Source organism: Novosphingobium sp. BL-S-19 (assembly GCF_055521675.1).
This window is the reverse complement of record NZ_CM145498.1, coordinates 2,105,299-2,162,969: the sequence shown is the minus strand read 5'-3', so window position 1 is coordinate 2,162,969 and position 57,671 is coordinate 2,105,299. Positions and strand designations below refer to the sequence as shown.

Here is a 57,671-nt window from a genome sequence, read left to right as displayed (position 1 = left end):
GAGGCGGAAGGGCTGGTCGAGACTTGGCTAGACGCTCTGCTCGGCGGCCTTTCGGCGAACCAGTAGCCAGATCGGCAGGCCCAGCGCCATCAGCACGAAGCTGAGGCCGCTGGCGCCGATCCCAGCGCCCCACAGCGTCCAGAGCGCATAGGCGGCGCCAAGGACCGCGGCAGGTCGAGCGATGCCGAGCCTGAACGCAGACAGGGCGCAGGCGAGGTAGAGCCACAATGTTGCCGAGGTGGACAGCAGCAGCAGATATTCGAACAGCGACTGCATAGACCGGCTGGCGTTCATCGCCGCAAAGAGGCTGGCGATCACGGTGGAAATCAGCAGGGCACGACGAGCGACGCCGCGCGCGTCGGTTTCTGCAAACCATGTGGGCAGCAGGCGGCGGTTCGCCATGTCACGCACCATTTCCGCTTCCAGCAGCGTCCAGCCGTTGAGCGCGCCCACGCAGCTGATCACGGCGAAGATCGCGATCAGCGTGGCCGCGTCGGATCGCCAGAAATAGCTGACGAACGTCGCGAACGGCGCTGCCGAGTGCGATGCCAGATCGACGGGCAGCAGCAGCGCAATCGCCGAACAGACCATCAGGTAGAGAATGCCGGTAAGCCCGGTGCCCCAGAGTGTGGCGCGGGCGATATTCACTTCCGGATTGCGCACGCGCGCCGCCGCCACGCTGGCGCTTTCGAAGCCGAGCAGAGCCCAGAGTGTCAGGCTCGCCGCGCCGTTGACCGCACCGAAGCTGATGCTGCCGGGTGCCGGCGGCGCGATCTGCGCGCGGCCGTCGTTCAGCACGGTTACCGCGATCACGATGACGACGATCAGCGGAATGACCTTCAGGCCCAGCGTCACCACCTGGAATCCGCCCGCAGCACGAGTGCCACGCAAGTTGATCAGCGCCATCAGCCAAAGCAGCGCCATCGCGGCAAGGGCGGGTATGTGCTCACCCATCCCAAGCACGGGGAAGATATCGGAGAGGTAGCTTACGGCAGCCACCGCGATGGCCACAACCGAAGTCCAGATCGATACGAGGTAGATCCAGCTGATGAAGAAGCCGGCGGTATGCCCGAAGGCATCGGTGACGAAGCCGGCCGGGCCGCCGGCCTGCGGGCAGGCCTTGGTCAGCCGGCTCAGAACATAGGCGAGGATCAATGCCCCGCTGATCGTCACCACCCAGCCGACTACGCCGTTCCAGCCGAACGGCGCGAGGCTGGCAGGCAACAGGAACACGCCCGATCCGATCATGTTGCCCATGACCAGCGCGGTGGCGGCCACGAGGCCCAGGCTGCCGCCCGGGCCTGCGGTTTTTGGAGTCTGTTCTGTCACGCCTTTCTAGCTATCAGAAATCTGCCCCGAACTTGAGGCCGATCACGCGCGGGCGGATGACGTAATCGTAGAACACGCCGCCGGTGCTGCTGACGCCATCGGGATCGCCGCACGTCGTTTCCAGACACTGGACGCTGGTGTTGACCACGCCGTTGCTGTTGAACAGGTTGGTGGCGTAGAGTTCGACGCGGTAGCCGTCGCGCTTCACGCCGATGCTGACGTCGGCCGTGGTATAGGCGCCGAGATTGCCCTTGATCTGGTTTTCCAGCGTGCGCAGATCGCTGCGACGCTTGCCGATGTAGTTTGCGGCGAACTGGACGTGGCCGTCCCAACTGCCGACCGGGAATTCGTAACGGGCAACGGCATTGCCCTTGAACTTGGCGGTGATCGGCAAATGCGTGCCCGAGGGGGCAAGCAAGGCGTTTTCGGTCCCATCGGTGCCCGGCAGCGTACAGTCGAAAGCGCTGTTGGCGATCAGGCAGAAGTCCTTGCGGATCGTCGCATCGTTGTAGCTGCCCGAAAGGTCCAGCGAGAGGCCGTTCTTGTTGTAGCCAAGATCGAATTCCACGCCGCGAATACGCGCCTTGCCGGCGTTGCGGATCTCGGTCAGGCCGTTGGCACCCAGGAACGAAAGCTGGATGTCGTCCCACATCTGCTGATAGACCGCCCCGTTGAAGCGGACCGGGCCCCACATGGTTTTCCAGCCGATTTCGTAGTTGTCCAACTGGTCGGGCTTGTAGGGCGGCAACGTGCCGCGACGGTTGATGCCGCCGGGCCGGAAACCGCGCGACCATGTGGCGTAGACCAATGCGTCGGGCGTGATCTTGTAGGTGAGGTTCGCCTTGTAGATCGCGTCGGTCTTGGAGGTCGACTTGTCGAGATTGGTGCAGGGCGATCCACTGACCACGGCGTCCGCGAAGCACGCGGCAACACCGGTCTTGCTCGAATAGCCGGCGCTGTAGCCATAGAAGCCGACCAGCGAGTTCTTGTAGTGGTAGAGGCGCACGCCGCCGGTGGCGCTCAGCTTGTCGGTGATGTCGTATGTCAGCTCGCCGAACGCCGCATAGTCGCGGTCCACGCGCTTTTGCTGGGTCAGCCAGATATCGCTGGTGGTGCCGGGAACCTTCAGATCATCGGCCAGACCGTCGATGATGTAGTTCTGTTCGATATGGTGCTGCTGGCGCTGGTAGAACAGGCCGCCGATGAAGCGCAGCGGATTTTCCTGCGGCGAACTGATGCGCACTTCGCCGAACTGGCGCTTATACGTGTCCTTGCCCTTGATGTACTGGTTCGGGCTGATCAGGTCGCCGGCATTGTCGGTGAGATAGGCGCCCGATCCGAACAGCGCGTCATAGAAGTACGAATAGTCCGAATAGTCGGACTGGGTCCAATCCTTGCGGTTCAGGATGCCGCCGGTGGCGGTAAGGTCCCAGTTGCCGATCTTGCCCTCGATGGTGAGCGCGGCCTGATACCATTCATCCTTGCTCTTCTCGGGGTTGTACTGAACGGTCTGCAGCTTGCCCGAAACGGCGGTGGAGCGTTCCTGCGCAAAGCTGCCGTTGGTCTTCTGGACCTGCCCCATGATCGTGGGCTTCACCGTCCAGTTGCCATCCAGATCGATGCCGAGGGCAAGACGGCCACCGTAAGTGTCTACGTCGTTGTAGTTGTCCTCGACCAGATCGGCATTGTCCTGCGTGATGCCGGAAACGGCGAACGTGCGGCTGCCGTGGACATTGTCGATATAGCCGCCGTCATGCCGATACCAGCCGACGAGGCGGGCGGCGATGGAGTCCGAAAACCGGTAGTTGATGAAGCCCTGCATCACGCCGCCGATATCGCCGTGCGAGACGCTGTTCAGTTCGGCGTCGACCGCGCCATAAGTGCCCGTAGTGTCCGGCGCATTGGTGACGATCTTGATCGTGCCGGCCATCGAACTGGCGCCGTAGAGCGTGCCCTGCGGTCCGGCCAGCGCCTCTACGCGGGCGATGTCATAGGCATGAATGTCGAGCGCGCCCTGAATGGTCGTGATCGGCATTTCGTCGAGATAGGTGCCCACGGTGGGCAGCGGGCCGGAGTGGTTGGCATTCTCACCCGAAGCGACGCCGCGGAAATAGACCTGGCTGAAGCCCGGCTGCACCGTCTGGATCGTGACCGAGGGCAGGAACTTCACAACGTCCTGCAGTTCCTTGACCTGAAGGTCTTTCAGCTTCTCCGTGCCCAGCGCGGTGATCGCGATCGGCACGTCCTGCAGGTTCTCGACGCGCTTCTGCGCGGTGACGTAGATGACGCCGCTATCGGCGGGAGCGGCTGTTGCAGGCTTGGCGTCCTGCGCCAGCGCCGGTTGCACGGCAACGATTGCCGACGAGCCAAGCAGCATCGCGACGATGCCGCGACGAAAGGATATACCGGAAGCGACCACCCGAAGACCCCCATTATGTCGTGTCTAGGTAGGTCTCCATAATTTTGGGGAAGCGGCAATAGGGCTTTCGGATGACGTTCATGTTGCAGTGCAACTATGACATTTCTGCCACATGAACAGGCTTTCAGAATTCGGCGTAAGTCTCAGGCAAATCACCCAATGCTGCGCGAAGAGGGGCCAGCCATTCCTCGAAAATCCGCCATTGCCCCACGCCGTCCCGGTTGATCGGACGGCGCACCTGTTCACTGGACGCAGTACGCACGGCGCGGGTGTTCGTGTGGAATTCCAGACAGGCCTGTTCGAAGGGCAGGCTCAGGTGATCGAGCAGGGCGCGCACTTCGGATTCCGGATCGTCCAGCAGGCGCTCGTGAATCACACGGTGGACGCGGCCGGGCATCACGGCGTCATAGTGGCGCATGGCGCGAACATAGTCGGCGTAATAACGGCCCATGTGCGTCAGGTCATAGGAAAAGGCCTGACCCTTGGCGTAGTTCTGCCGGTAGTTGGACACGCAGCAATCGAGCGGATCGCGCCGCGCGTCGATGATCTTCGCATTCGGCAGGACCAGCGCGATGAAGCCGAGATAGGCCCAGTTGTTGGGCAGCTTGTCGATGTAGAAGGGCTTCTCCGTCTTGCGCTGGACGCGCGTGCGTTCCAGAAATTCGGCGCCGAGTTCGCCTCGGCGTTCCGGGGACAGCGCGGCCAGTGCTGCGGGCCAGTCACGCGGCAGACTGCCGATGGCTTGCGCCTCACGCATGGCGAGGGCGGGAATGTCCGGCAGTTCCATCGTGCCTTCCACTTGCGAGTGGCTGGCAAGGATTTGCTCGATCAGCGTGGAACCCGCGCGCGGCATCCCAAGGATGAAGATCGGATCCGCCGATGGTTCGCCACCATCGGCGTGGGCGGACAGGAACGCGGGGGTGAACGTTTCGATCACGGCATCGACCTGTTCGGTCACCGCATCGGGGTCGTGCTGCAATTCCATGCTGCGCAGCGCATTGCCTTGGGCATAGTGCGTGAATGCCGCCTCCGCCTCGCCGCGTTCTTCCAGCGCCTTCGCGAGTGCGAAATGAAGGTGCAAGCGGTCTTCCTGCGCCAGCTGGTCCGCGTCCGCCAGCACGGCTTGCATCGCGGCAACATCGGCATCGTCGAAGCGCACCGTCTTCAGGTTGGCGAGGCTCCACCACGCTTCGCCCAAACCGGGTTCGACGGCGATGCAGCGGCGATAGGCGGTAACTGCCCCGGCCTGTTCACCGAGGGTTTTCAGGATATGGCCATAGCTCATCCAGAGCTTCGCGTGCTCCGGAAAGCTGTCCAGCAGTTCGCGATAGATCCGGCGCGATTCCTCGTACTCGCCGATCCGGCCCAGCGCGGCAGCGCGAAGATTGAGGTCGCCGGCATTCGCGGCATCGGCGGCCAGCACAGTATCGAGCGTGGCCACCGCGTCGGCGAAACGGTTCTGCTTGTAGAGCACCGTCGCCAGATTGGCGCGCGCTGCAGCAAAGCCGGGCGCGAGTTCCAGCGCGCGCTGCAGCAAGGCCTCCGCATCGCGATAGCGGCCGATGCGTCCGGCCAGTTCGGCCATCATGCGGATCGCGGCGACATCGCGCGGCTGTGCAGACAGACGCTGCCGCAAGCCCGTTTCCGCAGTCGGCAGGTCATTCGCCAGCAAGGCCTGCGCAATGGCAAGCAGTTCGGGATCGCGCACCGAGGCGCGGATCGCCGCGTTCTCTGCCAGTTCCGCCTCGCCATCCTTGCCCAGCTTGCGCAGGGCCTGCCCCAGCAGCCGCAACACGCGCGGGTCTTCGCCTTTCCGCACCAGTGCCTCGCGCAGCATCGGCACGGCGCGGGCGGGATCGGTGGCGACGAGTTGGCCGAGCGGAACGGCAGGTGCGGTCTGATTCATCGGCGCCGACTATGCGTGGCCGTTCTGCTCCGCTCAAGCCGCTCCTTTAGAACGCGTCTCAGAAACCGCGGGCAACGCCTTCACGGCGCGGATCGGCACCCCCGAGATAGCCCTTCGGCGTCACGATAACCGCCTGAAGCCCCGATTCCTCACCCCGACTGGTCGAAAGCACCATGCCGCGTGCGGCAAGGCCCGCCATGATCGGATCGGGGAACATATCCGCGCTGTAGCTATCGCCCTTGGCCACGAGGTTAGGCAGCGAAACCGCGTCCTGCGGGCTCATCTTCCAGTCGAGCAGCGCGACCAGCACCTTGAGGTTATAGGCCTGGATGGCCGAACCACCGGGTGAACCGGCCGCTGCCACGAACTTGCCTTGCGGCGTCAGCACGATGGCTGGCCCCATGCTGGAACGCGGGCGCTTGCCGGCGGCGGGAGCGTTGGCGGCAGGCGCGCCGTCGGCATCGCTCGGTGAGAATGAGAAGTCGGTCAGCTGGTTGTTGAGGAAGAACCCGTCGACCATGCGGCCCGATCCGAAGATGCTTTCGACGGTGGTCGTCATCGAGACGACATTGCCCTGCGTATCGATGATGACGAAATGGCTGGTGCCGCCGGGCTCCGCCGTGGCGTCCGGGCCATTGACGGGCGCGCCCTTCGGCATGCCGAACGTGACCGGCCCCGCCTTCTCCCCGATCAGCGCAGCACGGCCGGCAAGGTATTCGGGATCGAGCAGGCCCGCCTCGGGCACTTTCACGAAGGCGGGATCGCCGACGTAACGATCGCGGTCGGCATAGGCGAGGCGGCTGGCCTGCGCGAACTGGAACCATGCCTTCTCGTCGGCGGCGGAACGCTTGTTTATGTCCGTATGCGCCAGCACGCCGAGCGCGATCTGCAGGCCGGGGCCGCCCGATGGGGCCTGCGGCGTGCAGAACACGTAGGTGCGATAAGGATTGCACAGCGCCGGGCCCGAACGGGGCTGATAGGCCGCAAGGTCCGCCAGCGTCATCGTGCTGGGGCGCGGTCCTTCATGCAGGCGGGCAATGATATCCTGCGCCACCGGGCCCGTGAGCAGCCCGGATGCACCGAACTTGGCGATCCGTTCCAAGGTTCCGGCATAGGCCGGATTGCGCAGCCGATCGCCCGCGACATAGCGCGCGCCATCCGCCTTGGTGAAATAGCGCACCGCATCGGGCGAGGAAGCCTGCGGCGCGCGCGACTGGATCATGCCGGCAAGGCGCGGGCTAACGATGAAGCCCTCCTGTGCCAAGGCATGCGCCTTGTCGAACAGGCCGGACCATTCCAGCTTGCCGTGATCGCGGTGGGCCATGTCCAGCATGGCGATGGCACCGGGAACGCCGGTCGATATCCCGCCCAGCACCGCATCGAAGAAGGGCAGGGGCTTGCCGCTGTCATCCACGAAAAGGCGGTTGGTCGCACCGGAAGGTGCCATCTCGCGTCCGTCGTATGCAGTGACCTTCTGCGTCTTCGCATCGTAATAGATCATGAACCCGCCGCCGCCGAGGCCGGAGCTTTGCGGCTCCACCAAACCCAGCACCGCCTGGATCGCCACCGCCGCATCGACGGCCGATCCACCCTTGCGCAGCACCTCTACCCCGGCCTCCACCGCCAGCGGATTGGCGGCGGCGACCATTGCATGGCGCGCGAGGCCCCATTGCTGGGGACGCGCCTTCGCAGCGGCAACATTGGCCGGCGCTTCGGCCTGAACGACCGAGGGAACAGTCAGGGACAGCGCGAGGGCAAGGGCAGTGATTCGGGAAAAGGCGGTGGGACGACGCAAGCGCGTTCTCCTGTCTGGGAGCGACCGATTTTCCCGTGGCTTAACGAGCCTTTCCGCGTTGCACCAGCCCTGCGGTCAGCCGAACCCGGTAATCAACCGGCTTCCCGGCGATTCCCCAAGGCCGGCACTTCGCAATCGCAACAAACGCAATTGCCCATTGGCTTGCGTTACTTGCAATAATATCTCCGTTCGGGTGACTTGCGGGCATTAGTTAGGCTGCTAATTACCCATCCATGCAGGAACGACGATTGCGCGAGCGGGCACTGGCCGAAAGGCTGCTGCCGGTATCGCGATCATGGCGACAACTGGCGGACGATGCGCTTTCATCGCTCGGGATATCCAATTCCTCGGGCTGGGCGCTGGTGCACTTGCTGCGCCAGGGCAAGACGCTGCGCCAGAGCGAGCTTGCGCGGATCGTCGGCATTACCGAACCCTCGCTGGTGCGCACGCTCAATCTGCTGGAAGGCGCTGGCCTGATCGAACGCATCGCCGATGAGACCGACCGCCGGGCCAAGCACCTTGCGCTGACGGCTGAGGGAGAGGCGCTGGCAGAGAGAATAGACACGCGTCTCAACGCATTGCGCGCAAGCCTGCTTGATGGCATTCCTGACGAAGACCTTGAAACCACGATGGCGGTTCTCGATCGGATCGCTGCCCGCGTGGCCGAAAGCGGCGGCAAGCCATGACCAAGCGCTTTGGATTCGATGCAGCGCTGTTTTCGGTAAAGGCGTACATCGCCGCGATTCTGGCCGTCTATATCGCGCTGTCTATCGGGCTGGACCGGCCGTACTGGGCTTTCCTCACCTCCTACATCGTCGCGCAGCCGCTGGCAGGCGCCGTGGTGTCAAAAGCGATGTTCCGCGTGGTGGGAACGTTCGTCGGCGCGGCGGCGGCGGTTCTGATGGTGCCCCCGCTGGTCAATTCGCCCGAACTGCTGACTTTGGCGATCGGCAGCTGGCTGGCGATCTGCGTGTTCATCTCATTGCTGGACCGCACGCCGCGTTCCTACGCCTCTGTCCTTGCGGGCTATACGGCGGTGCTGATCGTGCTGCCCAGCGTCGATACCCCGCAACTGATCTTCACCACCGCCGCGCTGCGCGTGCAGGAGATCACGATCGGCATCCTGTGCAGCAGCTTCGTGCACGCGCTGGTCTTTCCGCAGTCCGTTTCGGCCTTCCTGCTCCAGCGCGTTTCGACGATCCTTGCGGATGCTGAGCGCTGGTCGAAGGATTCGCTGCATATCGATGTCGATCCCTCGGTCGACCGTGAGCGTCGCCGCCTTGCGTTGGACGTGACCGAACTGCACCAGCTTTCCACTCACCTGCCTTACGAGAGCACCCGGATCGCGCCGCGCATTCGCACGGTGCGCGCGCTGCAGGACCAGCTTTCGATGATCATGCCGCTGGGTGCGGCGGTGGCGGATCGTATTGCCCAGCTGCACGAAGCTGGCGGCGGACCTGCCGAAGTTGCAACCTTGCTGGCCGATACGCGTGACTGGTTCGATCGACTCGCCGCGATGCCCGTCGCCCAGCGCAGCGAAGAGGCCGAAACCCTGCGCGCGCGCTGCAAGGCGCTGGAGCCGCAAGTGGGCGAGGGCGCTTCGTGGCACGATCTTATCCTGCTCAGCCTGCTTTCACGCCTGGCTACCCTGATCGGCGCGCATCGCGATTGCCGCGATCTGGCAGACCAGCTTGCCTCGCCATCGACCCGCCCGGTGACCGAGCGCGCGGCGGTGCTGGTGGAAGGCCGGCGCGGGCGGGAGCTTCACCGGGACTATGGCGGCGCCATTCGCGGCGCGCTCAGCGCCTTCATCACCATCGTTTTCGGCTGCGTGCTCTGGATATTCAGCGGTTGGCACGATGGCGGCACCGCGATCATGCTGGCCGGCGTGTTCACTGCGCTGTTCGCAGCCGCGCCCGATCCGCTGGCGCCATTGCGCTCCTTCTTCGTGGGCACTTTCATCGCGACCTTGCTTGGGCTGCTCTATGGCTTCGTCCTGCTTCCCCGCCTTGACGGGTATGTGCAGTTCGCGGCGGCCATGGCGCCGATGCTGCTGATGCTGGGCATGCTGATGCAGTCGCCTCGCTATGGCGGCATCGCCGTGCCGTTGCTGCTGGGGTTGGGGTCGCCGGTCCTGGTGGCGGACCAGTACATCGGCGGCTTTGCCAGCTACATGAACGGCTCGCTCGCTCAGCTTACTGGCATTCTCTACGCCATCGTCATGATCCGCCTGCTCAGCTCGACCGGGGCCGAAAGCGCGATCCGGCGCACGCTGCGCGCGGGATGGGTGGATATTGCCGAACGCTCCAACCTCATGGCGCCGCCCGACGTGCGCGCCTGGATCAACCGTATGCTCGACCGTATCGCCCAACTTGCCCCGCGCCTTGCGATGGCGGGCCGCTCGCCCGGAAAGCCGCTCTACGATGCCCTGCGCGATCTGCGCACCGGCATCGCCATTGGTGAACTGCGCGAGCTGCGCCTGGATATGTCGCCCGAGCGCAGCGCGCCGCTCACCGCTGTGCTTCGCCGCGTGGGCGCGTACTATCGCAGCCTCGTGCCGGACCGTCCGGCACCGGGCGATCCCGAACTGCTGCAGGACATCGATCTGGCGCTGGATGCCGTCCTGCGCGATGGCGACCGGGAGGCTGCCCGTTCCGGCGCGCTGGCGCTCGTCAGCCTGCGCCGCAACATCTTCCCCGAAGCCGCGCCGATCGAAAGGTTGGCGGCATGAACGGGGAAATGTCCTTCGACGGCGTGTTCGTGCCGACGTTGCTGGTGCTGGGCGTAATCGCCTCGATCATCACGCTGGCACTGATGCGCATTGCCAATATCGTGGGTTTCTACCGCCTTTTCGCATATCGTGCGGCGGTTGACCTGTGCCTCTATATCCTTGTGCTCGGGCTTCTGGTCTGGGCCGCTCCGCTGATCGGTTTCCACCAATGAAGAACCTGCTTGCCCGGATAGCCCCGAGCCTCGCAACGCTTGCACTTGTTGTCATCGCCGCACTCGTGGCGATCTGGCTCTGGAACCATTACGAGAACCGGCCATGGACCCGCGACGGCCGTGTGCGCGCAGATGTCGTGCGCGTCACCCCGGATATCGGCGGCCTGGTCACTTCGGTGGAAGTGCGGGACAATCAGGAAGTGAAGGCGGGCGACCTGCTCTTCGTGATCGACCGTCCGCGCTATACGCTGGCGATGCAGGCCGCGCAGGCCGCCGTGGCCAGCGCACAGGCGAAGCTGGGGCAGGCCCAGCGCGAAGCCAAGCGCGACCTTGCGCTGGGCGACCTTGTCGCCACCGAAAGTCACGAGCAGAACGTGGCCGCCGTCGCCACCGCCCGCGCCGCAGTGGATCAGGCCCTGAGCGCGCTGGACAAGGCCAAGCTGGACCTTGAACGCACCAATGTGCGCGCCTCGGTCAACGGCACGGTCACCAATCTTGACCTGCACCCCGGCGACTTTGTGGCGCCCGGCAGTCAGGCGATGGCGCTGATCGATCGCGATTCCGTGCGCGTGGAAGGCTATTTCGAGGAAACCAAGCTGCCGCACATCCATGTCGGCGCGAAAGTCACGGTGGTGCTGATGGGCGAATCCCGTCCGCTCAAGGGCGTGGTGGAAAGCATCGCGGCCGGCATCAACGACACTACCCGCAGCGATTCCCGCAACCTGCTGCCCAGCGTCGATCCCACCTTCACCTGGGTCCGTCTGGCCCAGCGCATTCCGGTGCGCGTGCGACTTACCGATGTGCCCAAGAATGTCCGCCTGATCGCCGGCCGCACCGCAACGGTGACGATCGAGGAACACGATCAGCCCCCCAGGCGCCGCGGCCCCGCCGCCGTCGCAACCCCGGCCCCGGCCCCGGCGACAACGGCCAATGCATCGGCGGAGCCTGCGCAGTGATCCGATCCGCTCGTCTTCTGGGTGCCGGCTCGCTCGGCGCGATGGCGCTGCTGGCGGGCTGCGTCGCCGGGCCGGACTACAAGCCGCCGGAGCATTCGGTGGCAACGTCGCCATCCGCCAATGGTCCCTTCGCCTCCGGGCAGGGTTCCAACTTTTCGCAGGATCCGCTGCCCGACCGTTGGTGGCGCCTCTATGACGACCCGCGTCTCGACGCGTTGGTCGAGCAGGCGCTGGAAGCCAATGCCAACTTGCGCGCGGCCGATGCCAACTTGCGCAAGGCCGATGCGGTGGTGCGCGAATACGTGGGGCAAAAGGCGCTGAGCACCTCCGTGCTGGCCGATGCCGATCTGGAGCGCGATTACACCACCACTTCGGCCGGTACCAACATGCCGGGCGTGCTGACATACGACCTTGGCTTCTCGGTCAGCTATCCGCTCGATCTCAACGGCAAGCTGAGGCGCGCGATCGAGAGCAGCCTTGCCGACCGGGAAGCGGTGGAAGCCGCGCGCGACGCCGTGCGGATCAGCGTCGCGGCCGCCACGGCCAAGGCTTATGCCGACGTCTGCGCCGCGAACTACCAGCAGGCGACGGTCGAGAAAGTGATCGCACTCCAGCAGCAGACGCTGGACGCCACCACGCGCCTGCAGCGCGGCGGTCGCGGCACGGCGTTCGACGTCAGCCGTTCGCGCACTGCTGTGGAGACCAGCAAGGCCAGCCTTCCGGCCTTTGCCGCCAAGCGCAAGGCAGCACTCTATCTGCTGGCAACGCTGCTGGGCAAACCGCCGGCCGATTATCCGGTGGAGGTGGAAAGCTGCGCGCAACTGCCCATGCTGCGCAGTCCGATGCCGATCGGCGACGGGGCGGCGATGATCCGCCGCCGTCCGGATATCCGTCAGGCAGAACGGACAATTGCTGGCGATACCGCCCGCATCGGCGTCGCCACGGCAGACCTCTATCCCACCGTCAGCATCGGCGGCGGGATCATCAACGACGGCAAGCTGGAGAACCTGGGCAAGACGCATAGCTTCGGCTTCAGTTTCGGCCCCTTGCTGAACTGGAGTTTTCCGAACCGTCCTTTGGTGAAGGCCCGGATCGACGCGGCCAATGCTCAGGTCGATATCGATCTGGCCAAGTTCGATGCCACCGTTCTGGAAGCTCTGCGAGGTACAGAAACGGCGCTGGAGACCTATGCGCGTGACACCGACCGGGCCAGCGCGCTCGGCAGTGCGACCCGCAGCGCCGGCGTTTCGCAGGCGCAGGCGGCCAAGCTGTTCCGGTTCGGCCGCAGCGATCTGCTTTCGTTGCTGACCACGCAGGCGAACCTTGCCAATGCGGAAGTCGCCCATGCCTCGGCAGAGGCCGCGCTGGTGGATGATCAGATTTCGGTCTTCCTCGCGCTCGGCGGGGGCTGGGAAGGGCAGCCTGCAAAGTAAAACGGGTTTTCAAGGGGCGCTCCGGTCTCCGCGAAGCCGGTATACCTGCCGGCGCGGAGACGACCCCTTTGAAGCCCCGTTTGCAACAGATCGGAGCTGCCAGATCCCGGCTTTCGAGTGCGCTGGTCATGCGCTCCATCAGGCTGCGGAATGCTGCCGCGCGCGGTGAATATTCGCCGTCTTGCGGCACATGGAATTGCCAATGTGAAATTGGAGCGCGCCAAACCGGGATTTTTCAGCTATGGGGCCCTCAAAGACCCTTTGGTCGCCAAAAAACTCCACGGAAACTTACCCCCCAAGAGACCGCGCAAGCGGCACAGGACAGATTCACAAACTCATGATTTTTTCTCAGCTCCCCCAGCCCCTTGCCGATGCGTTGACGGCGCAGGGCTACGAGTCCCTGACCCCCGTTCAGGCCGCAGTCGCAGAAGCCGAGGCGCGTGGACGCGACCTGGTGGTTTCGGCGCAGACCGGTTCGGGCAAGACCGTCGCCTTCGGCATCGCCATGAGCGACGAACTGCTGGCGGACGGCTCGATTCCTTATGCCGAGGCGCCGCTGGCCCTCGCCATTGCCCCTACGCGCGAACTGGCGCAGCAGGTCAGCCGCGAGCTTGAATGGCTCTATGGCAAGACCGGCGCGCGCATCGTCACTTGCGTTGGCGGCATGGACCCCGTGCGTGAACGCAAGGCGCTGGAACGCGGTGCGACGATCGTCGTCGGTACCCCGGGCCGCCTGCGCGACCACCTGGAACGCGGCAAGCTCGACCTCTCGGCGCTGCGCGTCGTCGTGCTCGACGAGGCGGACGAGATGCTCGACATGGGCTTCCGCGAAGACCTTGAGGAAATGCTCGATGCGATGCCGGCAAGCCGCCGCACACTGCTGTTTTCCGCCACCATGCCGCGCCCGATCGAGGCACTGGCCCGCCGCTACCAGACCGATGCGCTGCGCATCTCGACGATGAGCGAGAACCGCGGCCATGGCGACATCACCTATCAAGCCGTCACCGTTGCCCCGGCCGATGTCGAGAACGCCGTGGTCAACCTGCTGCGCCTTCACGATGCAGAGACGGCGATCCTGTTCTGCGCCACCCGCGACAATGTGAAGCACCTGCACTCGACGCTGACCGAGCGCGGCTTCTCTGCCGTGGCGCTTTCGGGCGAGCATTCGCAGAACGAGCGTAACAATGCGCTTCAGGCCCTGCGTGACAAGCGCGCCCGCGTCTGCGTCGCCACCGACGTTGCCGCGCGCGGCATCGATCTTCCCTCGCTCACGCTGGTGATCCACGTCGAAATCCCGCGCGATGCCGAAACGCTGCAGCACCGTTCGGGCCGCACCGGCCGCGCCGGCAAGAAGGGCACCGCCGTCATCATCGTGCCGTTCCCGCGCCGTCGCCGCGTGGAAGGCATGCTGCGCGGTGCGCGGATCGAGGCCGAATGGGTCGCCGCGCCGACGCCCGAAGTCATCCGCGCCGCCGACCGCGGCCGCCTGATGGAAAAGCTGCTCGCCCCGGTCGAGGCGGACGAGGAAGATCGCGAGATCGCCCGCGAAATCCTGGAAAAGGTGAGCGCAGAGGATCTTGCCGCGGCTCTGGTACGCGCGCATCGCGCCGCCATGCCGCAGCCGGAAGAGCTGATCGGCAACAGCCCCGAAGCGCGCGAAGCGCGTCAGCGTCCGGGCTTTGACGATGTGGTGTGGTTCACCATGGACGTGGGCCGCCAGCAGAATGCCGATCCGCGCTGGATCCTGCCGCTGCTGTGCCGCCGTGGTCACGTGACTCGCAACGCCGTGGGCCAGATCCGCATCATGGCCAACGAGACTTACTTCCAGATCCCGCGCGCACAGGCCGACCAGTTCGTGCGTGCCGTCGAGCGGACTGCGCAAGACGATAGCGGCGACGTGGAGAACACCATCCGCATCGTGCAGGCACAGGACACCCCGCGCGAAGTCGCCCGTGAGCGTCGCCGCGAAGGCCCGCAGGGTCGCGGTCGCAAGCCGCACGGTGGCCGTGAAGAAGGCGGTCGCGGTGGTTACGAAGGCCAGCGCTATCAGCCGCGCCCGACCGGCGGTGCCCGTCCGGAGCGTAGCGGTGGCGGCGGCAAGCCGTTCCACAAGAAGCCGAAGAAGAGCAGCTGGTAAGCTTTTCGCGGTAGATGTTCAGGAGAAGGCGGGGCTGAGTTCCCCGCCTTTTTCTTTGGGTGTGGACTGGAGGCGCAGTCCAGACCGCACCGGTTCAGCTCAAACCCATACCCGTCATCCCCGCGAAGGCGGGGATCCCGCTTCTCCTGCGGTTGGCGGATAGCGTGCAGAAGGAAGCGTCGCCCCCGCATGCGCGGGGGCGACGATGTGGTTTTATTCGTGAGGTGCGCGTGGTTTAGAGGGAGAGGACCTCAAGCACCCAGAGCCAGCACCTCGATAGCCTCTTCCTGGCCATTGAAGTCGACGAAATCGCCAACTTCCGCTCCGAGCAGGGCACGGGCAAGCGGGGCGGTGAAGGCGAGGGCGCCCTTTGCCGGATCGGCCTCGTCATGGCCGACCATGTGCACTTCACGCTCCTTGCCGTTGAGGACGAAGCGCACGCGGTGCCCGAACATCGCCCTGTCGCCGGAGGGGGCGGGCTGAACTTCCGCCGTTGCCAGTCGCTTGCGCCAATAGCGCAAGTCCCGCTTGGCGGCGTTGAGCGCGGTTTCGTCGGCGAGGGCCGGGATTTCAGCCTCTAGCGCCGCGATGCGCGTGTCGATCAGTGTACGGCCTTCAACGGTAACGAAGTTCGGCCCCGGCGGGATCGGCACTTCGAACTTGGGCTCAAGATGCTCCTCGTCCCCGTCGCGCCGGAAGGCGACGCTCACGCATTGCCTCCCATGTACTCGTCCATCGCCTCGCTGGCTTCGAACCAGCCGGCTTCGGCCACTTCCAGTTCCTCGGCTGCCTGCGTGCGGCGCTTGCCGACTTCACCGATGTTGAGCTTGGCCAGATCGCCCTTGGCCGATGCCGGATCGGCCAGCACGGCGTCCAGCGCGTCAAGCTGCTGCTGGATGCGCTTCATGCGCGTTTCGGTCTCGGAAACCTTCTTGCGCAGGGCCTTGAGTTCTTCCCGCGCCACGGCGCCGTTCTTGCGAGCGGGCTTGGCTTCGGTTTGCACTGCCTTGGGCTGGTTCCGGCCGAGGACGAAGTCGATGTAGTCCTCCATCGACCCGTCGTAGTTCGCCGCGGTGCCCTGATCGACCAGCACGAGCCGGTCGGCCGCGAGTTCGACCATGTGACGGTCGTGGCTGACCAGGATCACTGCGCCCTCGAACTGGTTGAGCGCCTGCACCAGTGCCTCACGTGCATCGACGTCAAGGTGGTTGGTCGGCTCGTCGAGAATGAGCATGTGCGGCGCGTCGCGCGTGACCAGCGCCAACGCAAGGCGGGCGCGCTCGCCGCCGGAAAGCGTGGAAATCTGCGCCGTCGCCCGGTCGCCAGAGAAGCCGAAGCGGCCAAGCTGACCGCGCACCGCGACCGGCGGCTTGCCTTCCATCGCCCGCGTCATCAGTTCCAGCGGCGTCGAATCGGAGGGCAGTTCCTCCACCTGATACTGGGTGAAGTAGCCGATGCGAATTTTGGGAGAGAAGGTCAGCGAACCTTCCATCGGCTGCAACTGACGGGCCAGCAGGCGCGCGAGCGTGGTCTTGCCGTTACCGTTGCGGCCGAGCAGGGCGATGCGGTCTTCCGGATCGATGCGCAAGTTCAGGCGGCGCAGGATCGGCTTTTCCGCCTCGTAACCAACGGCGGCAAGATCCAGCGTAACCAGCGGCGGGCGCAGCTCGTCGGGGCTGGGGAAATCGAAGCTGAGCGAGGAATCCTCGGCCATCGCCGCGATAGGCTGCATCTTCGCCAGCATCTTCGCGCGGGATTGTGCTTGCTTGGCAGTGGAGGCGCGGGCCGAGTTGCGGGCGACGTAATCGGCCAGCTTCTTGCGCTGCGCATCCTGATTGGCACGCGCGGCAGCCGCCTGCGCGGCGCGCTCGGCCCGGATGCGCTCGAAGCTGTCGTATGTGCCGGGGTAAAGCGTCAGCTTGCCCTGCTGCAGGTGCAGGATGTGGTCCACCACATTGTTCAGCAGATCGCGTTCGTGGCTGATGACGATCAGCGTCTTGGGGTAGGTCTGGAGGAAGTTCTCCAACCAGAGCGTCGCTTCGAGGTCGAGGTGGTTCGAGGGTTCGTCGAGCAGCAGCACGTCGGGCTGAGAGAACAGCAGGCCGGCCAGCGCCACGCGCATCTTCCAACCGCCCGAGAAACTGTCGAGCGGCCGGTTCTGCATCTCCTCATCGAAACCCAGGCCGACAAGAATGCGCGCGGCACGTGCCTCGCCGGTATAGGCATCGATCGCCAGCAGACGTTCGTGCACGTCGCCGAGACGATGGGGGTCGACGCAGGTTTCGGATTCGGCGAGCAGGTCCTTGCGTTCGGTATCGGCATCCAGAACCGCTTCGAGTGCGGTTCGGGTGCCGGTAGGTGCCTCTTGGGCAATGTAGCCCAGCCGGGCACGGCGCGGCATCTCGACCGAACCGCCATCGGGTTCCAACTGGCCGATGATGGCCTTCACCAGCGTGGATTTGCCCGCGCCGTTGCGGCCGATCAGGCCCACCTTGCCGTCCTTGGGAATGGTGGCGGCGGCCTGGTCGAGGATAGTGCGCCCCCCAAGGCGAACGGTAATATCGCGGATCGTCAACATGGGGGGAGCGCCTAGAGGATTTTGCGCCCGGTTGGAAACATCTTCCGGCGGCAAGTTTTTCGCGACGGGGTTTTGCAGCTTCCAAGGTGTGGCCCGGCCAACTTCCCCATGCGGAAAGAAGAATTGATTTGCGCCAAGGCGATGTCAGTATGTGACTGGTATCGCGTGAGTACTTGACCGATCGCCGGGCGTTTCCGGCTGCAATGATCCTGGCTTGAGGAACGTCGATGAAGAAATCCGTGGTCGCCGCAGTGATCGTTGCGGTTCTGCTGGCGGCCGGATTGGTCTGGTGGCTGACGCGGGGCCATCAGGATCCCGATACGCTCGTCCTCCACGGCAATGTCGATATTCGGCAGGTTTCGCTCGCCTTCGATGGTTCCGGGCGCGTGACGCAGATGACGGTCGAGGAAGGTGATGCGGTGAGGGCAGGGCAGGTGCTTGCCCGGCTCGATACGGTGACGCTGGGCCTGCAGGCTCGCAATGCCGAGGCGCAGATGGCTGCAATGCAGGAAAACCTGCTAAAATTGCGCAACGGCACTCGTCCGGAAGACATCGCCCAGGCCCGCGCCAAGGTCGAATCCGCCCGCGCCAATGCCGCGCGGGCAGCGGACGACTACAAGCGCGCCCAATCGGTCTCCGCAAATACCGCAGGGCGCGGCGTCAGCGCGCAGGAACTCGATCAGGCGCGCAATGCCTCACAGGTGGCCAATGCCCAACTGAAAGAGGCGGGCGAGGCGCTGAACGTGGCGACGCGTGGCCCCCGTGCGGAAGATATCGCTGCTGCCGAAGCGCAAGTGAAGAGTGCCGACGCGCAACTGGCCTTGCTGCGCCATCAGATCGACCAGGGTGAATTGAAGGCACCGGCCGATGCGGTCGTCCGGTCCCGCCTGCTGGAAGTGGGCGACATGGCGACGCCGCAAAAGCCGGTTTACGAGCTGGCGCTAACCAGCCCCAAGTGGATTCGCGTCTACGTGGAGGAGGTCGATCTCGGCCGTATCCGCATGGGCCAGCGCGCCAGCGTGACCAGCGACAGCTTTCCCGATCGGCCGGTGCCCGGCACGGTAGGCTTCATCTCCTCAGTCGCGGAATTCACGCCGAAGTCGGTGGAGACCGAATCGCTGCGCACGGCGCTGGTCTACGAAGTGCGCGTACGGGTGGACGACAAGGACGGACGCCTGAGGTTGGGGCAGCCGGTAACGGTGCGGATCGCGGCGGGCCCGCCGAAAGCCGCAGGGCAGGCAGGGTCGCCAAGGTGAGCGACTTCACCGTCGCCTGCAAGAACCTGCGCAAGGTCTTCGACGGTCCGGATGGTAGGCCATTCGATGCCGTTGACGACCTCTCGTTCTCGCTGCGTGCGGGGACGATCACGGCGCTGGTGGGGCCGGACGGGGCAGGCAAGACTACGCTGATGCGGATGGCGACCGGGTTGCTCAAGCCCGATGGCGGCAGCCTGGAAGTGCTGGGCATCGATGTCGCCGCCAACCCGCAGGCGGTGCAGAACCGCATCAGCTACATGCCGCAGCGCTTCGGGCTCTACGAAGATCTGTCCGTGCAGGAAAATCTGAACCTCTACGCCGATCTCCACGGCGTGCCGCAAGAGGTACGCGCCGAACGCTTCAAGCGCATGCTGGACATGACCGACATGGCCCGGTTTACGGATCGCGCCGCGGGCAATCTTTCGGGCGGCATGAAGCAGAAGCTGGGTCTGGCCTGCACCTTGGTCCGCGTGCCGGATCTGTTGCTGCTGGATGAGCCAAGCGTCGGCGTCGACCCGCTCTCGCGCCGTGACTTGTGGCAAATCATCGAGCAGCTGATCGAATCGGATGGGCTCAGCGTCCTTGTGAGCACCGCCTACATGGATGAGGCGGGGCGCTGCGACGAAGTGCTGGTGATGGACCGCGGGCGTCTGCTGTCTCAGGACAAGCCCGCGGCGATCACGGCAAAGGCGCATGGCCTCACTTACGTCACCGCGCCGCCGCCCAGCACACCCGCGCGGGACCTGCAGGCCCGCCTGATCGATTCGCCGGGTAAAGTGGTAGACGCAGTGCCGCGCGGCGGCGCGGTGCGTTTCATCCGCCAGCCCGACTGTCCGTTGGAGGCGCTGGACGATCTGCTGCAAGGTCAGCCTGCCGAGCCGCGCGAGGAGGAACTGGAAGACGCCTTCATGCTTCTGCTGCGCCAGCATGATGCGAACAAGAAGGAATTGGACGCGGCGAGCCCGCAGTTGCGCGTGACTGCGGACAAACAGCCATCGGGCAGCGAGAATGTGATCCACGTGCGCAACCTGGTTCGCCGCTTCGGAGACTTCACCGCCGTTGCCAACACTTCGTTCGATGTGCGTCGTGGGGAGATATTCGGCCTGCTCGGCCCCAATGGTGCCGGCAAGACGACCACGTTCCGTATGCTCTGCGGCCTGCTTCCCGCGACCAGTGGCACGCTGGAGGTGGCGGGCGTCAATTTGCGCTCCGCCCGTGCCGAGGCGCGGCGGCGGATCGGGTATGTGGCGCAGAAATTCTCCCTCTACGCCAACCTTTCCGTGCGGGAGAATTTGGAATTCTTCGGCGGCGCCTATGGCCTGCGCCGCCACGACCTGAAACAGCGCGTTCAGGCCATTCTCGATCAGTTCGGGCTCGATCCCGCAGCCACCAGTGGGGCTTTGCCGCACGGCTACAAGCAGCGTCTGGCCATGGCGGCGGGGCTGGTGCACGAGCCCGAAATCCTCTTTCTGGACGAACCGACCAGCGGCATCGATCCCATCGCGCGGCGCGCTTTCTGGCGGACCATCACATCGCTATCGCAATCGGGCGTGACGGTGATCGTCACCACGCATTTCATGGAAGAAGCCGAATACTGCGACCGCATCGCTATCCAGGATGCCGGGCACATGCTGGCGCTCGGCACGCCGCAGGAGGTGCGCGAGCAGGCCGGCGGCGACAGCGTGGGCGATATGAACCAAGCCTTCATCGCGATCGTCGAGCAAGGACGGGCGCATGACGGCGGGGAGAAGTCCGCAGCATGAGCGACGATCGCACCGAAAGTGCCTTCCTGACCCGGCTGACCGCGTTGGCGCGCAAGGAAACGCGCCAGATGCTGCGGGATCGTAGCAACCTGATGGTCGGCCTGCTGCTGCCAATCGCGCTGATCCTGCTGTTCGGCTTCGGTCTTTCGTTCGACGTTAAAAACGCCCCGGTGGCGTTGGTTATGCAGGACCGTTCCGCTGCGGCGCGGGAAATCGTCTCCGGCCTGCGCGGTTCGGCCTACCTCGATCCCGTCGATGTCGAAACCATGGACGTGGCGAGCCGGATGCTGCGTGAAGGCAAAGTGGATGCGATCGTCCAGGTTCCCAACGATTTCGCCCGTAGGCAAGTAATGGGCGGGGCTGAAATCCAGCTCATCCTGAACGGCGTCGATTCGACCACGGCGCAGACGCTGGAGGCTTACGTCCAGGGCGCCGTGGCGACGGCCATGGCGCGGCAGGCCGATCGCGGCGGCACGGTATCGGCCGGCGGCGCGGTCACCGTGATGACGCGGACCTGGTTCAACGAAGAAGGCAACAGCCGCTGGTATCTGGTGCCGGGCCTCGTCGTCCTGATCATGACGCTGGTGGGTGCCTTTCTCAGTTCGCTGCTGATCGCGCGCGAGTGGGAGCGGGGTACGCTGGAGGCCCTGTTCGTCACCCCCGTGCGCCCGCTGGAACTCGTGATGGCGAAGCTGGCGCCTTACATCGTGATCGGGTTGATCGATCTGACCATGTGCCTGTTGGCGGCGGTTTTCCTGTTCGATGTGCCGATCCGGGGATCGCTGCTGGCCATTACCTTCATCTCGTTCCTCTATCTGCTCGTGTCGTTGCTGGTGGGCCTGCTGATCTCCGGCGTGACACGCAATCAGTTCGCGGCGAGCCAGGTCGCGCTGCTGGCAAGTTTCATGCCGGCCCTGATGCTTTCGGGCTTCATATTCGACCTGCGCAACATCCCTTTGGCCGTCCGCCTGGTGGCGCAGATTCTGCCGGCAACGCACTTCATGGGCGTGATCAAGACGCTTTTCCTGGCCGGAACCGATTGGGGCATGGTGGCCAGCAACAGCCTGATCATGCTGGGCTACATCGTGGTTCTGACGGTGCTCACCCGCCGTACCTTGCGCAAGCGACTGGACTGAGCCGATGAACCGAGCATCGGCATGGCTGGCTGCGGTTGCCTTTCTCTTTCGCAAGGAAGTGCTCGCGCTGTTCAAGGATCCGGCCAACCGCATCATCCTGTTCGCGCCGGCATTCATCCAAACGCTGCTGTTCGGATATGGCGCGATCCTGGATCTTCAGCACGTCCCCTATGCCCTGCTGGACCAGAGCCGGGGGCAGGCGGCCAGCGAACTGATCGCCCGGCTGGACGGCACAGGGGTATTTTCGCGGCAGGCGACGCTGGACAATGCCAATCAGATTGCGGGGCTGATCGACCGGCAGAAAGTGCTGATGGCCGTCACCATTCCGGCGGATTTCGATCGGAAACTGGCAAACGGCCGGAACGCCGAAGTGCAGGTGGTGTTCGACGGGCGCAATTCCACCACGGCAGGCTCTGCCGCTGCCTACATCGCTTCGGTCGTACAGGCCTTCAACGCATCCCGGTCCGGCGCGCAGGGGGTGACGGTGGTTCGGCGGGCATGGTTCAACCCCAACCTCGAATCGCGCTGGCAGATCATGCCTGCGATGATCGCCACCCTTTCCATGCTCCAGACGATGCTTCTGGCCGCGCTTTCCGTTGCGCGGGAACGGGAGCAGGGGACGTTCGACCAGTTGCTGGTCACGCCGATGACCCCGCTGCAGATCCTGGTGGGCAAGGCACTTCCGTCGATCGTCGTCGGCCTGCTGCAATCGACGATCGTCTTGCTGATCGTGCTGCTCTGGTTTCGCGTGCCGATGAGCGGATCGCCATTCGTGCTCTATTTCGGGCTGCTCTGCTTCAATATCGCCTCGGTCGGCATCGGCATGACGCTATCGGCGTTCGCGCTGAACATGCAGCAGGCCATGCTCTATTCCTTTGTGCTGATCATGCCGTTGACCCTGCTGTCCGGCATGCTGACCCCGATCCGCAACATGCCCGCCGTGCTCCAATACGCGACTTACGTGAACCCGCTGAGGTTCGGCGTTGCCATTGTGCGCCGCGTCTATCTGGAGGGCGCGGGGATCGGGGATGTCGCCATCAATTTTCTGCCCTTGCTGGCAGTTGCCGCAGTCACGCTGCCGCTGGCCGCATGGCTGTTCCGCCACCGGCTGGCCTGAAATGCAAGGATCTGCTGCCATGTTTCGTGTCCGGACTAGCGCCAGATTTCCCACCGCGGCCATGGTGGCCCTATCGTTGGCGCTGTGTCTGGGCGCGGCTGGATGCACGGTTGGCCCCGATTTCAAGGCCCCCGTCGCGCAAGCGCCGGATGACTGGTCGCAGTGGCGCAGCGGTACCGCCGATATGGTCGCGGTTCCGGCGGGCAAACAGGCCATGCCGGCCGAATGGTGGACGCTGCTGGGCGACCCCGTACTGGATGATCTGGAACGCCGTGCCCTGGCCGCGAATCCCGACCTCCAGACTGCGGCCCTCCACCTTGCTCAGGCGCGCGCCCAGCGCGGAGCGGCAGCATCGGCCGGCCTGCCGCAAGTCAATGCCAGCACGCAAGTAACGCGTGAACGGATGAGCGAATATGGCGCATCTACGCGCCTCTTTGATGTATTGGCCGGCGATAATCGCGATCAGCTTGCCCAATATCTCGCTCGCCCCTTTACGCTCTATCAAGGCGGATTCGATGCGGGGTGGGAGATCGACTTGTGGGGCAAGGTGCGCCGTTCGGTAGAGGCGGCGGATGCCGGGATCGCGCAGCAAGGGGCCTTGCTGGATCTTACGCGCCTTTCCGTGACGGCCGAGGTGGCGCAGGCCTATTTCGCCATGCGCAACGCCCAGGCGCAAGGCGCGGCAGCGGGTGAGGATATTGCGTTACTCAAGGATCGCGTCGGGTTGGTCGCCGCGCGGGTCGATGGTGGAATGAGCGATCACACGGCTATCGAGAGCGATCAAGCCAGCCTGCGCGCGTCGGAAGCGAACCTGCCGGCGCTTCAGGCCGAAGCCGCCGCACAAGCCAACCGCATCGCCATTGCACTGGGGGTGCAGCCCGGAACCCTCCGCGAGGAATTGAAGCCGACCGCGCTGGGCCCGTTGCCCCCGGCACTTCCGGATCTTTCCTTGGGAATGCCGTCCGAAGTTGCTTTGCGGCGCCCGGAAGTGCGGGCGGCCGAGGCGAAACTTCACGCCGCGACCGCGCAAATCGGCGTGGCCGTGGCCGATCTCTACCCCAGCATCACTCTTGGCGGCGGGTTCGGACTGGAAAGCTACCGATCACAGAACCTGTTCGATTGGGCGAGCCGAACCTGGCAGATCGGGCCAAGCCTGAGCCTGCCGATATTCGACGGCGGGCGCCGGCGCGCCACGGTGGAACTGCGCAAGCTCGAACAGCGAGAGGCGGCGGTGAACTTCCAGGTCGCCGTGCTGAAGGCTTGGCAGGAAATCGACGACGCCTTGACCGGCTACACCGCCGATTGGCAAGCGCGGCAGCGGCGGGCCGACAGACTGGAGCACGCCCGGGCCAATGCGGATCTGGTGGAAGCGCGCTATCGCGGCGGTCAGGTGAACTATCTGCCGGTGATCGATGCCCGCCGCGCGGCGTTGGCAGCCCGACGGGAACTGGATGAAAGCGACGCGCGACTCCGCACGCGGCTTGCGGCCATCAACAAGGCTATCGGCAACGTTCCGCCTGCGTCGAATCCCGCAGCGTCACACTGATCGGATGGCGTTCAGCCGCCTCGCACGGGCCGCGAACAAGTTATCAACACATATCTCGCCCATTTTGCAGTGCAGCACGCCGCAAGACCTGTCGCAAGAGGGTGCGAATCGCGTAACATTCGTGCTTGCAACGCTGAATCACTTGTGATTCTATCACGGCATGAGGGGCCATGCGTCACGATAACAACCTTGCGAAGGAGCGATTGGTTCAGGGCGGCGCCCTGGCCCTGCTGCTGCTCATGGGCGGGTTCGTCATCGCGGGCCCCAGCGGCATTCTGGCCTGGGGCGAAAATCAGCGCCTTTTGGAACAGCGCCACGAAAAGCTTGCAGAGTTGGAAAGCCAGCGCGATCGCCTGAAGAATCGCGTTGCTTTGCTCGATGGTAGCAAGGTTGATCCGGATCTGGCGGGCGAATTGTTGCGCTCGAACCTTAATGTTGCTCGCCCTGACGAAATGGTCATGCTGATCAAACGTTGAGTTTCTGCCCTTTTGGGGCAGCCAACCTGAGCTTCGCATCGCATCATGTTGCGATGCAACATTTCTGTTCGCCATAATTTTTGTGCCGGGCACGGCAAATTTCCGTCATCGTGCTTTCGATTTCCGCGCGGCGTCCTATAAGCAGCCCGAAATCAATCGCACCAACGATGGGGAGTCCCGTTGCCCAAAGCTAAGAGTGACGCCGGGTCCGGCGCCGAGCCTGCCGCAGTACCGGCACAGGACGAAGACTTTGCGCTGCACAGCCTCCAGGAAGCTCTGGAAGCTGACAAGCGCTACAAGCCCAGCAAGGAAGAGCTGCTTCATTTCTATGAGCAGATGCTGCTCATTCGCCGCTTCGAGGAACGCGCAGGCCAGCTTTACGGCCTGGGCCTGATCGGCGGCTTCTGCCACCTTTACATCGGCCAGGAAGCCGTTGCCGTGGGCCTGCAGTCCGCGCTCGACGGTGAACGCGATTCGGTTATCACCGGCTATCGCGACCACGGCCACATGCTTGCCTACGGCATCGATCCCAAGGTGATCATGGCCGAGCTGACCGGCCGCGCTGCCGGTATCTCGCGCGGCAAGGGCGGTTCGATGCACATGTTCAGCGTCGAACATAAGTTCTACGGCGGCCACGGCATCGTCGGCGCACAGGTCTCGCTGGGTGCTGGCCTCGCTTTCGCGCACAAGTACCGTGAAGACGGCGGCGTCGCGATGGCTTACTTCGGTGACGGCGCGGCCAACCAGGGCCAGGTCTACGAGAGCTTCAACATGGCGGCTCTCTGGAAGCTGCCGATCATCTTCGTGATCGAAAACAACGGCTATGCCATGGGCACTGCCGTGAAGCGCGGCTCGGCCGAGACGCACTTCTACCGCCGCGGCACCGCGTTCCGCATCCCGGGCATGCAGGTGGACGGCATGGACGTGCTCGAAGTCCGCAAGGCTGCCGAAGTGGCGCTGGAATATGTCCGCGCCGGCAATGGTCCGGTTCTCATGGAACTGAACACCTATCGCTATCGCGGCCACTCGATGTCCGACCCGGCGAAGTATCGCAGCCGTGAGGAAGTGCAGGACGTGCGTGAAAAGCGCGATCCGATCGATCACGCCAAGACCGAACTGATGGCCATGGGTGTGGACGAAGCCGCGCTGAAGGACATCGACAAGCGCGTGCGTGCCGCCGTGGCGGAATCGGCCGACTTTGCCGAGAATTCGCCCGAACCCGAAGCTGCTGAACTCTATACTGACGTCCTGGTGGAGCGCTACTGATGGCGATCGAACTGAAGATGCCGGCGCTCTCTCCGACGATGGAAGAGGGCAAGCTTGCCCGCTGGCTGGTGAAGGAAGGCGACAATGTCACTTCGGGTGATATCATTGCCGAAATCGAAACCGACAAGGCGACGATGGAATTCGAAGCCGTCGACGAAGGCACGGTCGGCAAGATCCTTGTGCCCGAAGGCACCGAGGGTGTGAAGGTCGGCACCGTGATCGCCGTCATCGCCGGTGAAGGCGAAGACGCTTCGGCGATCTCGGCACCCGCCCCGAAGGCTGAAGCTGCTCCCGCCGCCGAAGCCGCTCCTGCTGCTGCCAAGGCGGAGGCTCCGGCCCCCGCACCGGCGAAGAAGGATCCCGAGGTTCCCTACGGGACCAACATGAAGACCTCGACCGTTCGCGAAGCGCTTCGCGACGCCATGGCCGAGGAAATGCGCCGCGACGACCGCGTCTTCGTGATGGGCGAGGAAGTGGCCGAGTACCAGGGCGCTTACAAGGTGACCCAGGGCCTCCTTGAAGAGTTCGGTCCGCGCCGCGTGATCGACACGCCGATCACCGAGTACGGCTTTGCCGGTATCGGCACCGGCGCCGCAATGGGCGGTCTGCGTCCGATCATCGAGTTCATGACGTTCAACTTCGCCATGCAGGCGATCGACCACATCATCAACTCGGCGGCCAAGACCAACTACATGTCGGGCGGCCAGATGCGTTGCCCGGTCGTGTTCCGTGGTCCGAACGGCGCGGCTGCTCGTGTCGGCGCGCAGCACTCGCAGAACTATGGCCCGTGGTACGCCAACGTGCCGGGTCTGGTCGTGATCGCGCCTTACGACGCATCGGACGCCAAGGGCCTGCTGAAGGCAGCGATCCGCAGCGAAGACCCGGTCGTCTTCCTTGAGAACGAGCTGGTCTACGGCCGCACGTTCGAACTGCCCGAACTCGACGATCACGTCCTGCCGATCGGCAAGGCGCGCATCATGCGTGAAGGCAAGGACGTGACCATCGTGTCCTACTCGATCGGCGTCGGCCTCGCGCTCGAAGCCGCCGAGCAGCTGGCCGGCGAAGGCATCGATGCCGAAGTCATCGACCTTCGCACCCTGCGTCCGCTCGACAAGGAAACCGTGCTGGCCAGCCTTGCCAAGACGAACCGCATGGTCGTTGCGGAAGAAGGCTTCCCGGTCTGCTCGATCGCGTCCGAAATCATCGCGATCTGCATGGAAGACGGTTTCGACGACCTCGATGCCCCGGTGGTCCGCGTCTGCAACGAAGACGTGCCGCTGCCTTACGCGGCCAACCTCGAAAAGCTGGCGCTGATCGACACGCCGCGCATCGTCGAGGCAGTCCGCAAGGTCTGCTATCGCTGATCCTGGCGTAAGCGCTGACAAGTGAGACGGCGGCGAAGCAAGCGCTTCGCCGCCGTCTTGCGTTCTGGGCCAGTTTACAGGCTTGCGCGATGATCCGCGCGGGCTAGAGAGGCGGCGTGTCCGAGCAAACTGCCCCCGAAAGCCGCCCCGAAGACCTGCTTCTGCCGGCGTTGCCGCAGACGATGCGGCTCGCGCTCGCCTATGCGCCGTCGCGCGCGCGGCTGCCGACGCTGGCGCTCCTGGCGCTGGATCAGCGGCTTGCTGGCCTGCTTCGCCATTCGCGCGAGCCGATGATGGCGCAGATTCGGCTCGCGTGGTGGCGTGAGACTTTGGGCCGCGATGCCAGTGAATGGCCGGAGGGTGAGCCTTTGTTGGCAGCGCTCCGTAGCTGGAATGGCAAGCACACCGCTCTCGTCGCTCTTGTCGATGGGTGGGAAGCGCTGACGGGAGAGGCCCCGTTGGCACCTTCCTCCCTAGAGGAGATGGTCGATGGGCGGGCCGCCGCTTTCGCTGGACTTGCCCAGGCGCTTGGCCGTGAGGGTGAGGCGGAGACGGCGCGTATCCTCGGCCGCCGTTGGGCTCTGGCGGACCTTTCTATGAAGCTGAACCATCCGGGCGAAAGTGTGGTCGTGCGTCGGCTCGCCGAGGCGGAAAGCGCGCACACGGCGCGCGTTTCTCGCAATCTCCGGCCCTTGGCAGTGCTGGAAGGACTGGCCCGCGCAAACCTGACGAGCGGAGGCCAGGGCTCGGCTCGAACGGTGCTGAAAGCCATGCGGATCGGCCTGTTCGGCCGCTAATTCCTCTGCATAACAGTTATGTAATTTCCCTGATCTGGCTTCGCGAGGAGATAAGCCGCTCGAATTCAGGGAGATTGGCGATGCAGCGCTTCATCCTAGGCGGCGTGACGGTGCTTCTGCTGCTGTCGCTCGGCTTGTTCTGGTGGCAGGGGCGGGCCGAAGTGGAAAAGGCCGCGCCGCCGCCCGTTGCAGCCAAACCGCTACCGCATCCGACCGAAATTCCCAGCGCCGATCTGGAAAACCTGGCCGGGCCGGAGCTGCCCGAAGCGACGCCGCTCACCCGGGAGCAACGTCGCTTCGCGCGTTACGATTTCAATCGCGACGGCAGGATCACCCGCGAAGAGATGCTGTCCACGCGCACGGCGGCGTTCCGCAAGCTCGACAAGGACGGCAACAACCTGCTGACCTTCGAGGAATGGGCCGTGGCCACGGTCGACAAGTTCGACAAAGCCGACACCGACCACGACCAGATCCTGACGTCCGACGAATTCCGGTCCACGGCCCCGCCACCGGCGAAACCGAAGCCAAAATGCTCGTGCAAATCCTGAGTTACGCGGGGGTAAGCTCCGCCAGCCAGGGCACGAGGTCTTCCTTTGCGCGCGAGGTATAGGCTTCCTTGCGCTGCTTCTTCTTCACATCGTGAAGCGGCGGGAAGAGGCCGAAGTTGACGTTCATCGGCTGATAACTTTCCGCCTCGGCATCGCCGGTGATGTGCGAGAGCAGGGCGCCCAGCGCGGTGGTGCGCGGCGGAGCCTGCCATTCGCGCCCGGCGAGTTCCGTGGCCGTCATAAGGCCCGCCATCATGCCGACGGCCGCGCTTTCGACATAGCCTTCGCAGCCGGTGATCTGGCCGGCGAAACGCACGTGCGGCGCGGTCTTCAGGCGCAGCTGACGGTCCAGCAGTACCGGCGAATTGAGGAAGGTGTTGCGATGCAGGCCGCCAAGGCGGGCGAATTCTGCGTTCTCAAGTCCGGGAATCGTGCGGAAAAGGCGTACCTGCTCGGCATGCTTCAGCTTGGTCTGGAAGCCGACCATGTTCCACAGTGTGCCCAGCTTATTGTCCTGCCGCAACTGGACGACCGCATAGGCCCAGCGGCCATTGGGGTGTTCCGGTGTGGCCCAGTGCGGATTGTCGAGGCCAACCGGCTTCATCGGCCCGAAGCGCAGGGTCTCGACGCCGCGCTCAGCCATGACTTCGATCGGCATGCAGCCGTCGAAATAAGGCGTGTTGGCTTCCCATTCCTTGAAGGCGGTCTTTTCACCATCGACCAGCCCCTGATGGAAGGCCAGGTACTGCTCCTTGTTCATCGGGCAGTTGATGTAGTCCTTGGTCTCGCCCTTATCCCAGCGCGAGGCCATCCAGCACACGTCCATGTCGATCGTGTCGCGATAGACGATGGGGGCGATCGCGTCGAAGAAGGCAAGGCTGTCCGACCCGGTCGCCGCGCCGATGCTGTGGGCCAACGCTTCAGCGGTCAGCGGACCGGTGGCGACGATCGTAGTGCCCGCCTGAGGCAGAACGTCGATGCGCTCACGCACGATATCGAGATTGGGCAGGGCGGCAAGCCGGGCTTCCACTTCCGCCGAGAACACGTCGCGGTCCACCGCCAGTGCTGAACCGGCAGGAACCTCCGCCTTGGCAGCCGCCGACATGATCAGCGAATCGCAGCGTCGCATTTCCTCGTGGAGCAGGCCCACGGCGTTCTTTTCATGGTCGTCGGACCGGAACGAGTTCGAGCAGACCAGCTCGGCAAGGCCATCGCCTTGATGTGCCGGGCTTCTCTCACCCCCCTTGTCGGGCGAGGCGCCGCGCATTTCCGAAAGGCGGACCTTGAAGCCGCGACGGGCGAGCTGCCAGGCGGCTTCGCTGCCGGCAAGGCCGCCGCCGATGATATGGACGTCGTATGTCATGGCGGTTGCGCCTAGACCTTCGGGGCGCGATGGGGAAGGGCAAGCTTTACCGTTCTTGTCCCCTTGCGCGCCCTGATCGTTCGGCGCGCGCGGTCAGGCGGGAAGGATCAGTTCGCCGCCGTCGCCATAAGCGACGGGAGTATGTGCAATCACCGCCGAAAGCGGCAGATCGGCATAGATATGCGGAAACAGCGCGCCGCCGCGCGAGACTTCCCACTTCACCGCGTCGCCCAGCAGGCCGAGATCGACCGCCGCGAGGGCGAGGTCCGACTGCCCGGCAAAGTGCTTTTCCAGCGTCTCCCTCGCCTGAGCGGCAGTGGACATGTGGATATAGCCGTCCGCCTTATCGATCGGCGCGCCGGTAAAAACCCCGTCGGCGAGCAGCTGCTGGAGCTGCTCGCCGGTCAGGATCTTGTAGGCGACGCTGTCGCTCACTCTTCGGTTTCCGGTGCTTCGGGCGCTTCTGATGTCGGAGTGTCGGCGGCAGGTGCTTCACCCTCTGCGCCTTCGACCACGTCTTCCTCGTCCTCATCGAGGCGAACCGCGCTCACTACGTGTTCGTCGCCGGAGACGTTGAACAGGCGAACGCCGGCCGAACCACGACCGATCACGCGCAGCGAATCGAGCGGCAGGCGGATCAGCTTGGCCTGATCGGTCACCAGCATCAGCTGATCGGCGCGGGTAGCCGGGAAGCTGGCGACAACCGGGCCATTGCGGGCGATGTTGTCGATATTCGTGATGCCCTGGCCGCCACGGCCGGTGCGACGGTACTCGTAGGCCGAGGACATCTTGCCGTAACCGTTGGCGCAGACCGTAAGGATGAATTGCTCCTTCTCGGCCAGATAGGCGTAACGTTCGGCATCGAGCGAGGGCTCGCCATCCTTCTCACCCTTCCACGGGGCGAAGCGCAGATAGGCCTCGCGCTCGTCCTGATCCTTCACGCCGACGCGGTGGAGGATCGACAGCGAGATGACCTCGTCATCGTCCTTCAGCGTCATCGCCTTTACGCCGGTGGACGTGCGGCTTGCGAATTCGCGAACGAGATCGCCAGCGAAGCGGATCGCCTTGCCCTGACGGCTTGCGAGCAGCACGTCGTCCTGGTGGCTGAGTAGCGCGACGCCGATCAGGCGGTCGGCGCTATCCTCTTCGAACTTCATCGCGAACTTGCCGTTCGACGGGATGTTCGCGAAGGCGTCCATCGAGTTGCGGCGCACGTTGCCCTTGGCAGTGGCGAACACCACCGAGAGCTTGCTCCACTCCTTCTCGTCCTCAGGCAGGGCGAGAACGGTCTGGATCGTCTCGTCCTTGTCCAGCGCGGGCAGAAGGTTGACGATCGGGCGGCCGCGCGTGGTCGGGCCGCCTTCGGGCAGCTTGTAGACCTTGAGACGGTAGACCTTGCCGGCGGTCGAGAAGAACAGCACCGGGTTGTGGGTGGAAGTGACGAACATCGTCGTCACCACGTCCTCATCCTTGGTCGCCATGCCGGCGCGGCCCTTGCCGCCACGGTTCTGTGCACGGAACGTCGAAAGCGGGGTGCGCTTGATATAGCCGTCCATGGTCACGGTAACGACCATGTCCTCACGCTCGATCAGGTCCTCGTCCTCGATGCCTTCGGCGGCGCCGGTCATCTCGGACACGCGCTTCGTGGCGTAGAGGTCGCGCACGGCCACCAGTTCGCCGCGCATGACGCCATAGAGCTTCACGCGGTCGGACAGGATCGAGAGGTATTCCTCGATCGCCGCTGCAAGTTCCTTCAGTTCGTCGCCGATCTCGTCGCGGCCCAGTGCCGTCAGGCGGTGCAGGCGCAAGTCGAGGATCGCCTTCACCTGGATCTCGGACAGGCGATAGACGCCGCCGGTTTCCTCGGCATTGGGTTCGATCGCTTCGACGAGGCGGATGTAGGGCGCGATATCGCCGATCGGCCACTCACGCGTCAGCAGTCGTGCACGGGCTTCCGCCGGGTTCGGTGCGCCGCGAATGATCTTCACCACTTCGTCGAGGTTCGAAACCGCAACGACCAGGCCGAGCAAGATGTGCGCCCGGTCACGCGCCTTGTTCAGTTCGAACTTGGTGCGGCGGGTGATGACCTCTTCGCGGAACTGGATGAACGAGGCGAGGATATCGCGCAGGTTGAAGACTTCAGGGCGGCCGTTCTTGATGGCCAGCATGTTGGCCGCGAAGTTCGACTGCGCCGGCGTGTTGCGCCAGAGTTGGTTGAGCACGACTTCGGGCGTGGCATCGCGTTTCAGGTCGATGACCACGCGCATACCTTCACGGTTCGATTCGTCGCGGATGTCCGCAACGCCGTCGATCCGCTTGTCCTTGGCGGCTTCTGCGATCTTCTCGACCAGGCCGGCCTTGCCGACCTGATAGGGGATCGAGGTGAGCACGATCGAACGACGATCGCCGCGACCTTCCTCGATCTCATGGCGGCAGCGCATGATGATCGAGCCGCGACCGGTAAGGTAGGCGTTGCGAGCGCCACCCTGGCCGAGGATCAGCGGTGCCGTCGGGAAGTCCGGCCCCGGAATGATCTGGATCAGTTCCTCGATCGTCACGGCCGGGTTGTCGATCATGGCAAGGCAGCCATCGATCACTTCGCCCAGGTTGTGCGGCGGAATGTTCGTGGCCATGCCGACGGCGATACCGCCCGCGCCATTGACCAGCAGGTTCGGGAAGCGGGCCGGCAGCACGGTCGGTTCGCTTTCGGAACCGTCGTAGTTGTCGGCGAAGTCGACTGTGGCCTTTTCGATATCGGCCAGCAGCTCGTTCGAAACCTTGTCGAGACGCGCTTCGGTGTAACGCATGGCGGCCGGCGGATCGGGGTCCATCGAACCGAAGTTGCCCTGACCGTCGATCAGCGGCAGTCGCATCGACCACGGCTGCGTCATGCGCGCCAATGCGTCGTAGATCGCACTGTCGCCATGCGGGTGATACTTACCCATGACGTCACCGACGATGCGGCTAGACTTGCGGTACGGGCGGCCCGCAACGTAGCCCGCTTCGTGGCAGCTATAGAGAATGCGGCGATGAACCGGCTTCAGGCCGTCGCGCACATCGGGCAGCGCGCGGCTCACGATCACGCTCATCGCGTAATCGAGATAGCTGGTCTTCATCTCATCGACGATGTCGATGCGGGTATATTCGCCTTCGGGACCGGTGTGGCCGGAACCGTTCTCAGGAATGTCGGTGTCGTCGCTCACGCGCTGGATCGTTCGTTGCTGCGGGACAAGGGATGATGGACCGCCCTAGGACATGCCGCGCGCGAAAGCCACTGGAACGGGGGCGGGGAGAGCGTGAAGCGTTCCTTTTTCCACACTTATGGCCACAGCCCCTTCGGCATCCGCGATGGAAACCGCCAGACTTGCGACGAAACGCATTCAATCAGCGTTCAGCGGCGCACTTCTAATCCGGCTGCGAGGTTGCCAAGCGAACATTTCGACGCCAAACCGGCGCAGCGCTTTATGCGGTGCCGCTGTTCGCGGTGCGACCGTATGTGTCTTGTTGAGGAGTTGGCCTTGATGGCTCGCAAGTTCCTGATTTCCCGTATTGCCCTTGCCGTAGCCCTGGGCGGCGGCATGGCAGTGGCCATGGCCCCGGCCGCTTCCGCAAAGGAAGCCAAGCCGAAGTCCGACGCCAAGTATTCGGATGCCTTCATCAAGGCCGCCGGCCCGATCGAAAAGGCGATCAACGCAGCAACCGCCGCTCTGCCGCAGGGCGCCGGTGCCGACGCGTTCCCGGCCGCCAAGTCCAGCATCGACACCGCGCTGGGCGGCAACGGCAAGGCCGCGATCGAAGCAGCCATGCCTTCGGCGACCACCCCGGACGACAAGCTGGCGATGGGCCAGTTCGCGCGCACTTATGGCGTGCTTTCGCAGGACACCGCCTTCAAGCAGCAGGGCGTGGTCATGATGATCCAGAGCGGCAAGCTGCCCGCCGCATCGACCGGCGCGACCTATTTCGACGCGGGCGTGAATGCCTACAACCTGAAGGACTACGCCTCGGCCGCTACCTACCTGAAGCAGGCCAAGGACGCCGGGTACAAGGATCCGCAGAACCAGCTGGACCTGATCCTGGCCGATTCCTACAAGCGCGGCGGTAACTCGGCCGCGGTGATGGATATGGCCAAGGCCGATATCGAAGCAGCAAAGGCCAATGGTACCAAGCCCAGCGAAAGCTCGCTGCGCCAGGTTCTGCAGGAAACCTACAACGCCAAGCAGCTCGACGCCTCGGCGGACTACGCGGCGATGCTGGCGCAGAACTATCCCAGCGACAACGCGTGGAACATCTCGACCTCGATCGTGCGTCAGCTCGGTTCGTTCGAGAAGTCGGACAACCTTGACCTCATGCGCCTGATGTTCGTCAGCGGCGGCATGAAGGACAAGCGCGACTACTACGAATACCTGGAGAACGCCGATCCGCGCGCCTATCCGGGTGAAGCGCTGAAGGTCATGGACCAGGGCCTGGCCAAGGGCCTGCTCACCCAGGCTGACGTTGGTGCGGATCGCGCCACGGCTGCCGGCCGCGTTTCGGCGGACAAGGCCTCGCTGCCCGCGACCGAGCGTGACGCCATGAAGCCCGGCGCCACTGCCGCGCAGATCATGAGCGCAGCCGATGTCTTCCTCAGCTATGGCCAGTACGACAAGGCCGAAACGCTGTTCAAGGCAGCGCTGGCCAAGCCGGGCGTCGATGCCAACAAGGCGAACCTGCGCCTCGGCATGTCGCAGGCGATGCAGGGCAAGTCGGCCGACGCGAAGGCAACCCTCGCCAAGGTTACCGACAAGCGCTCGTCGATCGCCAAGCTCTGGGCCGCCTACGCAGCCAACAAGACCACTCCGGCAGCCTGATAGCTTTCGACTGCCAGAAAAAGGAAAGGGCGGCGGGATTACCCGCCGCCCTTTTCGTTTGCCCCTGGAAGGGGGGAGATGGAAATCAGGTGACCGGCGCGAACTGGCCGGTGTCCTTGTCCATCAGATGCAGCACGCCATCGGAGATCGCGAAGAAGGTGCCGCGCAGCGTCAGTTCCCCGGTCTTCACCTTGTGGCGGACGCAGGGGAAGGTCATCAGGTTCTCGATGCTGACGCGCACCGCTGCCTGCTCCATCTCGCGTTCGGCCGGGCGGCCGGTGGTGCCGAATTCGGCGGCGACCGGCGCACGGGCTTCGTCGAGCATCGAAATCCAGTCGGCGATGAAGCCGCCTTCACCCGGCTCGGTACCGTGAAGCTCCTGCGTCAGCGCGGCCTTGCAGCCGCCGCACATGCCGTGGCCCATGACCACGATTTCCTTCACCTTCAGCACTTGCACCGCGAATTCCAGCGCGGCGGACACGCCGTGATGCCCGGGCGATGTCTCGAATGGCGGGACGAGCGCGGCGACGTTGCGTACGACGAAGATCTCACCGGGATCGACGTCGAAGATCTGTGAAGGATCGACGCGGCTGTCGGAGCAGGCGACGATCATCACTTCGGGCTGCTGGCCTTCGCTCAGGCGCGCCCAGCGCTCCCTATGCGGGTTCCAGCCCGAGTCGCGAAAGCGGCGGTAGCCGTCGATCAGGCCATTCAGTACGCGGTTTTCCGGCGTGCTGGTTCCGGTGGAAGAATCGGTCATGGGGGCCTCCGTTGAAACGCACGCAACCCATAGACCGGATATTCGCACTGGCAAGCGGCAGCGCTTGCGACTATCTGGGCCCCATGAACGACCTGTCTTCCGTCCCGAGCCCCGAGCAGAAGCCCGAACGTCAGCGCAAGCCCGACTGGATCCGCGTCAAGGCGCCGACCAGCAAGGGCTATGGCGAAACGCGCCAGTTGATGCGGGATCTGAAGCTCAACACGGTCTGCGAAGAGGCTGCCTGCCCGAACATCGGTGAGTGCTGGACCAAGAAGCACGCCACGGTGATGATTCTCGGCGACACCTGCACCCGCGCCTGTGCGTTCTGCAATGTGAAGACCGGCATGCCGGGCCGTGTAGATCTGCTTGAGCCCGAACATGTGGCCGAACTGGCGGTGAAGACCGGCCTTGAGCACATCGTCATCACCTCGGTCGACCGTGATGACCTGCCGGATGGCGGTGCGAACCAGTTCGTGAAGGTGATCCAGGCCCTGCGTGCCGCGACGCCGAACACCACCATCGAAATCCTGACGCCCGACTTCCGCGGCAAGATGCGCCGCGCGGTGGAGGCTATCGTTGCCGCCGGTCCGGACGTCTACAACCACAACCTTGAAACGGTTCCCCGGCTTTACCCGACCATCCGCCCCGGCGCGCGCTACTACGCCTCGCTCCGCCTGCTGGAAGAGGTGAAGGCCCACAATCCGCTGATCTTCACCAAGTCCGGCGTGATGCTGGGCCTCGGCGAAGAGCGCCTTGAAGTCCATCAGGTGATGGACGACATGCGCTGCGCGGATATCGACTTCCTGACCATGGGCCAGTACCTGCGGCCGACCCCGAAGCATGCCGAGGTGAAGGAATTCGTCACCCCCAAGGCATTCGATGCCTATGGCGCCATCGCCCGTGCGAAGGGCTTCCTGCAGGTCGCTTCCTCGCCGCTGACGCGTTCCAGCTATCATGCGGGCAAGGACTTCGCCGAAATGCGCGCCGCGCGTGAGGCGAAGCTGGCCCCAAAGGCGCCTAAGGCCATCGCAAAGGCCTGATCCGTGCCTGGAATTCACGAAACCCAACGGCTGCCCTACAGCGCCGAACAGATGTTCGATCTCGTCGCCGACGTAGGTCGCTATCAGGAGTTCCTGCCCTGGGTGATCGCCACCCGCGTCAAGTCGGACGACGGGCACGAAATGATCGCGGACATGCTGGTCGGCTTCAAGGCGCTGCGTGAGAAGTTCACCTCACGCGTCGAAAAGGTCCGCCCGCGCGAGATCAAGGTCCACTATGTCGATGGCCCGATGAAGGACCTCGACAACTGCTGGACCTTCCACCCGGTGGACGCGCATAGCTGCGATATCGAGTTCGACGTGCGCTTCAGCTTCCGCAACGTGCTGTTCGAGAAGCTGGCTGGCCAGTACTTCGACAAGGCCTTCCGCAAAATGGTCGCCGCCTTCGAGGCGCGCGCGCACGAACTTTACGGCGAACCGCAGGAAAGCTGATTTTTTCGGTATTGGTGCGGCTTGCTGCGATAGCCGCGCCAACCGATCCTCAGGCGTTTTCCGGCAGCAGAAGTTCCAGCGCGATAAGCGCCGCCTGATGGCGAATTTCCGTGCGACCCTTGCCATCGAGCAGCTTCTGCTCGGCATCTTCCTCTTCAGCACCACGCAGCGCGCGGGCGAAAACCACGGTTCCCACCGGCTTGAGTTCGCTGCCCCCGTCAGGCCCGGCAATGCCGCTAATCGCCACCGCCACATCCGCGCGGCTATGGGCGATCGCACCTTGTGCCATGGCCCATGCCGTTGCCGGCGAAACCGCGCCCAGCGTATCGATAATGTCGGGCGAGACGCCCAGCAGATCCTGCTTCGCCTCGTTCGAATAGGTAACGAAACCACGATCAAGCACGGCCGAGGATCCCGGCACTTCGGTCAGTGCTGCGCAGACAAGGCCGCCGGTGCAGCTTTCCGCCACGGCCACCTTGCGGCCGATGGCCTTGTTCTCAACGATGACGCGCTCGGCAAGATCGTAGAGGTCCTGCGGGAAAAGGAGGATGTTAGACATGTCAGTCCTTGCAAAGGGTCAGGCCGGCGATCTGCGCCTTGTCGGCCACATCGGCGGGCGCGACATCCTTGGCTTTCGCGGTCATCTCTACGATCAGCGCGATCAGTCCGGCAGTGTTCTCGGGCGGAAGCGGCGCCAGCAGATCAACCGCGAGGTCGATGCGGTCGCACGACTTGAGGGGGAGGTGCTGCGAAACCAGCCCTTCGACCGTGATGTCGACCAGCGGGCGCAGCGAATCGTCAGGCAGGTTGCGCGCGAACTTGGCAACGTCGCTGCTCTGCCCTTCGGAAAGCTTCAGGAAAGCGGCCTTGGCTTCGGGCCAGGACCGGCCCTTTTGCGTGGCGTAGCGGTTGGCCAGTTCGGTGCCGTGATTGCGCAGATAGGAGTCGGCAGGCAGAACCTGCTGGCAGCGCTTGGCGGTGCCGGAAATGACCTGGGGCAGCGCGTAGGTGAACATTGCCTGCGCTTCGGGGCGGGTCAGGCAGGCGGTTTCGGCCTGCGCCAACCCGGGAACAAGCGCCACTAGCGCAGCCGCGGAAGTCAGTATCGTGCGGTGAATGGCCATCGACTATTCCCTAGAGGCGGATCAGGCTGACTGCCGCTTGCGCGGCGATGCCTTCGGACCTGCCGGTGAAACCCAGCTTTTCGGTAGTGGTTGCCTTGACGCTGATAGCAGCCAGATCCGCACCCAGGATTTCAGCGAGGCGCGTGCGCATGGCTTCGCGATGCGGGCCGATTTTCGGAGCCTCGCAGATGATCGTCACATCGGCGTTGGCCAGAGCGTAACCAGCCTTCGCGACGAGCGATCCGGCATGAGCAAGGAAACGGTCCGACGCCGCACCCTTCCACTGCGGATCACTGGGCGGGAAGTGCTGGCCGATATCACCCGCGCCGATCGCGCCCAACAAGGCATCTACAAGCGCGTGAATGGCAACATCCGCGTCGCTGTGGCCGGACAGGCCATGGGTGTGTTCGATCTTCACACCGCAGAGCCAAAGTTCCTCGCCTTCCTCAAGACGGTGTACGTCATAACCGGTGCCGACGCGGATCGGCGGGGCGGACGGCGCGAAATCGGTGGCGAAAGTCAGCTTGTGCAAGGCTTCGTCTCCTTCGACGAGCGCGATTTCAAGGCCATTGGCCTGCGCAACCTGCGCGTCGTCACCAGCAAGGGCAGGGTCCTCCCAGTCGCGATGGGCGGCGAGAATATCGGTGAAACGGAAAGCTTGCGGGGTCTGCACCCGGCGTAAGGCCTCACGGCGTGCCGGCGCACCCATGGTCTCGCCCTGTTCGCCCGGCTCTGCATGGGCAAGGCTGTCGACGACCGGCAGCACCGGAATCGCGCCGGGATGGCGGCCCAGCGCTGCAATCAGCCGATCGATGACCGAGGCGGGCAGGAGAGGGCGGGCAGCATCGTGGATCAGCACCAGATCGGGCGCCGCGCCGGCAAGAACCTCAAGACCGATCCGCACCGATTCCTGACGAGTCGCCCCGCCGGTGGTGAGTTGAATGCATTCGATCCCGCCCAGCACCTCCCGAACCAGCGCATCCGCACCCTCGGGGATTGCCACCACGATCGGCGAAACGCCCGCAGCCGCCAGCGCCTCCACCGAATGGCGCAGCACCGGCTTGCCGCGCCAAAGCGCGAATTGCTTGGGGAGGGGCTGTCCGGCGCGCAGGCCCTGGCCCGCTGCGACCACGATCGCCGCCACCGTTTGCGTCTGTCCGGCTCCCGGCTGCGGAATTGTCTGGTCGTGCGACATCGTGCCTGCCGGTAATCACTTGCCGTCGAGAGGGCAATCCACTATGCGCTGCCTGTTTTTTAGGCATGTCGCGTTTTTTGGGCACGCGGCGCTTTCCAGGCAGATTCTTGAGCACGCATATGAACGAACTTCCTACTCCTCCGGCCATGAAGCCGATCGAAGTCGGCCCGGTGCGGATCGACTGCCCGGTCGTGCTCGCGCCGATGACCGGGGTTTCGGACCTTCCGTTCCGCCGCATGGTGCGCAGCTTCGGCTCCGGCCTCAACGTCACCGAGATGATTGCCAGCCCGGCGGCCATTCGTGAAACGCGCGTGTCGCTTCAGAAGGCTATGTGGGATCCGGTAGAGGACCCGGTCTCGATGCAGCTTGTCGGCTGCGATCCCGAACAAATGGGCGAAGCGGCCAAACTGGTCGAAGATCGCGGTGCGGCCATCGTCGATATCAACATGGGCTGCCCGGTGCGTAAGGTCGTTACCGGTGATGCAGGCTCGGCATTGATGCGGGATATCCCGCTGGCGACCCGCCTGATCGAGGCGACGGTGAAGGCCGTGAAGGTGCCCGTCACCGTCAAGATGCGCATGGGCTGGTGCCATGATAGCCTGAACGCCCCCGAACTCGCGCGCATTGCCGAGGATCTGGGCGCGAAGATGATCACCGTTCACGGTCGCACCCGCAACCAGATGTACAAGGGCTCCGCCGATTGGGCCTTCGTGCGCAGCGTGAAGGAGGCGGTGTCTATCCCGGTCATCGTCAATGGCGATATCTGCGGGATCGACGATGCCGCCAAGGCGCTGGAGCAATCCGGCGCCGATGGCCTGATGATCGGGCGCGGTGCCTACGGCAAGCCCTGGGCGCTGGCTCAGGTGATGCAGTGGTGGCGCGGCAACGGCCTGATGGTCGAACCGGGCTTCGGTGCGCAGTACGAAATCATTCGCGAGCATTACGAAGAGATGCTCAGCCACTATGGCCGCGAAACCGGCGTGAAGATGGCGCGTAAGCATCTGGGTTGGTACGTCCGCGGTATTCGCGGCTCGGCGGAGTTCAGAAACCACGTGAACTTCATCGACGATCCCGATCGCGTTCTTGCCGAACTCGCCGAATTCTACGCCCCTTACCGGGACGAGCCGGCCGAAGCGAACACCCTGCAACGCCGGGCGGCATGAACGCCACGCCGGCTAGTGCAAGGCCGGAGACCGCACGCCCGGACATCGGCAAGCTTATGGCGAGCCTGCCGCTTGCGGTGGCCGTGCTGGAACCGGGCCTGCGGATTGCGTCGCTCAACCAGGCGGCGGAACAATTCTTCGGCCAGTCCCAGCGCCGGCTTGTCGGCAGCCGGCTGAACGACGTCATGACGGTGCCGGATGCGCGCCTGCTGGAGCGTCTGGCCGATTACGAAACGCCGGTTTCCGCCCGCGAAGTCACGGTTTCCATTCGCGGTCGCGGCGTGCGGCGGATCGACATCAACGTGGCGCCAGTAGCCGATACGCCGGGCTGGCAGGTGCTGACGATCCACGACAACAGCGCAACCGATGCGCTGGGCGACGATTCGGGCAGTGCCGACAATGCCATGCTGCGCGGCCCCGAAATCATGGCGCACGAGATCAAGAACCCGCTTGCGGGGATCCGCGGCGCCGCCCAGCTTCTGGCCCGCAACGCCAGCGAGCGCGATCTTCCGCTGACTGAACTGATCACGTCCGAAGTCGACCGCATCGCCAATCTTATCGAGCGTATGCAAAAGCTTTCGCGCCGTACCGCCCCCCCGGTCGAGCCCTGCAACCTGCATGAGGCAGCCCGGCGCGCGATCGACGTGCTTTCGGTGGCGCAGGAAAAGGCAAGCACGGTTCGCATCGTCGAGGAATTCGACCCTTCATTGCCTGCCGTGCTGGGCAGCCCGGATGCGTTGGTGCAGGTCATCATCAACCTCATCGCCAATGCGCGGGAAGCCTGCCAGACCGAAGCCGAGCCGCGCGTCACCATCCGCACGCGCTTCGCCAGTGGGCTTCAGCTTCACACCACCGATTCGGGGGAGCCCGTGCGGCTTCCAGTCGAACTGCGCGTCACCGACAATGGCCCCGGCGTCGATACGGCGATGCGCGACCATATTTTCGAGCCCTTCGTCACCACCAAGAAGGCGGGGCAGGGGCTTGGGCTGCCGCTGGTGCGCAAGCTCGTTCGCGACATGAACGGGCGCATCACGCATGAGCGCGACGAGGAGGCTGGGCTGACGCATTTCCGCGTGCACCTGCCGCTCGCACGCGAAACCCGTGGCCGGGTGAGCAGGAGGAAGGTCGCATCATGAGTGTTCTGCTGGTCGAGGACGACCTCTCGATCGCCATCGTCATCACTGCGGCGCTTGAAGCGGAAGGCTTCGACGTCGTCCATTGCCAGACCATCAGTGAGCGGGACCGGCTGCTGGACGAAGACAGCTTCGACGCACTGGTAACCGACGTAATGCTGCCCGATGGGGACGGGATCGAGACGATCGATCGCGTGCGCAGCGCGCATCCGGCGATGCCGATCATCATCCTCTCGGCCCAGAACACGCTCGACACTGCCGTGCGCGCCAGCGACACCGGGGCCTTCGAATATTTCCCGAAACCTTTCGACATCGACGAACTTGCCCGCACCGTCCGCCAGGCCGCCGGTGCGGGGAAGGAACTCTCCAGCCTCGGTGACGAGCCACTGGGCGACGGTCTGCCTCTCGTCGGGCGCAGTTTGGCCATGCAGACGGTGTTTCGCATGATCACCCGTGTTCTGCGCAATGACCTGACCGTGCTGATCCTGGGCGAATCGGGTACCGGCAAGGAACTGGTGGCAGAAGCGATCCACAATCTGGGCCACCGACGGGGCGGCCCGTTCATCGCCGTCAACACCGCCGCGATTCCCGCCGATCTGATCGAAAGCGAACTATTCGGGCATGAGAAGGGCGCCTTCACAGGCGCTGTCGCCCGGCATGTCGGCAAGTTCGAACAGGCATCGGGCGGCACGCTGTTTCTGGACGAGATCGGCGACATGCCGATGCAGGCGCAGACCCGCCTGCTGCGCGCGCTGCAATCCGGCACCGTGCGGCGCGTTGGCGGGCGTGAGGAAGTGCGGCTTGACGTCCGCATCGTGGCGGCGACCAACAAGGATCTCGAACCCGAGATCGCCGCTGGCCGCTTCCGCGAGGATCTCTATTATCGCCTCAACGTCGTGCCCATAAACATGCCGCCGCTGCGCGAACGCCGCGACGACATCGACGTGCTGGCGCGCCACTTCCTCCAGCTTGCGGCCGGGGAGGGGCTGCCGCGCCGTCAGTTGAGCACGGAAGCAGCGCAATTGCTTGCCCGCCAGCCATGGCGGGGCAATGTGCGCGAACTCAAGAACTTCATCTATCGCGCGGCGCTGCTGGCGCGCGAAGACATGATCGACCATGAAACTGCGCAATCCCTGCTTGCCCCTGAAGGCCCGGCAGTTACCGGCACCTTGACCGACGGCGAAAGCTGGGCCGTTGCCGAAGGCGATGGAATCGCGGATGCCGTTTCGCGTTGGCTGGCGGCCGAGCGTCCGGCCGCAGGCACTATCTATGAGGCGGCCGTTGCTGCATTCGAGCGACCGCTATTTTCCGAAGTGCTGCGCGAAACCGGCGGCAACCAGCTGCGGGCGGCGCAGGCATTGGGCATTAATCGCAACACCTTGCGCAAGCGGCTCAGCGAGTTGGCGCTCGACCCCGAGGAATTCACTCGTCGTTCATGAGCACACCTTGATGGTTTTGCTCTTGCAAATCGGCAACACTGGCGTTGTAACTGGGCCACGATGATAGAAACAAGGGTCCGCAAGCGCGCATGGCCGCGTTGGTGGCGGCGTGTCCAGATCGCGGCACGCCGGGCGAATTTCTTTGCCGTAATGGAAGTGGTCTCGGGCCTGGCCTTCGTGGTCATGTCCGCGGCGACCTGGATGGCGCTCGACAATGGCGGCGACAAGCGCACGCTGCTGCCGTCGAACCTTACCGCCACCCTGCTGATCGGCACCTTGGTGCCGGCAATGGCAATCTTGGTGCTGTTCGGCCGTCGCATGGCCCTGCGCCGCGCCGCCGAACATATCGGCGGCACCGGCCAGATGCACGTGCGCATGGTGTTCATCTTCTCGCTGATCGCCGCCGTGCCCACCTTGCTGGTCGTGGTCTTCGCATCGTGGCTATTCCAGTCCGGCGTGGAGTTCTGGTTTTCCGATACTTCGCGCGGGCTATTGGAAAACGCGAATAAACTGGCACGAGGCTACTATGAGCAGACGCAGCGCGATGTGGGTTATGAATCGGTGGCTATGGCGCAGGATACGCGCCTCATGCTGGGCGAATATCCCGTTGCCAGTCGTGAGTTTCAAGCTTTCTTCGCCGATCAGGTCTTCCGCCGGAACCTGTCCGTTGCCGCGCTGATCCAAGTCGCGCAGGACGGCAGCCAGCGCACGCCAATTATCGTCGATCCGGATGGTAAATCCGACGCCAAGCGGATCGTGCCGGAAGTGCAGGAAAGGCTGCAGAAGGGCGAACCCTATGTCGTCACGTCCGATGCCAACCGCATTGTCGCGGCGGTGCCGGTGGAGCGGCAAGCGGGCGTCTATCTTTACGCCGCCCGAAGTAACGACCTGCTGGCACTGAGCCAGGGCCAGCGCGCCGAAAATGCAGAGAATATCGTGCAGGCTTATGAAGAACTGACAAGTCGCGCCCGCGTTTATCAGCTTCGCTTCAACATAGCGCTGTTCATCGCCTCTCTCGCACTGGTCGGCCTGGCGGTATGGTTCGCACTCCGCTTCGCAGACCGACAGGTCAAGCCGCTCTACGAATTGGTTGATGCGGCACGGACGGTTGGCAGCGGCAACTTTGCCCTACGCCTGGAAGGCCGTACCGGCGCGGATGAGATTGGCCTGCTCAACCGTGCGTTCAACCGCATGACCGCACAACTCGAAAAGCAGACGCAGGCATTGTTGGGGGCCAACCGTCAGCTTCATGAGCGCCGTGTGTTCATTGAGGCCGTCCTGGAATCGGTGACATCTGGGATTATCTCGCTCGACAACCAGGGCCGGATCCTGCTGATGAACAGCACGGCGCTCAAGTTGTTGACCGATCTTCCGCAAGTGCCGGAAGAAATGCCAGTTGCCGATCTGGCGCCCCAGTTCGCAGCCCTGATCGATCAGAACAGCACGGGCGGTCTGGTCCAGTATCACCGCAAGGGCGATCTGCTGACTTTCGCGGTCAAGGTGACTCGCGATGCCACCGGCCACGTGTTGACGTTCGAGGATATTACCCGGCAGCTTCTGGACCAGCGCACTGCGGCTTGGTCTGACGTAGCGCGCCGCATTGCGCACGAGATCAAGAACCCGCTGACGCCGATCCAACTGGCGACGGAGCGGCTTAGCCGCCGTTACCGCAAACAGATCGTCGATAACCCTGAACTTTTCGAGGATCTTACGCGTACGATCATCCGGCAGGTGGGCGATCTGCGCAAGATGGTGGACGAATTCTCGTCCTTCGCACGCTTGCCCAAGCCGGTTTTCCGGGCGGAAGATCCAGTGGCTTTGACCCGTCAGGCGCTATTCCTGCAGGAAGTCGCCCGGCCGGACATCGGTTTCAGCTTCGGCAGCGACCCGGCTATCGGCACCATCGATTGCGATCGCCATCAGTTCGGTCAGGCGATGACCAACGTTCTGAAAAACGCGGTCGAAGCGATCGAGGCCAAGGCCAAGGACGCGCCCGAGGATTTTCGCGGCGCCGTCACCGTGGCAGTGGAAGCATTGCCCGAGGCGATCCTCGTGCGCATTGCGGACAATGGCATCGGCCTGAGCCAGGATCGTGAAAGGATCATCGAACCCTATGTCACCACGCGTGAAAAGGGCACCGGCCTCGGCCTCGCCATCGTTAACAAGATCATCGAGGAACACGGGGGTGAAATGCAGTTCCTCCCCACTCCGGGCGGCGGAACCACAGTGACCATGCGGTTCGCAACCGACCCAACAGCCCAGGCCCGCAAGGCGGAGGCGGCCGAATGATCCAGACGCGCCTTCCGCTTTCGCCTTCCCATCCATTCAAGTCCAAGAAGATGAAGTAATGGCTCTCGAAATCCTGATCGTCGACGACGAACGCGATATCCGCGAACTGGTTGCGGGCGTGCTGAGCGACGAAGGCTACGAATGCCGCACCGCCGGCGACAGCGAGGCGGCGCTGGCCGCTATCGATGCCCGCAGGCCGTCGCTGGTGCTGCTGGACGTATGGCTGCACGGCAGTCCGATGGACGGGCTGGAAGTGCTGGATGCGATCAAGGCGCGCGAGCCAGCGCTACCCGTGATCATCTTCTCCGGCCACGGCAATATCGATACCGCAGTGGCAGCGATCAGCCGCGGCGCCGTCGACTTCATCGAGAAGCCGTTCGAAGCTGAAAAGTTGCTGCATCTGGTCGAGCGTGCCACCGAAACGGAACGCCTGCGCCGCGAAAACGCGCAGCTCCGTTCGGACTTCACCACGGGTGAGGAATTCACCGGATCCAGCGGCGCAATCAATCAGGTCCGCGCGACACTGAAGCGCGTGGCCAACACTGGCAGTCGCCTGCTGATCACCGGCCCGGCCGGATCAGGCAAGGAAGTGGCCGCACGCCTGCTCCACGCTTGGAGCGCGCGCGCGGACGGTGCTTTCGTCAGCGTCAATTCGGCCCGGATCACGCCCGAACGCTTCGAACAGGAACTGTTCGGCGAGGAAAGCGACGGTGCGCTGGTTCGCCCCGGTCTTCTGGAAATGGCGGACGGCGGCACGCTTTACTTTGACGAAGTGGCTGACATGCCGCTTTCCACGCAGGCCCGCATCCTACGGGTGCTGACCGATCAGGCGTTCGTACGCGTTGGCGGCACCCGCCAGATCCGCGTGGATGTACGCGTGGTTTCCTCCACCTCGCGTGATCTCGAAAAAGAGATTGCGGAGCGGCGTTTCCGCGAGGACCTGTTCTACCGCCTCAACGTCGTGCCTGTTTCGATCCCGGCACTGCGCGAAAGGCGCGACGACATTCCCTCGCTGATCGATCATTTCTTCGCCCGCTACGCCAACGAGCAGGGTGTCGCCCCGCCGCATGTCAGTGCCGAGGCGATGACCGCGCTGCAGGCCTACGAATGGCCGGGCAACGTCCGCCAGCTTCGCAACGTGGTCGAACGCACGGTGATCATGGCCCCGCGTGAGAAGCTGTCGCGGATCGAGGTTGACATGTTGCCGCCCGAAATCTTCGCCAACCGCGCAGGCGGGGAGGCGGGTATTTCGGTGATGATGAGCGCCCCGCTGCGCGAAGCGCGCGAAACCTTCGAGCGAGAGTATCTGCGCCTCCAGATACGCCGTTTTTCAGGAAACATCTCGAAAACCGCGTCTTTCATCGGCATGGAGCGCTCGGCCCTGCACCGCAAGCTGAAGCTGCTAGGCATGGCCGAACGAAGAGAGGGCGATCCGGAGGGCGACGACGAAATCTAACCGCCAGGTCGCGCGCTAAGGACTAAGGGATTTCCCCAATTTCCCGCATGTGACCGGCGATGTCATGCTCCTGCTACATTTTTCGCGTTTACTGCACTGCAGCAAGTCGATAGATTTTGATTCGAGAACGGTCACCGCCATCGGGCGGGGCCAGATCGCGGACTGCATGAGCAGCCGCCAAAAAAAGGAGCATGAACATGGCTGGCCGCACGCTTACCGCGCGTCCTCGTCCCACGCCGCCCCCCGCGGAAGAAACGCTTGCACCGCCGCCGGTGGCTGCAGGTACTTCGGCAAGCAAGGGGCAGAACCTCCAGGACCAGTTCCTGAACCTCCTTCGCAAGAACAAGATTCCCGTCACCATGTTCCTGGTGAAGGGCGTCAAGCTGCAGGGCATCGTCACCTGGTTCGATAACTTCTCGATCCTGCTCCGCCGCGATGGTCAATCGCAGCTTGTCTACAAGCACGCGATTTCGACGATCATGCCGTCGACCCCGATCGACGCGCGCCAGTTCTCGAACGGTGCTGAAAACGCCAAGAAGACGCGCGTGCTGCAGGACGTGTTCCTTTCCAGCATCCGCAATGCCGGCGTGCAGGTCACGATGTTCCTGATCAATGGCGTCATGCTTCAGGGCCGCGTCGCGGCTTATGACCTGTTCTGCATGCTCCTCGAGCGTGAAGGCTATGTCCAGCTTGCGTACAAGCATGCCGTTTCCACGATTCAGCCCGTGACTCCGGTCGACCTTCAGGCGCATGAAGAAGCCGACGAAGACTGAGCAAAGCTGAATAAAATTGAACGAAGAACTTAAGGGCGAGGTCACGCGCGGCGCGCGTGCCCTCGTCGTCTATCCGCAAATGCGGGGTCGGAGCGATCTGGACCCCGAGGCCCGGCTTGAGGAAGCGAAGGGCCTTGCCCTGGCGATTGGCCTCGTTGTGGCGGAAGCCTTGGCCATCCCCATCCGCGAACCGCGCGCCGGCACGCTTTTCGGCGAAGGCCAGATCCAGAACATCGGCGTTGCCTGTGAACTGAACGAGGCCGAACTGATCATCGTCGACGGTTCGCTGTCGGCGATCCAGCAGCGCAACCTTGAGGAAAAGCTTAAGCGCAAGGTGATCGACCGCACCGGTCTGATCTTGGAAATCTTTGGTGAGCGCGCGGCGACTGCCGAAGGTCGCCTGCAAGTCGAACTGGCGCATCTCGATTATCAGGCCGGCCGTCTTGTACGCAGCTGGACCCACCTTGAACGTCAGCGCGGCGGCTTCGGCTTCCTTGGCGGTCCGGGCGAAACGCAGATCGAGGCCGACCGGCGCTTGATCCGCGATCGCATGGCCAAGATCCGCCGCGAACTGGAACAGGTGCGGCGCACCCGCGGGCTTCACCGCGATCGGCGCGAAAAGGCACCTTGGCCGATCGTGGCGCTCGTCGGCTATACGAACGCAGGAAAGTCCACTCTTTTCAATTACCTGACGGGTGCCGAAGTGATGGCGCAGGATCTCCTGTTCGCCACTCTGGACCCGACGATGCGTGGCATTCGCGTGCCCGGTATCGAAAAGGCGATCCTGTCGGATACCGTGGGGTTCATTTCGGACCTGCCGACCCAGCTCGTCGCGGCTTTCCGCGCGACGCTGGAGGAAGTGACTGCGGCGGACCTGATCCTGCACGTTCGTGACATCGCGAATCCCGATACCGAAGCGCAAAAACGCCAGGTGCTCGACGTGCTGGCGGACCTTGGCGTTCTGGGCAGTGGCGAGGAGGACGGGGACGAAGCGCCTGAACCCGCGATCCCGATGATCGAGGTCTGGAACAAATGGGATTTGCTCGATCCCGATCAGGCGGAGGAACTGCGCGAAGCGATCGCCAACCGCGTTGGCGAAACGATCGTACCGATTTCTGCACTGACGGGCATGGGCTGCGGGGCGCTACTCGACACGGTTGGCCAGTCGCTTACCGAGGATTCCAAGCTCTACAGCTTCGTCCTGCCGGCGGCGGACGGTCAGCGCATCGCCTTTTTACATGCCCGCGGCGAAGTCGTTTCCGAAGACGACGCGGGCGAGGGTGAGGAGGGGCCGCTGCTCCGGCTCCAGGTGCGCCTGTCAGATCGCGAACTAGGCCGTTTCAGCGCGCTCTGATGCCTTGACCGCCTGCCAATAGGCTTCCTGCTCGTCCAGCGAGAGCGCCGCGAAATCCTGGCCATCCCTGGTTGCGAAAGCTTCCATGGCCCGGAAGCGGCGTTCGAACTTGGCATTGGCAGCGCGCAGGGCGTCTTCGGGCGCAATTCCGTTGAGGCGCACGAGGTTGACGGCGGCGAACAGAAGGTCGCCGGCTTCCTCAAGCTTGTCGGTATCCGACGCTTCGGCCAGTTCGATGACCTCTTCAGCCACCTTTTCGGCAGCACCGCTGGGATCCGGCCAGTCGAATCCGACGCGAGCCGCACGTTTCTGCAGCTTTTCCGCACGCATCAATGCCGGAAGCGAGATTGCCACACCGTCGACGGCGCTCGTTTCGCCTTTGCTGGCGCGTTCCTTGGCCTTGAGCTTTTCCCAGCGTTCGGTCTGGGCATCGCCGGAGGTCTCATCGCCGAAGATATGCGGATGGCGCGCCTCCAGCTTGTCCGAAATGGCCGACGCCACATCGGCAAAGGCGAAGTGGCCGAGTTCCTCCGCCATGCGGGCATGGAACACGACCTGAAGCAGAAGATCACCTAGCTCACCACGCAGATCGGCAAGATCGTCGCGCGCGATGGCGTCGGCAACCTCGTAGGCTTCCTCGATCGTGTAGGGCGCGATGGTCGAGAAATCCTGCGCACGGTCCCATTCGCAACCCGAAACCGGATCGCGCAGACGCGCCATGATGCCGAGAAGACGATCGATCTGATGATGGTGCTGGGTCATTCCTGCCGGGATTCGAAGTGGATGGGGCTCGCGGTCTATAGCGGCAGGGATCGCGGGACGCACGCTTGCCGTGCGTAGGGCGCGTCGACATGCCTCAAAGCAAGATTGATAATATGTATTATGTTAATAGCGACACCGCAGGTGTCCATGTAAACTGTGTCCACTGTGGACGCACCACGGCTTGTCTGAGCGCTGGACACGCCGCACAATCCGTAGCGTGTCCACTCTGAACGAAGCGCCTTTGCTCCACCTTGCTCGCATCGAATTGCCCGATGGTCGCCGGTCGTTCACTGTACTGGACGATGATGGTGAAATCGTCGACGGGCTTCGCCGGTGGATCGTGCACCTCGAACAGACAAATGCCTCGCCGAACACCATCTGCGCCTACGTTCGGCACGTCGTCGATCTTGCAAACTATCTTTCGGCCCATGGTGCCAGTTTGGCCGAGATCAGCGTTTCGCTCTACGATAGCTTTCTCGCATGGCGCGTTGCGGCGCGAAAAGCAGCACTGCCGAGCCCGAAACTCGTTTTGTTCCGAAAGCCTGAAATCCGGCAACTAGCACCGACGAGCCGCAACCAGATCCAGCTCGCGGTCAAATCCTTCTTTCGCTTTGCCAATGGCACTGACGACTTCTCGATCGACTCTCGAGACCTGACCAAGGCCTTTGACGGACACAGGCTCTACAAACCGTTCTTGGAGCATATCAGCCAAAGACGGAATACGCGCAGGAAAGACCGATACCTGTCCGGCGATCTCGGCCGAGTGGAACAACAGGTCTTGAATAAGCGCCTGGAACCCCCGGATGTCCTGCGTCTCATAGAGGCCTGCAAACTGGTTCGCGATGCGTTCCTTGTCGTGCTGCTTTACAACACGGGGATTAGGATTGGCGAGGCGCTTGGATTGCGCAACGTCGACATCGATCTGGCCGAGAAAGTCGTCTGGATCGTGCCTCGAACCGACAATACCAACGGTGCGCGGGCCAAATCTGGTCGCACGCGCGGTGTGCCCGTCCATGACTACGTGCTCAACATGTATGTCGATTACCTTACCAGCAACGAGTATCTCCCGGCCTTTGAGGCTGGCAGCGAGTATGTGTTTGCCAACGTCAAGGCCGGGGTCATCGGTCGGGCCATGAGTTTATCCTATGGACAAAAACTCAAGGAGTTGCTCGAGCACCGTACGGGCATCAAGTTCCACTGGCATATGTTCCGGCATAGCCACGCCTCGGAAGCCATCGCCGACGGATACAGCTTACTCGAAGTGGCGGATCGCCTCGGCCATGCCAGCCCGCAAACCACAGCGACATTCTATCAGCACCTGTTCGCTTCAGAGATCCGGAAGCTCTATCTCACAGGCCCCGAGCAGGTGCAGGCGCGCTTGAGCGACATTCGAGACGTCAATCTGATCGGAAAGGATTTGCGGTGGTTATGAGCCCCCTCGCCCTCGCCGGCGGCACTCCCGATGATATCGATCGGTATAATAGTTGGCTCGAACGCAAATTGGAAACCTTGTCCCCATCTCTCGTTTCTTGCGATACCTGGGACGACCAAATGATGGCCGAGGTCTTCGGTCACCCGTGGCTCTGCCCGTCCTTTGCGAAGATGCGATTGAGTTCCGCGGCTCGCCTTTTGACTAATGAAATCAAAAGCTTTCTTGTCGCATCGGTGCAAGACGATAGGAAAGCCGATGCGAATTGGTTTATGCGGCGCATTCCCGTCGTTGAGTTTCTATCCGAAGAAGGTGCAAATTTGCTGGATAACTTTGGCGCTGACTGCTTGGCCGCCATTCCGCGTCCAAATTTTCTCCCACTCTACGATACCTCCAGAGCGTCCAGCGCGACGCACAACCCGGAACTCCTTGAAGCCTACTGCGGTTGGTACGCCGGGCGCTACAAGCGCCGGAGATTACGCCAAACACGGGATTGGGTTCGAGAAAATGAGATCGTAAGCGGCGAATTCTATGCGCCCGAAATACAACTGTTCGGCGACGTTCACCGCTTCTCGATCATCAATCGCGCCCAGATGAAGCCAATCACGGAGCGCGATATCATACTCTTCAACGATGTATTCAATGAGGAAGATACCCGCTTCCGCGACCGCCAGCGTCGCAGCGACCAATATATCAACCTGACTTTCTTCGAGCCTTGGTTGAGGCCCTTGATTAGGGCATTCCTGCTCGACAAGATCACAAACGATGGATTGGCGCCCGGCACGGTCCAGACTGGCGCAATGACCCAGCTTCGGCGCTTCGGGCGCTTTCTCCATGAGCAGCAGATTCACTCACCTCAGCGCGTCGATGAGACTGTCGTGGAGCGCTTCCTCGCATGGGGCAACAATCTCAGCTTCAAGGGCAAGAACTGGTACACCGATATCGTCCAGCTTTTGCGCGCAGCGCCAATCCTCCTTCCTGACGAGTGGCCGCAAATTGCGCTGGACCGGCGGGCCACACGGCGCATCCGTTACAAGCAAGCGCCTGACGATCCGCGGAATCGACTCTACGCGTCTCGAGAAGGTGCAAACCGTGCGGCGTCCCCAGCTGCGATCGCCGGGATCATGTCGAAGCTTCACCTGCTGCCGGCACCAATCCCCACCATCTTCAAGCTGGGCGTCGCGACCGGTGCAAGAGCGGAGGATTTACACGCCCTGCTCTTCGAATGCCTCCGCCCCGATCCGCACGATCCCCGCTTAATGATCCTCACGTTTTGGCAAAATAAGGTCAGTCGCTGGAACTCCAAGCCCTTGCTGCTCTCTGATCCCCATCATCAAGCCGTAGTGTCAGCGATTGAGGAGCAGCGGGAAATGGTCCGCCAAAAACATGGTCGGCAAACGAAATATCTCTTCCCAGCCTTCTACGGGAAGAAGGAAGTGTTCCTCGATCAGGCATGGTCACATCAGGAATTGAAGAAGCTATGCATTGAACACCAGATCGTGGATGAGGAAGGCGTCGCGTTCGAGTTCAGCTGGCATCCAATCCGACATCATCGTGGAACCCAGATGGCGTCCGAAGGACATGATATTCTGAGCATCATGTTCGAGCTGGGGCACGCATCGCCGGATATGGCATCCATGTACGTGAACAAACGCCTCGAACTCAAAAAGAACGCGCTCCTTAGAAAGGGCGGCGGCAAATTCTATACGATTGAGGGACAGGTCGACGAGACAGTCAGCGACCTTCTCGTCCGTAAGGAGGCAATGGTCGCAACTCGGGTCTGCGGCGGCGCCTGCACTTTGCCAGGTCAGGTCGGGGAATGGTGCGAACACGCGCACGCCTGCTTGACCTGCAAATTCTTCCGAGCGGATAGCGACGATGTGGATCACTTCCGCTGCGAACGCAGCCAGCTCTACAGCACCATCGAGGTCCTGGAACAGGAAGCGTGCGACTATGAGCAAAATGGCCAAAATCGGATGGCCTCGATTACGCGCAAGAGACTGCAGCGAAATAAGGATGCGGTGCAGAACACCGACACAATCATTCGATCGATCGAGGAGGACGGGCGCTATGCCGGGCAGCAACCACGCTACAAGCCAGCAGCTACCCAACAGGAGCTGTTGTAGTGAGTTCTGATGGGGATCTGCGCCTTGCAACCCTTGAGGAAGCGAGGCGTCGGCGGAGTTCGGAAAAACGAACGGCGGTTGAAGACGCCATTAAGCGCCTGCATGAAAGCAAGGTGGCAGTGACGTTCGTATCGGTCGCCCGCGAAGCTAAGGTCAGCCGGCAGTATCTCTATAACAACTTCGCCGATGAAATCGGCGTCGAACGCACCGAAACCCGAGCAGAAACCAAGGTGATCGATGGAAAGCGCGTACCACTGCGTACTCCAGAGGAGTATCGCCATATCGAAGCGGCATTACGCAACAAAATCGACCGCCTGGAAGCCGAGTTGAAGGGGGCCCGGGCAGAGGCCGCCAGATGCAGGACCGTCGCTGAACGAGAGCGCGGCAAATCCGAGCATTGGCGGCAACTGTACACCACCGTGTTAGCGCGACGGAACGGCGGAGCCTGATAAAGCAATCGCGCTGTGGTCGGCGGCGGAATCTAGCGGCACTCCCACCTCCTTCCGCTCGGAGTAACGGTCGACGAGTTGCGCCGCGTGCGGACGCATCAGCACGGTGAAGCGCACCAGTTCCTCCATCACATCGACGATCCGCTCGTAATAGCTCGAGGCCCGCATCCGACCGTCTTCGTCGAACTCCTTGTACGCCATCGCCACCGAGGACTGATTGGGAATCGTGAACATGCGCATCCAACGGCCCAGCAGGCGCAGCGAATTGACGGCATTGAAGGACTGCGAACCGCCGGACACCTGCATGACTGCAAGCGTGCGGCCCTGCGTTGGCCGCATCCCGCGCATCTGGAGCGGCAGATGATCGATCTGCGTCTTCATGATGCCGCTGATCTGGCCGTGCCGCTCCGGACTGCACCAGACCATGCCTTCCGACCAGAGCGCATGCTCACGCAGTTCATGCACGGCCGGGTGGTCGTCTCCCGCTATCTGATCGGGGAGCGGCAGGTCGCTAGGATCGAAAATCCGCGTCTCGGCGCCGAAGAATTGCAGCAGGCGCGCCGCCTCTTCCACGGCGAGACGTGAGAACGAGCGTTCTCGCAGCGAGCCGTAAAGCAGCAGGATGCGCGGAGGCGGTTGGTCCGGGCCAAGGCCAGCGGCGGGACGAGCCAGTGCGAAAGCCTTGTCAAAAGCAGGAAGATCATCGGGAGCGGCGAGTTCACGAAGTCTCATGCGGGGATGCCTTTCTCGTACCAAGGCCTGGTCCGCTTCACCAAGGCGACGATCGACAGCATCACCGGCACTTCGACCAGCACGCCCACGACCGTTGCCAGCGCGGCGCCGGAACTGAGGCCAAAGAGACTGATGGCGGCGGCCACAGCCAGTTCGAAGAAGTTGGAGGCACCGATCAGAGCCGAAGGACCGGCGACGCACCATGCCACGCCGAAACGGCGGCTGAGCCAATAGGCGATGCCGGCATTGAGATAGACCTGAAACAGGATCGGCACGGCAATCAACGCGATCACCAGTGGCTGCCGGATGATCTGCTCGCCCTGAAAGCCGAACAGCAGCACCAGCGTCAGCAGCAGGCTGGCAAGGCTGATCGGACCAATAGCGGACAGGAAATGCTGCAACCGCTTCTCACCGCCGCGAAGGAGTGCGCGGCGGAGCAGTTGCGAGATGACGACCGGGGCGACGATGTAGAGCGCCACCGACAGCGCCAACGTGCTCCACGGCACGGTAATCGATGCCACGCCGAGCAACAGCCCGACGAGCGGCGCGAAGGCGAAGACCATGATCAGGTCGTTCAGCGCCACTTGGCTCAAGGTATAGTTCGCCTCACCGTCGACGAGGTTGGACCAGACGAAGACCATCGCGGTGCAAGGCGCTGCAGCCAGCAGGATCAGCCCGGCAATGTAGGACGACGATGCGCCGTTAGGCAGCATTGGCGTGAATAAATAGCCGAGGAAGAACGTGCCGAGCAGCGCCATCGAAAATGGCTTGATCGCCCAGTTCACCACCAGAGTGACGCCGATGCCGCGCCAGTGCTGCCGAAGGCTATGGATTGCTCCGAAATCGACCCGCAGCAGCATCGGGATGATCATCAGCCAGATCAGGCCTGCCACCACGAGGTTGACGTTGGCGATCTCCAGCGCTGCGATCGCCTCGAAGGCGCCCGGCAGCAAGTGGCCGAGACCGATCCCGACTACGATGCACAGGGCGACCCACAGCGAGAGATAGCGCTCGAAAAGCGACATGGTCGTCAGTCCTTCCCAGGCGCGATAGGCGCGGTCGAAATACCGCTGCCCAAGGCGATCTGCATGTAAACCGTGTCGAGCCAGCGGCCGGCCTTCCAGCCCATGCCGGTCAAGCGCCCTGCGTGCTCAAAACCGCAGGAACCGTGGAGCGCTACCGAGGCAGGTTCCGCCCCGCCGATGACCGCAACCATGCGGCGGAAGCCGTGAGCCTCGGCGGCTTCCAGCAAGGCCTTGAGCAGCAATTTGCCGATGCCGCCACCGCGCCGGTCGTGCGCCACGTAGATGCTGTTCTCGCAGGCATAGGCGTAGGCGGGGCGATCCCGGAACTGCGTAGCGTAGGCATAGCCGACCACTTGATCGCCATCGCAGGCGACGAGGAACGGCCAGCCCCGGCCGGTCACCGTCAAGATCTTCTCGGCGGTCTGTTCTTCGGTCGGGGGTACGACTTCGTAGGTCGCCGTGCCGTGAAGAACGTGATGGGCGTAGATTGAGGCGATCGCCTCGGCATCGCCGACCGTCACCCTACGAACCGAAAGGCTCATCGCCGGGTCGCTTCCACGACTTCGCCGTCTTCCTTGACGAAAGTCCCGCGCTGCTCGGTGGGCAGGAGGTCCAGCACTTCTTCGGAAGGGCGGCAGAGCTTCACGCCCAGCGGCGACACCACAAGCGGCCGATTGATGAGGATGGGATGCTCCATCATCGCGTCGACCAAGGCCTCGTCCGTCAAGGTCTCGTCGCCGAGGCCCAGTTCAGCATAAGGCGTACCCTTCTCGCGCAGCAGAGCGAGCGGGGTGATGCCGGCCCGCGCGATGAGTTCCATCAGCAGCGCGCGACTTGGCGGCGTCTTCAGGTACTCGACGACATGAGGCTCTATGCCCGCATTGCGGATCATGGCCAGGGCATTACGAGAGGTCCCGCAAAGCGGGTTATGGTAGATCACGATATCGGTCATTGTTGCCTCTTCAGCAGCAGGTAAGTTCGGCCAGAAGCGGCTCGCACAGTTCGGCGCGTCCCTGGCAGCAATCCTTGGCCAGATAGACCATCAATCCGCGCAGCGCGTCGAGGTTGGCACGCTGGATTTGTTGGCGGCCACGCTTCTCGGAAAGCACCAGTCCGGCCTTCGCCATCACGGCCAGATGCGTCGAAAACGTGCTCTGGGTCAGCCCCGATGCCTCGACCAGTTCGCCGGTCGACAGTCCTTCAGGCTCGTGCCGGATCAGCAGGCGGAACGCATCGAGCCGCGTCGGATGGCCGAGAGCGGAGAGAATCGAAAGTGCATCGCCGGTGTCCATACATCGTTTTTATCCGATGCATATCTGGCGGTCAACAACTATCGGTTAATCCCGATTGATAACATGCCTTGTGATGAAAATCCCGCCGGACTTAAGGCACATCCGCGATTTACGATCATGCGAGTGTGAAGTGATCCGCCTGCGGCGAATTACACTTCCCACTCCCCTGATCGTCCAATCAGATATCCGACGACAGTCTGGACAGCGAAAACTATCTAACTCGCTCAAACTACGTCGATAACCACGGCGGGGTGCTGATATATGTAAAATATCGGCATCCGCCGCAGCCGCTCGATTACTGCCGCCCGTGCAGTCCCAGCACCTGGATCAGCATCACCAATCCAATGATGATGGCCGCCCAGATCAGTGCGAGCTTCAGACCTTTCGAAAATCCGAGCTGCCGAAACCGTGAATTGCTGGTGACCAGAATGAGCGCGCCGATCACCGAAATGACACCAACGATCGTCGCCGTGTTGCTCATGGTTCGATTACCATCCCGTCATAGCCGACCACCACGTTGTCCGGCACTTCCGTGCTCAGTGTCGCATAGTCCATCGACTTGTCGAGATGTGTAAGCACCGCCTTGCCGACACGGCATACCGAGGCGAGTTCCAACGCCATGCCCAAGTGCGCATGAGTCGGATGCGGCTCCCGGCGCAGACAGTCCACCACAAGCAGATCGGCGCCGTAGCAAAGATCGATCAT

General features: G+C 63.4%; 51 protein-coding genes (2 of these 51 only partly in view). 30 read left to right on the top strand and 21 right to left on the bottom strand.

What is annotated here, in order from left to right:
• Positions 1-66 carry the 3' end of a TetR family transcriptional regulator C-terminal domain-containing protein gene (locus ACZ1JV_RS18305; protein ID WP_465149948.1) on the top strand. 561 nt of this gene lie to the left of the window's left edge, so only the last 66 of its 627 coding nucleotides appear in the window; its start codon lies off the left edge, out of view; it ends in the stop codon at positions 64-66.
• Here ACZ1JV_RS18305 and ACZ1JV_RS18300 read toward each other — a convergent pair.
• The 4 genes from ACZ1JV_RS18300 to ACZ1JV_RS18285 all read right to left on the bottom strand — a co-directional run bounded on the left by ACZ1JV_RS18300 (position 28) and on the right by ACZ1JV_RS18285 (position 7,449).
• Positions 28-1,329: an amino acid permease gene (locus ACZ1JV_RS18300; RefSeq protein ID WP_465149947.1), complete on the bottom strand. Its 1,302-nt coding sequence runs from the start codon at positions 1,327-1,329 to the stop codon at positions 28-30. The two genes, ACZ1JV_RS18305 and ACZ1JV_RS18300, sit on opposite strands and share 39 nt — an antisense overlap.
• A 13-nt stretch (positions 1,330-1,342) precedes the next feature.
• Entirely contained in the window at positions 1,343-3,706 is a 2,364-nt protein-coding gene (locus ACZ1JV_RS18295) for a TonB-dependent receptor (protein WP_465149946.1), read from the bottom strand.
• Between the two features lie 166 nt (positions 3,707-3,872).
• The gene (locus tag ACZ1JV_RS18290) at positions 3,873-5,654 is read right to left on the bottom strand and encodes a sulfotransferase family protein (protein WP_465149945.1); all 1,782 of its coding nucleotides are present in this window, start codon (positions 5,652-5,654) and stop codon (positions 3,873-3,875) included.
• A 58-nt stretch (positions 5,655-5,712) separates the two neighbouring features.
• Positions 5,713-7,449, bottom strand: coding sequence for a gamma-glutamyltransferase family protein (locus ACZ1JV_RS18285; RefSeq protein ID WP_465149944.1), 1,737 nt, complete (start codon positions 7,447-7,449; stop codon positions 5,713-5,715).
• Positions 7,450-7,697: 248 nt separating this feature from the next.
• On the opposite strand from ACZ1JV_RS18285, the gene ACZ1JV_RS18280 reads away from it, so the two are divergent.
• From ACZ1JV_RS18280 to ACZ1JV_RS18255, 6 genes are all read left to right on the top strand, one after another.
• Positions 7,698-8,135 (top strand): MarR family winged helix-turn-helix transcriptional regulator, encoded by a 438-nt coding sequence (locus ACZ1JV_RS18280; protein WP_465135224.1) that lies wholly within the window; start codon positions 7,698-7,700, stop codon positions 8,133-8,135.
• Positions 8,132-10,180, top strand: coding sequence for an FUSC family protein (locus tag ACZ1JV_RS18275; RefSeq protein WP_465149943.1), 2,049 nt, complete (start codon positions 8,132-8,134; stop codon positions 10,178-10,180). The genes ACZ1JV_RS18280 and ACZ1JV_RS18275 overlap by 4 nt, the downstream gene beginning before the upstream one ends.
• Positions 10,177-10,392: a DUF1656 domain-containing protein gene (locus ACZ1JV_RS18270; protein WP_465135222.1), complete on the top strand. Its 216-nt coding sequence runs from the start codon at positions 10,177-10,179 to the stop codon at positions 10,390-10,392. The genes ACZ1JV_RS18275 and ACZ1JV_RS18270 overlap by 4 nt, the downstream gene beginning before the upstream one ends.
• Entirely contained in the window at positions 10,389-11,348 is a 960-nt protein-coding gene (locus ACZ1JV_RS18265) for an efflux RND transporter periplasmic adaptor subunit (RefSeq protein ID WP_465149942.1), read from the top strand. Before ACZ1JV_RS18270 ends, ACZ1JV_RS18265 begins: the two co-directional genes overlap by 4 nt.
• A gap of 41 nt (positions 11,349-11,389) precedes the next feature.
• Positions 11,390-12,781: an efflux transporter outer membrane subunit gene (locus ACZ1JV_RS18260; protein WP_465152605.1), complete on the top strand. Its 1,392-nt coding sequence runs from the start codon at positions 11,390-11,392 to the stop codon at positions 12,779-12,781.
• Positions 12,782-13,118: 337 nt separating this feature from the next.
• On the top strand, positions 13,119-14,918 hold the full coding sequence (locus ACZ1JV_RS18255) for a DEAD/DEAH box helicase (RefSeq protein ID WP_465149941.1): 1,800 nt from the start codon (positions 13,119-13,121) through the stop codon (positions 14,916-14,918).
• Positions 14,919-15,169: 251 nt separating this feature from the next.
• Here ACZ1JV_RS18255 and ACZ1JV_RS18250 read toward each other — a convergent pair whose 3' ends face one another.
• Entirely contained in the window at positions 15,170-15,628 is a 459-nt protein-coding gene (locus ACZ1JV_RS18250; protein WP_465149940.1) for a GreA/GreB family elongation factor, read from the bottom strand.
• Positions 15,625-17,496, bottom strand: coding sequence for an ABC-F family ATP-binding cassette domain-containing protein (locus ACZ1JV_RS18245; protein ID WP_465149939.1), 1,872 nt, complete (start codon positions 17,494-17,496; stop codon positions 15,625-15,627). The genes ACZ1JV_RS18250 and ACZ1JV_RS18245 overlap by 4 nt, the downstream gene beginning before the upstream one ends.
• A gap of 227 nt (positions 17,497-17,723) precedes the next feature.
• Between ACZ1JV_RS18245 and ACZ1JV_RS18240 the strand changes: the two genes are divergently transcribed.
• From ACZ1JV_RS18240 to ACZ1JV_RS18195, 10 genes are all read left to right on the top strand, one after another.
• Positions 17,724-18,752 carry an HlyD family secretion protein gene (locus ACZ1JV_RS18240; RefSeq protein WP_465149938.1) on the top strand — a complete coding sequence of 343 codons (1,029 nt, stop codon included), beginning with the start codon at positions 17,724-17,726 and terminating at the stop codon, positions 18,750-18,752.
• Positions 18,749-20,515, top strand: a complete 1,767-nt coding sequence (locus ACZ1JV_RS18235; RefSeq protein ID WP_465149937.1) for an ATP-binding cassette domain-containing protein — start codon at positions 18,749-18,751, stop codon at positions 20,513-20,515. Before ACZ1JV_RS18240 ends, ACZ1JV_RS18235 begins: the two co-directional genes overlap by 4 nt.
• Entirely contained in the window at positions 20,512-21,651 is a 1,140-nt protein-coding gene (locus ACZ1JV_RS18230) for an ABC transporter permease (RefSeq protein WP_465149936.1), read from the top strand. Before ACZ1JV_RS18235 ends, ACZ1JV_RS18230 begins: the two co-directional genes overlap by 4 nt.
• Before the next feature lie 4 nt (positions 21,652-21,655).
• Positions 21,656-22,768: an ABC transporter permease gene (locus tag ACZ1JV_RS18225; RefSeq protein WP_465149935.1), complete on the top strand. Its 1,113-nt coding sequence runs from the start codon at positions 21,656-21,658 to the stop codon at positions 22,766-22,768.
• 19 nt (positions 22,769-22,787) lie between these two features.
• Entirely contained in the window at positions 22,788-24,314 is a 1,527-nt protein-coding gene (locus tag ACZ1JV_RS18220; protein WP_465149934.1) for an efflux transporter outer membrane subunit, read from the top strand.
• Between the two features lie 170 nt (positions 24,315-24,484).
• Positions 24,485-24,790: an FtsB family cell division protein gene (locus ACZ1JV_RS18215; protein WP_465135212.1), complete on the top strand. Its 306-nt coding sequence runs from the start codon at positions 24,485-24,487 to the stop codon at positions 24,788-24,790.
• A gap of 180 nt (positions 24,791-24,970) precedes the next feature.
• Entirely contained in the window at positions 24,971-26,056 is a 1,086-nt protein-coding gene (pdhA, locus tag ACZ1JV_RS18210) for a pyruvate dehydrogenase (acetyl-transferring) E1 component subunit alpha (protein WP_465135211.1), read from the top strand.
• Entirely contained in the window at positions 26,056-27,420 is a 1,365-nt protein-coding gene (locus ACZ1JV_RS18205) for a pyruvate dehydrogenase complex E1 component subunit beta (RefSeq protein ID WP_465149933.1), read from the top strand. The genes pdhA and ACZ1JV_RS18205 overlap by 1 nt, the downstream gene beginning before the upstream one ends.
• Before the next feature lie 116 nt (positions 27,421-27,536).
• The gene (locus ACZ1JV_RS18200) at positions 27,537-28,217 is read left to right on the top strand and encodes a hypothetical protein (RefSeq protein ID WP_465149932.1); all 681 of its coding nucleotides are present in this window, start codon (positions 27,537-27,539) and stop codon (positions 28,215-28,217) included.
• 80 nt (positions 28,218-28,297) lie between these two features.
• On the top strand, positions 28,298-28,765 hold the full coding sequence (locus tag ACZ1JV_RS18195) for an EF-hand domain-containing protein (RefSeq protein WP_465149931.1): 468 nt from the start codon (positions 28,298-28,300) through the stop codon (positions 28,763-28,765).
• Between the two features lies 1 nt (position 28,766).
• Here ACZ1JV_RS18195 and trmFO read toward each other — a convergent pair whose 3' ends face one another.
• The 3 genes from trmFO to gyrA all read right to left on the bottom strand — a co-directional run bounded on the left by trmFO (position 28,767) and on the right by gyrA (position 33,331).
• Entirely contained in the window at positions 28,767-30,128 is a 1,362-nt protein-coding gene (gene trmFO, locus ACZ1JV_RS18190; protein ID WP_465149930.1) for a methylenetetrahydrofolate--tRNA-(uracil(54)-C(5))-methyltransferase (FADH(2)-oxidizing) TrmFO, read from the bottom strand.
• 93 nt (positions 30,129-30,221) lie between these two features.
• Entirely contained in the window at positions 30,222-30,563 is a 342-nt protein-coding gene (locus tag ACZ1JV_RS18185) for a DUF952 domain-containing protein (RefSeq protein ID WP_465149929.1), read from the bottom strand.
• Entirely contained in the window at positions 30,560-33,331 is a 2,772-nt protein-coding gene (gyrA, locus tag ACZ1JV_RS18180) for a DNA gyrase subunit A (RefSeq protein ID WP_465149928.1), read from the bottom strand. The genes ACZ1JV_RS18185 and gyrA overlap by 4 nt, the downstream gene beginning before the upstream one ends.
• Before the next feature lie 318 nt (positions 33,332-33,649).
• Between gyrA and ACZ1JV_RS18175 the strand changes: the two genes are divergently transcribed.
• Entirely contained in the window at positions 33,650-34,975 is a 1,326-nt protein-coding gene (locus ACZ1JV_RS18175; protein WP_465149927.1) for a hypothetical protein, read from the top strand.
• Between the two features lie 85 nt (positions 34,976-35,060).
• On the opposite strand, the gene ACZ1JV_RS18170 is transcribed toward ACZ1JV_RS18175, so the two are convergent.
• Entirely contained in the window at positions 35,061-35,735 is a 675-nt protein-coding gene (locus ACZ1JV_RS18170; protein WP_465135203.1) for a carbonic anhydrase, read from the bottom strand.
• Between the two features lie 83 nt (positions 35,736-35,818).
• Here ACZ1JV_RS18170 and lipA point away from each other — a divergent pair, with 83 nt between their 5' ends.
• Both lipA and ACZ1JV_RS18160 read left to right on the top strand, forming a co-directional pair.
• Positions 35,819-36,775: a lipoyl synthase gene (gene lipA, locus ACZ1JV_RS18165; protein ID WP_465152604.1), complete on the top strand. Its 957-nt coding sequence runs from the start codon at positions 35,819-35,821 to the stop codon at positions 36,773-36,775.
• A gap of 3 nt (positions 36,776-36,778) precedes the next feature.
• A complete protein-coding gene (locus ACZ1JV_RS18160; protein WP_465149926.1) occupies positions 36,779-37,225 on the top strand; it encodes a type II toxin-antitoxin system RatA family toxin in 447 nt (148 codons plus the stop codon).
• A gap of 49 nt (positions 37,226-37,274) precedes the next feature.
• Here the strand turns inward: ACZ1JV_RS18160 and ACZ1JV_RS18155 are convergent, their stop codons facing one another.
• The 3 genes from ACZ1JV_RS18155 to ACZ1JV_RS18145 are packed head-to-tail and all read right to left on the bottom strand — an operon-like array spanning position 37,275 to position 39,544.
• Positions 37,275-37,784 (bottom strand): CinA family protein, encoded by a 510-nt coding sequence (locus ACZ1JV_RS18155; protein ID WP_465149925.1) that lies wholly within the window; start codon positions 37,782-37,784, stop codon positions 37,275-37,277.
• 1 nt (position 37,785) lies between these two features.
• Positions 37,786-38,349 carry a hypothetical protein gene (locus ACZ1JV_RS18150; RefSeq protein ID WP_465149924.1) on the bottom strand — a complete coding sequence of 188 codons (564 nt, stop codon included), beginning with the start codon at positions 38,347-38,349 and terminating at the stop codon, positions 37,786-37,788.
• Between the two features lie 10 nt (positions 38,350-38,359).
• Positions 38,360-39,544, bottom strand: a complete 1,185-nt coding sequence (locus tag ACZ1JV_RS18145) for a bifunctional 2-C-methyl-D-erythritol 4-phosphate cytidylyltransferase/2-C-methyl-D-erythritol 2,4-cyclodiphosphate synthase (RefSeq protein WP_465149923.1) — start codon at positions 39,542-39,544, stop codon at positions 38,360-38,362.
• A gap of 119 nt (positions 39,545-39,663) precedes the next feature.
• Here ACZ1JV_RS18145 and dusB point away from each other — a divergent pair, with 119 nt between their 5' ends.
• The 7 genes from dusB to hflX all read left to right on the top strand — a co-directional run bounded on the left by dusB (position 39,664) and on the right by hflX (position 49,151).
• Positions 39,664-40,707 (top strand): tRNA dihydrouridine synthase DusB, encoded by a 1,044-nt coding sequence (gene dusB / locus ACZ1JV_RS18140; RefSeq protein WP_465135198.1) that lies wholly within the window; start codon positions 39,664-39,666, stop codon positions 40,705-40,707.
• On the top strand, positions 40,704-41,843 hold the full coding sequence (locus ACZ1JV_RS18135) for a two-component system sensor histidine kinase NtrB (protein ID WP_465149922.1): 1,140 nt from the start codon (positions 40,704-40,706) through the stop codon (positions 41,841-41,843). Before dusB ends, ACZ1JV_RS18135 begins: the two co-directional genes overlap by 4 nt.
• Positions 41,840-43,279, top strand: a complete 1,440-nt coding sequence (locus tag ACZ1JV_RS18130; RefSeq protein ID WP_465149921.1) for a sigma-54-dependent transcriptional regulator — start codon at positions 41,840-41,842, stop codon at positions 43,277-43,279. Before ACZ1JV_RS18135 ends, ACZ1JV_RS18130 begins: the two co-directional genes overlap by 4 nt.
• Before the next feature lie 60 nt (positions 43,280-43,339).
• A complete protein-coding gene (locus ACZ1JV_RS18125) occupies positions 43,340-45,568 on the top strand; it encodes a sensor histidine kinase (protein WP_465149920.1) in 2,229 nt (742 codons plus the stop codon).
• A 58-nt stretch (positions 45,569-45,626) separates the two neighbouring features.
• Positions 45,627-47,024, top strand: a complete 1,398-nt coding sequence (ntrX, locus tag ACZ1JV_RS18120) for a nitrogen assimilation response regulator NtrX (RefSeq protein ID WP_465149919.1) — start codon at positions 45,627-45,629, stop codon at positions 47,022-47,024.
• Positions 47,025-47,221: 197 nt separating this feature from the next.
• Entirely contained in the window at positions 47,222-47,797 is a 576-nt protein-coding gene (hfq, locus tag ACZ1JV_RS18115) for an RNA chaperone Hfq (RefSeq protein ID WP_395333116.1), read from the top strand.
• 16 nt (positions 47,798-47,813) lie between these two features.
• The gene (hflX, locus tag ACZ1JV_RS18110) at positions 47,814-49,151 is read left to right on the top strand and encodes a GTPase HflX (protein WP_465149918.1); all 1,338 of its coding nucleotides are present in this window, start codon (positions 47,814-47,816) and stop codon (positions 49,149-49,151) included.
• On the opposite strand, the gene mazG is transcribed toward hflX, so the two are convergent.
• A complete protein-coding gene (mazG, locus tag ACZ1JV_RS18105) occupies positions 49,128-49,913 on the bottom strand; it encodes a nucleoside triphosphate pyrophosphohydrolase (protein ID WP_465149917.1) in 786 nt (261 codons plus the stop codon). The two genes, hflX and mazG, sit on opposite strands and share 24 nt — an antisense overlap.
• A gap of 217 nt (positions 49,914-50,130) precedes the next feature.
• Between mazG and ACZ1JV_RS18100 the strand changes: the two genes are divergently transcribed.
• From ACZ1JV_RS18100 to ACZ1JV_RS18090, 3 genes are read left to right on the top strand one after another with little or no spacing between them, the layout of a single operon-like run.
• Positions 50,131-51,345: a tyrosine-type recombinase/integrase gene (locus ACZ1JV_RS18100; RefSeq protein ID WP_465149916.1), complete on the top strand. Its 1,215-nt coding sequence runs from the start codon at positions 50,131-50,133 to the stop codon at positions 51,343-51,345.
• Entirely contained in the window at positions 51,342-53,468 is a 2,127-nt protein-coding gene (locus tag ACZ1JV_RS18095; protein ID WP_465149915.1) for a tyrosine-type recombinase/integrase, read from the top strand. Before ACZ1JV_RS18100 ends, ACZ1JV_RS18095 begins: the two co-directional genes overlap by 4 nt.
• The gene (locus ACZ1JV_RS18090; protein WP_465149914.1) at positions 53,468-53,917 is read left to right on the top strand and encodes a DUF6262 family protein; all 450 of its coding nucleotides are present in this window, start codon (positions 53,468-53,470) and stop codon (positions 53,915-53,917) included. The genes ACZ1JV_RS18095 and ACZ1JV_RS18090 overlap by 1 nt, the downstream gene beginning before the upstream one ends.
• On the opposite strand, the gene arsH is transcribed toward ACZ1JV_RS18090, so the two are convergent.
• The 7 genes from arsH to ACZ1JV_RS18055 all read right to left on the bottom strand — a co-directional run.
• The gene (gene arsH / locus ACZ1JV_RS18085) at positions 53,891-54,649 is read right to left on the bottom strand and encodes an arsenical resistance protein ArsH (RefSeq protein WP_465149913.1); all 759 of its coding nucleotides are present in this window, start codon (positions 54,647-54,649) and stop codon (positions 53,891-53,893) included. The genes ACZ1JV_RS18090 and arsH overlap by 27 nt on opposite strands.
• Positions 54,646-55,674: an ACR3 family arsenite efflux transporter gene (gene arsB, locus ACZ1JV_RS18080; RefSeq protein WP_465149912.1), complete on the bottom strand. Its 1,029-nt coding sequence runs from the start codon at positions 55,672-55,674 to the stop codon at positions 54,646-54,648. Before arsB ends, arsH begins: the two co-directional genes overlap by 4 nt.
• A gap of 5 nt (positions 55,675-55,679) precedes the next feature.
• A complete protein-coding gene (locus tag ACZ1JV_RS18075; RefSeq protein WP_465149911.1) occupies positions 55,680-56,216 on the bottom strand; it encodes an N-acetyltransferase family protein in 537 nt (178 codons plus the stop codon).
• Entirely contained in the window at positions 56,213-56,626 is a 414-nt protein-coding gene (arsC, locus tag ACZ1JV_RS18070) for an arsenate reductase (glutaredoxin) (protein WP_465149910.1), read from the bottom strand. Before arsC ends, ACZ1JV_RS18075 begins: the two co-directional genes overlap by 4 nt.
• Positions 56,627-56,636: 10 nt before the next feature.
• Entirely contained in the window at positions 56,637-56,966 is a 330-nt protein-coding gene (locus ACZ1JV_RS18065) for an ArsR/SmtB family transcription factor (protein WP_443478367.1), read from the bottom strand.
• 295 nt (positions 56,967-57,261) lie between these two features.
• Entirely contained in the window at positions 57,262-57,447 is a 186-nt protein-coding gene (locus ACZ1JV_RS18060; RefSeq protein ID WP_465138470.1) for a hypothetical protein, read from the bottom strand.
• Positions 57,444-57,671, bottom strand: partial view of an MBL fold metallo-hydrolase gene (locus tag ACZ1JV_RS18055; protein WP_465149909.1) — the 3' end only. Its footprint extends 552 nt past the window's final position; only the last 228 of its 780 coding nucleotides appear in the window; the start codon falls outside the window, past its right edge; it ends in the stop codon at positions 57,444-57,446. The genes ACZ1JV_RS18060 and ACZ1JV_RS18055 overlap by 4 nt, the downstream gene beginning before the upstream one ends.

Excerpts from the sequence above, each read along its gene's own strand:
- ACZ1JV_RS18135 (WP_465149922.1), top strand. The coding sequence starts at position 40,704 with ATGAACGCCACGCCGGCTAGTGCAAGGCCGGAGACCGCACGCCCGGAC.
- ACZ1JV_RS18130 (WP_465149921.1), top strand. The coding sequence starts at position 41,840 with ATGAGTGTTCTGCTGGTCGAGGACGACCTCTCGATCGCCATCGTCATC.
- ACZ1JV_RS18155 (WP_465149925.1), bottom strand. The coding sequence starts at position 37,784 with ATGTCTAACATCCTCCTTTTCCCGCAGGACCTCTACGATCTTGCCGAG.
- ACZ1JV_RS18260 (WP_465152605.1), top strand. The coding sequence starts at position 11,390 with ATGGCGCTGCTGGCGGGCTGCGTCGCCGGGCCGGACTACAAGCCGCCG.
- ACZ1JV_RS18255 (WP_465149941.1), top strand. The coding sequence starts at position 13,119 with ATGATTTTTTCTCAGCTCCCCCAGCCCCTTGCCGATGCGTTGACGGCG.
- ACZ1JV_RS18075 (WP_465149911.1), bottom strand. The coding sequence starts at position 56,216 with ATGAGCCTTTCGGTTCGTAGGGTGACGGTCGGCGATGCCGAGGCGATC.
- ACZ1JV_RS18265 (WP_465149942.1), top strand. The coding sequence starts at position 10,389 with ATGAAGAACCTGCTTGCCCGGATAGCCCCGAGCCTCGCAACGCTTGCA.
- ACZ1JV_RS18205 (WP_465149933.1), top strand. The coding sequence starts at position 26,056 with ATGGCGATCGAACTGAAGATGCCGGCGCTCTCTCCGACGATGGAAGAG.
- arsC (WP_465149910.1), bottom strand. The coding sequence starts at position 56,626 with ATGACCGATATCGTGATCTACCATAACCCGCTTTGCGGGACCTCTCGT.
- ACZ1JV_RS18195 (WP_465149931.1), top strand. The coding sequence starts at position 28,298 with ATGCAGCGCTTCATCCTAGGCGGCGTGACGGTGCTTCTGCTGCTGTCG.
- ACZ1JV_RS18095 (WP_465149915.1), top strand. The coding sequence starts at position 51,342 with ATGAGCCCCCTCGCCCTCGCCGGCGGCACTCCCGATGATATCGATCGG.
- mazG (WP_465149917.1), bottom strand. The coding sequence starts at position 49,913 with ATGACCCAGCACCATCATCAGATCGATCGTCTTCTCGGCATCATGGCG.
- ACZ1JV_RS18245 (WP_465149939.1), bottom strand. The coding sequence starts at position 17,496 with ATGTTGACGATCCGCGATATTACCGTTCGCCTTGGGGGGCGCACTATC.
- trmFO (WP_465149930.1), bottom strand. The coding sequence starts at position 30,128 with ATGACATACGACGTCCATATCATCGGCGGCGGCCTTGCCGGCAGCGAA.
- ACZ1JV_RS18065 (WP_443478367.1), bottom strand. The coding sequence starts at position 56,966 with ATGGACACCGGCGATGCACTTTCGATTCTCTCCGCTCTCGGCCATCCG.
- ACZ1JV_RS18275 (WP_465149943.1), top strand. The coding sequence starts at position 8,132 with ATGACCAAGCGCTTTGGATTCGATGCAGCGCTGTTTTCGGTAAAGGCG.
- ACZ1JV_RS18270 (WP_465135222.1), top strand. The coding sequence starts at position 10,177 with ATGAACGGGGAAATGTCCTTCGACGGCGTGTTCGTGCCGACGTTGCTG.
- ACZ1JV_RS18150 (WP_465149924.1), bottom strand. The coding sequence starts at position 38,349 with ATGGCCATTCACCGCACGATACTGACTTCCGCGGCTGCGCTAGTGGCG.
- dusB (WP_465135198.1), top strand. The coding sequence starts at position 39,664 with ATGAACGAACTTCCTACTCCTCCGGCCATGAAGCCGATCGAAGTCGGC.
- ACZ1JV_RS18060 (WP_465138470.1), bottom strand. The coding sequence starts at position 57,447 with ATGAGCAACACGGCGACGATCGTTGGTGTCATTTCGGTGATCGGCGCG.
- ACZ1JV_RS18240 (WP_465149938.1), top strand. The coding sequence starts at position 17,724 with ATGAAGAAATCCGTGGTCGCCGCAGTGATCGTTGCGGTTCTGCTGGCG.
- ACZ1JV_RS18295 (WP_465149946.1), bottom strand. The coding sequence starts at position 3,706 with ATGCTGCTTGGCTCGTCGGCAATCGTTGCCGTGCAACCGGCGCTGGCG.
- ACZ1JV_RS18125 (WP_465149920.1), top strand. The coding sequence starts at position 43,340 with ATGATAGAAACAAGGGTCCGCAAGCGCGCATGGCCGCGTTGGTGGCGG.
- lipA (WP_465152604.1), top strand. The coding sequence starts at position 35,819 with ATGAACGACCTGTCTTCCGTCCCGAGCCCCGAGCAGAAGCCCGAACGT.
- ACZ1JV_RS18220 (WP_465149934.1), top strand. The coding sequence starts at position 22,788 with ATGTTTCGTGTCCGGACTAGCGCCAGATTTCCCACCGCGGCCATGGTG.
- hfq (WP_395333116.1), top strand. The coding sequence starts at position 47,222 with ATGGCTGGCCGCACGCTTACCGCGCGTCCTCGTCCCACGCCGCCCCCC.
- ACZ1JV_RS18170 (WP_465135203.1), bottom strand. The coding sequence starts at position 35,735 with ATGACCGATTCTTCCACCGGAACCAGCACGCCGGAAAACCGCGTACTG.
- ntrX (WP_465149919.1), top strand. The coding sequence starts at position 45,627 with ATGGCTCTCGAAATCCTGATCGTCGACGACGAACGCGATATCCGCGAA.
- ACZ1JV_RS18215 (WP_465135212.1), top strand. The coding sequence starts at position 24,485 with ATGCGTCACGATAACAACCTTGCGAAGGAGCGATTGGTTCAGGGCGGC.
- arsH (WP_465149913.1), bottom strand. The coding sequence starts at position 54,649 with ATGAGACTTCGTGAACTCGCCGCTCCCGATGATCTTCCTGCTTTTGAC.
- ACZ1JV_RS18230 (WP_465149936.1), top strand. The coding sequence starts at position 20,512 with ATGAGCGACGATCGCACCGAAAGTGCCTTCCTGACCCGGCTGACCGCG.
- ACZ1JV_RS18225 (WP_465149935.1), top strand. The coding sequence starts at position 21,656 with ATGAACCGAGCATCGGCATGGCTGGCTGCGGTTGCCTTTCTCTTTCGC.
- ACZ1JV_RS18175 (WP_465149927.1), top strand. The coding sequence starts at position 33,650 with ATGGCTCGCAAGTTCCTGATTTCCCGTATTGCCCTTGCCGTAGCCCTG.
- arsB (WP_465149912.1), bottom strand. The coding sequence starts at position 55,674 with ATGTCGCTTTTCGAGCGCTATCTCTCGCTGTGGGTCGCCCTGTGCATC.
- ACZ1JV_RS18290 (WP_465149945.1), bottom strand. The coding sequence starts at position 5,654 with ATGAATCAGACCGCACCTGCCGTTCCGCTCGGCCAACTCGTCGCCACC.
- ACZ1JV_RS18145 (WP_465149923.1), bottom strand. The coding sequence starts at position 39,544 with ATGTCGCACGACCAGACAATTCCGCAGCCGGGAGCCGGACAGACGCAA.